The organism is Streptomyces sp. NPDC041122, assembly GCF_055592445.1.
In genome coordinates this window covers 564,708-619,014 of record NZ_JBVIYQ010000003.1, presented here as the reverse complement: position 1 = coordinate 619,014, position 54,307 = coordinate 564,708, and the positions used below count along the sequence as shown (strand labels likewise).

Annotated in this window: 60 protein-coding genes and 1 tRNA gene (2 of these 61 only partly in view); 33 read left to right on the top strand and 28 right to left on the bottom strand. The window is 71.5% G+C overall.

Going from position 1 to position 54,307, the window contains the following annotated elements; genetic code table 11:
* On the top strand, positions 1-334 hold the 3' portion of the coding sequence (gene bagB, locus ACZ6B8_RS15215; protein ID WP_471607484.1) for an ATPase BagB. It extends 1,052 nt beyond the left edge of the window; 334 of the gene's 1,386 nt are visible here — the last part of the coding sequence; its start codon lies beyond the left edge, outside the window; its stop codon occupies positions 332-334.
* 78 nt (positions 335-412) lie between these two features.
* Here bagB and ACZ6B8_RS15210 read toward each other — a convergent pair whose 3' ends face one another.
* Positions 413-757 (bottom strand): WhiB family transcriptional regulator, encoded by a 345-nt coding sequence (locus ACZ6B8_RS15210; RefSeq protein ID WP_016642765.1) that lies wholly within the window; start codon positions 755-757, stop codon positions 413-415.
* Between the two features lie 460 nt (positions 758-1,217).
* Here ACZ6B8_RS15210 and ACZ6B8_RS15205 point away from each other — a divergent pair, with 460 nt between their 5' ends.
* Entirely contained in the window at positions 1,218-3,521 is a 2,304-nt protein-coding gene (locus tag ACZ6B8_RS15205; RefSeq protein WP_471087286.1) for a transglycosylase domain-containing protein, read from the top strand.
* 100 nt (positions 3,522-3,621) lie between these two features.
* Here ACZ6B8_RS15205 and ACZ6B8_RS15200 read toward each other — a convergent pair whose 3' ends face one another.
* The gene (locus ACZ6B8_RS15200; protein ID WP_471087283.1) at positions 3,622-4,086 is read right to left on the bottom strand and encodes a GatB/YqeY domain-containing protein; all 465 of its coding nucleotides are present in this window, start codon (positions 4,084-4,086) and stop codon (positions 3,622-3,624) included.
* Between the two features lie 191 nt (positions 4,087-4,277).
* Here ACZ6B8_RS15200 and ACZ6B8_RS15195 point away from each other — a divergent pair, with 191 nt between their 5' ends.
* From ACZ6B8_RS15195 to ACZ6B8_RS15185, 3 genes are all read left to right on the top strand, one after another.
* Positions 4,278-5,204 carry a metallophosphoesterase gene (locus ACZ6B8_RS15195; RefSeq protein WP_471087280.1) on the top strand — a complete coding sequence of 309 codons (927 nt, stop codon included), beginning with the start codon at positions 4,278-4,280 and terminating at the stop codon, positions 5,202-5,204.
* Positions 5,205-5,327: 123 nt separating this feature from the next.
* Positions 5,328-6,101, top strand: coding sequence for a Pr6Pr family membrane protein (locus ACZ6B8_RS15190; protein WP_471607483.1), 774 nt, complete (start codon positions 5,328-5,330; stop codon positions 6,099-6,101).
* Positions 6,102-6,151: 50 nt separating this feature from the next.
* A tRNA-Pro gene (locus ACZ6B8_RS15185) sits at positions 6,152-6,225 on the top strand.
* 78 nt (positions 6,226-6,303) lie between these two features.
* Here the strand turns inward: ACZ6B8_RS15185 and ACZ6B8_RS15180 are convergent.
* The 10 genes from ACZ6B8_RS15180 to ACZ6B8_RS15135 all read right to left on the bottom strand — a co-directional run bounded on the left by ACZ6B8_RS15180 (position 6,304) and on the right by ACZ6B8_RS15135 (position 13,238).
* Positions 6,304-7,470, bottom strand: coding sequence for a site-specific integrase (locus tag ACZ6B8_RS15180; RefSeq protein ID WP_471607482.1), 1,167 nt, complete (start codon positions 7,468-7,470; stop codon positions 6,304-6,306).
* The gene (locus tag ACZ6B8_RS15175; RefSeq protein WP_471607481.1) at positions 7,470-7,652 is read right to left on the bottom strand and encodes a helix-turn-helix domain-containing protein; all 183 of its coding nucleotides are present in this window, start codon (positions 7,650-7,652) and stop codon (positions 7,470-7,472) included. Before ACZ6B8_RS15175 ends, ACZ6B8_RS15180 begins: the two co-directional genes overlap by 1 nt.
* Positions 7,645-8,964, bottom strand: coding sequence for a replication initiator (locus ACZ6B8_RS15170; protein ID WP_471607480.1), 1,320 nt, complete (start codon positions 8,962-8,964; stop codon positions 7,645-7,647). Before ACZ6B8_RS15170 ends, ACZ6B8_RS15175 begins: the two co-directional genes overlap by 8 nt.
* 161 nt (positions 8,965-9,125) lie before the next feature.
* The gene (locus tag ACZ6B8_RS15165; protein ID WP_471607564.1) at positions 9,126-9,368 is read right to left on the bottom strand and encodes a SpdD protein; all 243 of its coding nucleotides are present in this window, start codon (positions 9,366-9,368) and stop codon (positions 9,126-9,128) included.
* A gap of 25 nt (positions 9,369-9,393) precedes the next feature.
* Complete coding sequence (locus ACZ6B8_RS15160; RefSeq protein ID WP_471607479.1) at positions 9,394-9,588, bottom strand: hypothetical protein; 195 nt, start codon at positions 9,586-9,588, stop codon at positions 9,394-9,396.
* A gap of 14 nt (positions 9,589-9,602) precedes the next feature.
* A complete protein-coding gene (locus tag ACZ6B8_RS15155) occupies positions 9,603-9,794 on the bottom strand; it encodes a mobile element transfer protein (RefSeq protein WP_093836421.1) in 192 nt (63 codons plus the stop codon).
* Between the two features lie 30 nt (positions 9,795-9,824).
* Positions 9,825-10,469 carry a DUF2637 domain-containing protein gene (locus tag ACZ6B8_RS15150; protein ID WP_471607478.1) on the bottom strand — a complete coding sequence of 215 codons (645 nt, stop codon included), beginning with the start codon at positions 10,467-10,469 and terminating at the stop codon, positions 9,825-9,827.
* 87 nt (positions 10,470-10,556) lie between these two features.
* On the bottom strand, positions 10,557-11,933 hold the full coding sequence (locus ACZ6B8_RS15145; RefSeq protein ID WP_471607477.1) for an FtsK/SpoIIIE domain-containing protein: 1,377 nt from the start codon (positions 11,931-11,933) through the stop codon (positions 10,557-10,559).
* Positions 11,933-12,289: an SCO3933 family regulatory protein gene (locus ACZ6B8_RS15140; protein ID WP_471607476.1), complete on the bottom strand. Its 357-nt coding sequence runs from the start codon at positions 12,287-12,289 to the stop codon at positions 11,933-11,935. Before ACZ6B8_RS15140 ends, ACZ6B8_RS15145 begins: the two co-directional genes overlap by 1 nt.
* 163 nt (positions 12,290-12,452) lie before the next feature.
* Positions 12,453-13,238 (bottom strand): GntR family transcriptional regulator, encoded by a 786-nt coding sequence (locus tag ACZ6B8_RS15135; protein WP_471607475.1) that lies wholly within the window; start codon positions 13,236-13,238, stop codon positions 12,453-12,455.
* A gap of 107 nt (positions 13,239-13,345) precedes the next feature.
* Here ACZ6B8_RS15135 and ACZ6B8_RS15130 point away from each other — a divergent pair, with 107 nt between their 5' ends.
* Genes ACZ6B8_RS15130 through ACZ6B8_RS15120 form a run of 3 tightly spaced genes read left to right on the top strand, consistent with a single transcriptional unit; the run spans position 13,346 to position 14,614 of the window.
* Complete coding sequence (locus ACZ6B8_RS15130) at positions 13,346-13,753, top strand: NUDIX hydrolase (protein WP_471607474.1); 408 nt, start codon at positions 13,346-13,348, stop codon at positions 13,751-13,753.
* 46 nt (positions 13,754-13,799) lie between these two features.
* Positions 13,800-14,234 (top strand): ATP-binding protein, encoded by a 435-nt coding sequence (locus ACZ6B8_RS15125; RefSeq protein ID WP_471607563.1) that lies wholly within the window; start codon positions 13,800-13,802, stop codon positions 14,232-14,234.
* On the top strand, positions 14,225-14,614 hold the full coding sequence (locus tag ACZ6B8_RS15120; RefSeq protein WP_471607473.1) for a hypothetical protein: 390 nt from the start codon (positions 14,225-14,227) through the stop codon (positions 14,612-14,614). Before ACZ6B8_RS15125 ends, ACZ6B8_RS15120 begins: the two co-directional genes overlap by 10 nt.
* Positions 14,615-15,095: 481 nt before the next feature.
* On the opposite strand, the gene ACZ6B8_RS15115 is transcribed toward ACZ6B8_RS15120, so the two are convergent.
* From ACZ6B8_RS15115 to ACZ6B8_RS15105, 3 genes are read right to left on the bottom strand one after another with little or no spacing between them, the layout of a single operon-like run.
* On the bottom strand, positions 15,096-15,461 hold the full coding sequence (locus ACZ6B8_RS15115) for a hypothetical protein (RefSeq protein WP_471607472.1): 366 nt from the start codon (positions 15,459-15,461) through the stop codon (positions 15,096-15,098).
* On the bottom strand, positions 15,442-15,939 hold the full coding sequence (locus ACZ6B8_RS15110; RefSeq protein ID WP_471607471.1) for a hypothetical protein: 498 nt from the start codon (positions 15,937-15,939) through the stop codon (positions 15,442-15,444). Before ACZ6B8_RS15110 ends, ACZ6B8_RS15115 begins: the two co-directional genes overlap by 20 nt.
* Positions 15,936-16,202 (bottom strand): hypothetical protein, encoded by a 267-nt coding sequence (locus tag ACZ6B8_RS15105; protein ID WP_471607470.1) that lies wholly within the window; start codon positions 16,200-16,202, stop codon positions 15,936-15,938. Before ACZ6B8_RS15105 ends, ACZ6B8_RS15110 begins: the two co-directional genes overlap by 4 nt.
* Positions 16,203-17,689: 1,487 nt before the next feature.
* On the opposite strand from ACZ6B8_RS15105, the gene ACZ6B8_RS15100 reads away from it, so the two are divergent.
* Positions 17,690-17,995, top strand: coding sequence for a hypothetical protein (locus ACZ6B8_RS15100; protein ID WP_471607469.1), 306 nt, complete (start codon positions 17,690-17,692; stop codon positions 17,993-17,995).
* Between the two features lie 348 nt (positions 17,996-18,343).
* Here ACZ6B8_RS15100 and ACZ6B8_RS15095 read toward each other — a convergent pair whose 3' ends face one another.
* Complete coding sequence (locus ACZ6B8_RS15095) at positions 18,344-19,561, bottom strand: serine hydrolase domain-containing protein (protein ID WP_471607468.1); 1,218 nt, start codon at positions 19,559-19,561, stop codon at positions 18,344-18,346.
* A 506-nt stretch (positions 19,562-20,067) separates the two neighbouring features.
* Between ACZ6B8_RS15095 and ACZ6B8_RS15090 the strand changes: the two genes are divergently transcribed.
* The 7 genes from ACZ6B8_RS15090 to ACZ6B8_RS15060 all read left to right on the top strand — a co-directional run bounded on the left by ACZ6B8_RS15090 (position 20,068) and on the right by ACZ6B8_RS15060 (position 29,410).
* Complete coding sequence (locus tag ACZ6B8_RS15090) at positions 20,068-20,271, top strand: cold-shock protein (RefSeq protein ID WP_471087271.1); 204 nt, start codon at positions 20,068-20,070, stop codon at positions 20,269-20,271.
* A 302-nt stretch (positions 20,272-20,573) separates the two neighbouring features.
* Positions 20,574-22,136 (top strand): DEAD/DEAH box helicase, encoded by a 1,563-nt coding sequence (locus ACZ6B8_RS15085; RefSeq protein WP_471607467.1) that lies wholly within the window; start codon positions 20,574-20,576, stop codon positions 22,134-22,136.
* A gap of 46 nt (positions 22,137-22,182) precedes the next feature.
* Positions 22,183-22,503, top strand: coding sequence for a CBS domain-containing protein (locus ACZ6B8_RS15080; protein ID WP_471607466.1), 321 nt, complete (start codon positions 22,183-22,185; stop codon positions 22,501-22,503).
* A gap of 52 nt (positions 22,504-22,555) precedes the next feature.
* Positions 22,556-22,909 carry an SCO5918 family protein gene (locus ACZ6B8_RS15075; RefSeq protein ID WP_471607465.1) on the top strand — a complete coding sequence of 118 codons (354 nt, stop codon included), beginning with the start codon at positions 22,556-22,558 and terminating at the stop codon, positions 22,907-22,909.
* A 515-nt stretch (positions 22,910-23,424) separates the two neighbouring features.
* The gene (locus tag ACZ6B8_RS15070; protein WP_471607464.1) at positions 23,425-27,441 is read left to right on the top strand and encodes an nSTAND1 domain-containing NTPase; all 4,017 of its coding nucleotides are present in this window, start codon (positions 23,425-23,427) and stop codon (positions 27,439-27,441) included.
* Positions 27,442-27,854: 413 nt separating this feature from the next.
* Positions 27,855-28,643, top strand: a complete 789-nt coding sequence (locus tag ACZ6B8_RS15065) for a GntR family transcriptional regulator (RefSeq protein ID WP_471087684.1) — start codon at positions 27,855-27,857, stop codon at positions 28,641-28,643.
* A 5-nt stretch (positions 28,644-28,648) separates the two neighbouring features.
* Positions 28,649-29,410 (top strand): glycosyltransferase family 2 protein, encoded by a 762-nt coding sequence (locus tag ACZ6B8_RS15060; protein ID WP_471607463.1) that lies wholly within the window; start codon positions 28,649-28,651, stop codon positions 29,408-29,410.
* A 53-nt stretch (positions 29,411-29,463) separates the two neighbouring features.
* Here ACZ6B8_RS15060 and ACZ6B8_RS15055 read toward each other — a convergent pair whose 3' ends face one another.
* Both ACZ6B8_RS15055 and ACZ6B8_RS15050 read right to left on the bottom strand, forming a co-directional pair.
* On the bottom strand, positions 29,464-30,384 hold the full coding sequence (locus ACZ6B8_RS15055) for an FkbM family methyltransferase (RefSeq protein WP_471607462.1): 921 nt from the start codon (positions 30,382-30,384) through the stop codon (positions 29,464-29,466).
* Positions 30,385-30,453: 69 nt separating this feature from the next.
* On the bottom strand, positions 30,454-31,677 hold the full coding sequence (locus ACZ6B8_RS15050; RefSeq protein WP_471087253.1) for an amidohydrolase family protein: 1,224 nt from the start codon (positions 31,675-31,677) through the stop codon (positions 30,454-30,456).
* Between the two features lie 178 nt (positions 31,678-31,855).
* Between ACZ6B8_RS15050 and ACZ6B8_RS15045 the strand changes: the two genes are divergently transcribed.
* The 3 genes from ACZ6B8_RS15045 (at position 31,856) to ACZ6B8_RS15035 (ending at position 33,732) form a co-directional block, all read left to right on the top strand.
* Entirely contained in the window at positions 31,856-32,305 is a 450-nt protein-coding gene (locus ACZ6B8_RS15045; RefSeq protein WP_471607461.1) for a DoxX family protein, read from the top strand.
* A 94-nt stretch (positions 32,306-32,399) separates the two neighbouring features.
* Positions 32,400-33,008, top strand: a complete 609-nt coding sequence (locus ACZ6B8_RS15040; protein WP_471087247.1) for a hypothetical protein — start codon at positions 32,400-32,402, stop codon at positions 33,006-33,008.
* 133 nt (positions 33,009-33,141) lie between these two features.
* The gene (locus ACZ6B8_RS15035; protein WP_471607460.1) at positions 33,142-33,732 is read left to right on the top strand and encodes a hypothetical protein; all 591 of its coding nucleotides are present in this window, start codon (positions 33,142-33,144) and stop codon (positions 33,730-33,732) included.
* A gap of 52 nt (positions 33,733-33,784) precedes the next feature.
* Here ACZ6B8_RS15035 and ACZ6B8_RS15030 read toward each other — a convergent pair whose 3' ends face one another.
* On the bottom strand, positions 33,785-35,167 hold the full coding sequence (locus tag ACZ6B8_RS15030) for a glutamate decarboxylase (protein WP_471607459.1): 1,383 nt from the start codon (positions 35,165-35,167) through the stop codon (positions 33,785-33,787).
* Positions 35,168-35,329: 162 nt separating this feature from the next.
* Here ACZ6B8_RS15030 and ACZ6B8_RS15025 point away from each other — a divergent pair, with 162 nt between their 5' ends.
* Positions 35,330-35,587 (top strand): hypothetical protein, encoded by a 258-nt coding sequence (locus ACZ6B8_RS15025; RefSeq protein ID WP_471087238.1) that lies wholly within the window; start codon positions 35,330-35,332, stop codon positions 35,585-35,587.
* 90 nt (positions 35,588-35,677) lie between these two features.
* Positions 35,678-36,037 (top strand): hypothetical protein, encoded by a 360-nt coding sequence (locus ACZ6B8_RS15020; RefSeq protein ID WP_471607458.1) that lies wholly within the window; start codon positions 35,678-35,680, stop codon positions 36,035-36,037.
* Positions 36,038-36,040: 3 nt separating this feature from the next.
* Here ACZ6B8_RS15020 and ACZ6B8_RS15015 read toward each other — a convergent pair whose 3' ends face one another.
* Positions 36,041-37,276: an FAD-dependent monooxygenase gene (locus tag ACZ6B8_RS15015; protein WP_471607457.1), complete on the bottom strand. Its 1,236-nt coding sequence runs from the start codon at positions 37,274-37,276 to the stop codon at positions 36,041-36,043.
* Between the two features lie 239 nt (positions 37,277-37,515).
* Between ACZ6B8_RS15015 and ACZ6B8_RS15010 the strand changes: the two genes are divergently transcribed.
* The 3 genes from ACZ6B8_RS15010 to ACZ6B8_RS15000 all read left to right on the top strand — a co-directional run bounded on the left by ACZ6B8_RS15010 (position 37,516) and on the right by ACZ6B8_RS15000 (position 39,210).
* Positions 37,516-37,869, top strand: a complete 354-nt coding sequence (locus tag ACZ6B8_RS15010; protein WP_471607456.1) for a hypothetical protein — start codon at positions 37,516-37,518, stop codon at positions 37,867-37,869.
* A gap of 213 nt (positions 37,870-38,082) precedes the next feature.
* A complete protein-coding gene (locus ACZ6B8_RS15005; RefSeq protein WP_471607455.1) occupies positions 38,083-38,484 on the top strand; it encodes an STAS domain-containing protein in 402 nt (133 codons plus the stop codon).
* 81 nt (positions 38,485-38,565) lie between these two features.
* Positions 38,566-39,210: a M23 family metallopeptidase gene (locus ACZ6B8_RS15000; RefSeq protein ID WP_471087223.1), complete on the top strand. Its 645-nt coding sequence runs from the start codon at positions 38,566-38,568 to the stop codon at positions 39,208-39,210.
* A gap of 10 nt (positions 39,211-39,220) precedes the next feature.
* Here the strand turns inward: ACZ6B8_RS15000 and ACZ6B8_RS14995 are convergent, their stop codons facing one another.
* A complete protein-coding gene (locus tag ACZ6B8_RS14995; protein ID WP_471087220.1) occupies positions 39,221-39,502 on the bottom strand; it encodes a hypothetical protein in 282 nt (93 codons plus the stop codon).
* Positions 39,503-39,728: 226 nt separating this feature from the next.
* Between ACZ6B8_RS14995 and ACZ6B8_RS14990 the strand changes: the two genes are divergently transcribed.
* Positions 39,729-40,001 (top strand): chaplin, encoded by a 273-nt coding sequence (locus tag ACZ6B8_RS14990; RefSeq protein ID WP_471087217.1) that lies wholly within the window; start codon positions 39,729-39,731, stop codon positions 39,999-40,001.
* Positions 40,002-40,094: 93 nt separating this feature from the next.
* Here ACZ6B8_RS14990 and ACZ6B8_RS14985 read toward each other — a convergent pair whose 3' ends face one another.
* The 7 genes from ACZ6B8_RS14985 to ACZ6B8_RS14955 all read right to left on the bottom strand — a co-directional run bounded on the left by ACZ6B8_RS14985 (position 40,095) and on the right by ACZ6B8_RS14955 (position 44,581).
* The gene (locus ACZ6B8_RS14985; protein ID WP_471087214.1) at positions 40,095-40,967 is read right to left on the bottom strand and encodes a tyrosinase family protein; all 873 of its coding nucleotides are present in this window, start codon (positions 40,965-40,967) and stop codon (positions 40,095-40,097) included.
* 38 nt (positions 40,968-41,005) lie between these two features.
* Complete coding sequence (locus ACZ6B8_RS14980; protein ID WP_471607454.1) at positions 41,006-41,410, bottom strand: tyrosinase family oxidase copper chaperone; 405 nt, start codon at positions 41,408-41,410, stop codon at positions 41,006-41,008.
* A 32-nt stretch (positions 41,411-41,442) separates the two neighbouring features.
* On the bottom strand, positions 41,443-42,000 hold the full coding sequence (locus tag ACZ6B8_RS14975) for a vitamin K epoxide reductase family protein (RefSeq protein ID WP_471087682.1): 558 nt from the start codon (positions 41,998-42,000) through the stop codon (positions 41,443-41,445).
* A gap of 113 nt (positions 42,001-42,113) precedes the next feature.
* Positions 42,114-42,614 (bottom strand): DUF5949 family protein, encoded by a 501-nt coding sequence (locus ACZ6B8_RS14970; RefSeq protein ID WP_471607453.1) that lies wholly within the window; start codon positions 42,612-42,614, stop codon positions 42,114-42,116.
* A gap of 239 nt (positions 42,615-42,853) precedes the next feature.
* Entirely contained in the window at positions 42,854-43,132 is a 279-nt protein-coding gene (locus ACZ6B8_RS14965) for a hypothetical protein (RefSeq protein WP_471087679.1), read from the bottom strand.
* 272 nt (positions 43,133-43,404) lie between these two features.
* A complete protein-coding gene (locus ACZ6B8_RS14960; RefSeq protein ID WP_471087207.1) occupies positions 43,405-44,076 on the bottom strand; it encodes a hypothetical protein in 672 nt (223 codons plus the stop codon).
* A 265-nt stretch (positions 44,077-44,341) separates the two neighbouring features.
* Positions 44,342-44,581, bottom strand: coding sequence for a chaplin (locus ACZ6B8_RS14955; RefSeq protein ID WP_355810803.1), 240 nt, complete (start codon positions 44,579-44,581; stop codon positions 44,342-44,344).
* A 387-nt stretch (positions 44,582-44,968) separates the two neighbouring features.
* Here ACZ6B8_RS14955 and ACZ6B8_RS14950 point away from each other — a divergent pair, with 387 nt between their 5' ends.
* The 8 genes in view from ACZ6B8_RS14950 to ACZ6B8_RS14915 are tightly spaced (at most 60 nt apart) and all read left to right on the top strand, a layout consistent with a single transcriptional unit that may run on beyond the window.
* Positions 44,969-46,051, top strand: a complete 1,083-nt coding sequence (locus ACZ6B8_RS14950; protein ID WP_471607452.1) for a DUF3344 domain-containing protein — start codon at positions 44,969-44,971, stop codon at positions 46,049-46,051.
* A gap of 60 nt (positions 46,052-46,111) precedes the next feature.
* Complete coding sequence (locus tag ACZ6B8_RS14945; RefSeq protein WP_471607451.1) at positions 46,112-47,257, top strand: glycosyltransferase; 1,146 nt, start codon at positions 46,112-46,114, stop codon at positions 47,255-47,257.
* Positions 47,254-48,756, top strand: coding sequence for an exopolysaccharide biosynthesis polyprenyl glycosylphosphotransferase (locus ACZ6B8_RS14940; protein WP_471087200.1), 1,503 nt, complete (start codon positions 47,254-47,256; stop codon positions 48,754-48,756). Before ACZ6B8_RS14945 ends, ACZ6B8_RS14940 begins: the two co-directional genes overlap by 4 nt.
* Positions 48,757-48,801: 45 nt before the next feature.
* Positions 48,802-50,190 carry an O-antigen ligase family protein gene (locus ACZ6B8_RS14935; RefSeq protein ID WP_471607562.1) on the top strand — a complete coding sequence of 463 codons (1,389 nt, stop codon included), beginning with the start codon at positions 48,802-48,804 and terminating at the stop codon, positions 50,188-50,190.
* The gene (gene murJ, locus ACZ6B8_RS14930; RefSeq protein WP_471607450.1) at positions 50,187-52,073 is read left to right on the top strand and encodes a murein biosynthesis integral membrane protein MurJ; all 1,887 of its coding nucleotides are present in this window, start codon (positions 50,187-50,189) and stop codon (positions 52,071-52,073) included. The genes ACZ6B8_RS14935 and murJ overlap by 4 nt, the downstream gene beginning before the upstream one ends.
* Positions 52,063-52,881: a polysaccharide deacetylase family protein gene (locus ACZ6B8_RS14925; protein ID WP_471607449.1), complete on the top strand. Its 819-nt coding sequence runs from the start codon at positions 52,063-52,065 to the stop codon at positions 52,879-52,881. The genes murJ and ACZ6B8_RS14925 overlap by 11 nt, the downstream gene beginning before the upstream one ends.
* Positions 52,878-54,071 (top strand): glycosyltransferase, encoded by a 1,194-nt coding sequence (locus ACZ6B8_RS14920; RefSeq protein WP_471087188.1) that lies wholly within the window; start codon positions 52,878-52,880, stop codon positions 54,069-54,071. The genes ACZ6B8_RS14925 and ACZ6B8_RS14920 overlap by 4 nt, the downstream gene beginning before the upstream one ends.
* A protein-coding gene (locus ACZ6B8_RS14915) for a YveK family protein (protein ID WP_471607448.1) crosses the window boundary here: on the top strand, positions 54,068-54,307 show its 5' end (the start). It continues 411 nt past the right edge of the window; the window shows 240 of its 651 coding nt (coding positions 1-240); the start codon lies at positions 54,068-54,070; its stop codon lies off the right edge, out of view. Before ACZ6B8_RS14920 ends, ACZ6B8_RS14915 begins: the two co-directional genes overlap by 4 nt.

Sequence of the window (54,307 nt, the reverse complement as noted above, 5' to 3'; positions counted from 1 at the left end):
CGAAGCCCCCGCGACTCCCGAGGACCCCACTTCTTCCACCGAGGCCCCCGCCGCATCCGAGGGCCCCGAATCGACGTCCGGCACCGAGCCGGTGACCGGACCCGCGAGCGAGCCGACGACCGAGCCGGTGACCGACGCGTGTGTCGAACAGATGACCGCGGGTCTGCTGCGGCTGCACGCCGAGCGGATGCAGCTGCTCGTCCGCGAGCAGCGCACGCGAGACCGCTTCACCGCGCGCCACCCCGAGGTGGCGGTGGCCGAAGTGGCCGCGCTGCCCGGTGATGTCCATGACCTCGCGGGTCTCCGCGCCGTAGGGGACCGGCTCGCGGGCTGACCGGACGCGGGAACTCCCCCGTCGCCGGGTGCGTTCACCTCCCCAGAGCGGGAGGCATCGCCCCGGCGTCCCGTCGTCCTACCCCACGGCCGCGTAGCTCTCGTACGTCTCCTCGTCCTCCAGGTCGACGGGCAACAGGCCCGTGCCGCGCTCGTACTCGGAGCGCGCCGTCTCCAGGAGCCTGCGCCATGAGGTGACGGTGGGACGCCTGCGCAACAGTGCGCGACGCTCTCGCTCCGTCATGCCTCCCCACACGCCGAACTCGACGCGATTGTCCAGCGCGTCGGCCAGGCACTCGGTCCGCACCGGACATCCGGTGCACACCGCCTTGGCCCTGTTCTGCGCTGCTCCTTGAACGAACAGTTCATCCGGATCGGTAGTGCGGCAGGCCGCCTGCGCACTCCAGTCGGTTACCCAGCCCATACCGGCGCCGTCCTCTCCCGAATCGAGGCTCCCCCACGGCGGCAGCGGCATATTCACCGCCGCCAGTTGAGGACGTTACGGAAGGTGGGCACAGCGCAACACCCCCTTCGGGCCCAATCTTGAATGGCCCGAACGGACTATGCGTAAGCGGCAGATCACCCGACGGAGTGAGCTGACGACATCCGTGCGGAAACCGGCATTCCGGGACAGTTCAGTTGAGTCACAACGGACGTCGAGCGTCACAAGAGGCGAATTCGGACAGCGATCCGCTCGATCCGGGAGGGGGGAGGACCTGGTGCCGAACCGCACGGCAGTGACAGTTGAGAGCAGCTTAGGCCAAGGCATTGAGGCCTGTCCGGCGAATCGGAACGTCCGCGGTGCGTCTGTGGTGACAGCGGCGAACATCCCGAGGATCACTCGCTCCCTCGGAACGCACTCAAGTACGGATTAGGCTGCCCTCATGGGAAAGAAGCGCTCGGGCGGTGGTCTGTCACCAACTCAGCAGGCCGCGAAGTTCCTCGGAGTCAGTGTCCTGGCGGGGGCGGTGCTGGCCGGGATCGCCCTGCCGGCGGCCGGAGCGCTGGGCCTCGCGGCCAAGGGCTCGGTCGAAGGGTTCGACGAGATCCCCGCCAATCTGAAGCAGCCGCCGCTCAGTCAGCGCACGTCGATCCTCGACAACAAGGGCGGTCAGATCGCCACGGTCTACTCGCGTGACCGCACGGTCGTCCCGCTCAAGGACATCTCGCCGTACATGCAGAAGGCGATCGTCGCGATCGAGGACTCCCGCTTCTACGAGCACGGCGCAGTCGACCTCAAGGGCATCCTGCGCGCGCTCAACCAGAACGCGCAGAGCGGCGGCGTCTCGCAGGGCGCGTCCACGCTCACGCAGCAGTACGTGAAGAACGTCTTCGTCGAGGAGGCGGGCGACGACCCGACGAAGGTCGCCGAGGCCACCCAGCAGACGCTCGGCCGCAAGATCCGCGAGCTGAAGTACGCGATCCAGGTCGAGGAGAAGCTGGGCAAGAAGCGCATCCTCAAGAACTACCTGAACATCACCTACTTCGGGCAGCAGGCGTACGGCATCGAGGCCGCGGCCCAGCGGTACTTCTCCAAGCCCGCCAAGGACCTGAGGCTGGAGGAGGCCGCGCTCCTCGCCGGCATCGTGCAGTCGCCCAGCCGGTACGACCCGGTCAACGACTCGGCGGAAGCCACCAAGCGGCGCAACGTCGTGCTGCAGCGGATGGCCGAGACGCACGACATCTCGCAGGGGGAGGCGGACGCCGCCAAGAAGACCGAGATCACCCTGAAGGTGAGCCGGCCCGAGAACGGCTGCATCACCTCGGTCAAGGGCGCCGGCTTCTTCTGCGACTACGTGCGCGAGGTCTTCCTGCGCGACCCGGTCTTCGGCAAGACGAAGGAGGAGCGGGCCAAGGTCTGGAACCGCGGCGGCCTGAAGGTCCGCACCACGCTGGATCCGCAGGCGCAGGAATCCGTGCAGGCGTCGATAAAGAATCACGTCTACAAGACCGACGACGTGGCGACCGCCGCCACCATCGTCGAGCCGGGCACGGGCAAGATCCGGGGTATGGGGCAGTCGCGTCCGTACGGCTTCAAGAAGGACGAGACGGTCATGAACCTCTCGGTCGACGACAACATGGGCGGCGGCGCGGGCTACCAGCCCGGTTCGACGTTCAAGCCGATCGTCGCGGCGGCGGCCCTGGAGGGCGGCAAGTCGCCGGGGCAGAGCTACTCGGCGCCGTACGAGATGCCCTACCCGCAGCGGGTCTCCACCTGTGACGGCAAGGGGTGGGTCAACACCGGCGGCGCGAAGCTGACCAACGAGAACGAGTCCGAGGTCGGCCCGTACGGCATGCGGGAGGCGACCGCGAAGTCGGTCAACACCTATTACGTGCAGCTCATCGGGGACATCGGCATCTGCCCGGTGACGAAGATGGCCCAGAAGATGGGCGTGGAGCGGGCCGACGGCAAGGAGATGGTGCAGGCGCCGTCGATCGCGCTCGGCACCCAGGAGATGTCGCCGCTGACGATGGCGGGCGCGTACGCGACGTTCGCCTCGCGCGGCACGTACTGCACGCCGATCGCCATCGAGGCGATCACCACGCTCGGCGGCAAGTCGCTGCCGGTGCCGAAGTCGACGTGCTCGCGCGCCATGTCGCAGAAGACCGCCGACACCATCAACGCCCTCCTGAAGGGCGTGGTCGAGGACGGCACGGGCAAGCAGGCCGGTCTCGGTTCCCGCCCGAGCGCGGGCAAGACGGGTACGACCGACTACCGCTACGCGGCCTGGTTCGTCGGCTACACGCCGAACATGGCGGGCGCGGTCTGGGTCGGCGACCCGCTGCACAAGCGCCGGATGACCGGCATCACCATCGGCGGCGTCCCGTACGACAAGGTCTTCGGTGGCGAGGTGCCGGGTCCGATCTGGCGCGACGCGATGAGCGGCGCCCTCGCGGGCAAACCGGCGCCGGGCTTCGCCAACGTGCACCTGCCCGGCGGCGACAAGGACCGGGACGAGGACCACGGCGACGGCGGCCACGACGACAAGCCGGGCGGCGGGGGCGGTACCCCTGGCGGTGGCGGTAACGGCGGCGGTAATGGCGGTGGCGACGGAGGCGGCAACGGAGGCGGTGGCTGGCCGGAGTTCCCGCCCGGGGTCATCGGCGGCAACGGGAACGGTGGGAACGGAAACGGCGGGAACGGCGGGAACGGCGACTGGGGCGGAATCGGGGGCTGGCCCCGATAGCCCGTCCCTGGGCCGCTCCGGCGGCTTCTCCCGCACGTGAGTGAGGGCGCCCCCTGCTGCAGGGGGCGCCCTCACTCACGTCGGCCGGCCGGCCGAGGCCTCAGCCCGCGAGGAGCTTCTTGACCGTGGCGGCGACGCGGCCACCCTCGGCCAGGCCCGCGACCTTCGGGTTCACGATCTTCATGACCTGGCCCATGGCGCGCGGCCCCTCGGCGCCGGCGGCCTTGGCCTCCGCGACGGCCTGGGCGACGATGTCCCGCAGCTCGTCGTCGGAGAGCTGCTTGGGGAGGTACTCGGCGAGGATCTCGCCCTCCGCCTTCTCGCGCTCGGCCTGCTCGGTGCGCCCGGCCTGGCCGAAGGCCTCGGCCGCCTCCCGACGCTTCTTCGCCTCGCGGGCGATCACCTTCTGCACGTCGTCGTCGGAGAGTTCCCGGGCCTCGGTGCCCGCGACCTCCTCCTTCGTGACGGCGGTGAGGGTCAGCCGGAGCGTCGAGGAGCGCAGCTCGTCGCGCCCCCGGATCGCGGCGGTGAGGTCTTCCTGCAGCTTCGACTTGAGCGTGGTCATGGGTTGATTGTGGCAGGTGCGGCGGGCTTCCTGCCCGCGCATTTCCCGGGGGCACGGAGTCCCGTGGCGGGTACGGGTGTTGGGGCCCGGCGGGTACGGGTGTCGGGGCCGCGAGTACGAGAGGGGTTGGGTGCCGCCGCCCCCATGGGCCGCGTGGGCCGGGACGTCCCCAGGTCTGACACGATGGGGATATGCGCGCGCGATACGCAGTACCCCTGGGCATCTCGGCGACGGCCGCGGCCGGCCTCGCCTACTCCGTGGGCGTCGAGCCCCGTCTGTTCCGGTTGCGGCGGGTCACGGTGCCCGTGCTGCCGGCGGGGATGCGTCCCTTGCGGGTCCTTCAGGTCTCCGACATCCACATGGTGTCCGGGCAGCGCAGAAAGCAGCGGTGGCTGCAGTCGCTGGCGGGGCTGCGCCCCGACTTCGTGGTCAACACGGGCGACAACCTGTCCGACCCGGAGGGCGTTCCGGAGACGCTGGACGCGCTGGGCCCGCTGATGGAGTTCCCCGGGGCGTACGTCTTCGGTTCGAACGACTACTACGGCCCGAAGCCGCGCAACCCCGCCCGCTACCTCCTGGAGAAGGTCCAGGGCAAGCACGGTCTGAACGGGAACCCGCCCGCGGTCGGCGTCATCCACAACCCGTGGGAGGGCCTGCGCGACGGATTCGACGCGGCGGGCTGGGTGAACCTCACGAACACGCGGGGCTCGCTGAAGATCGACGGCTGTGAGATCGGGCTCACGGGTGTGGACGACCCGCACATCAAGCGCGACCGGTACGCGCGCGTGGCGGGCGGTCCGGTGTCCGGGGCGGACTTCTCGATGGGCATCGTGCACGCGCCGTACCTGCGCTCCCTGGACGCGTTCACCGCGGACGACTACCCGCTGATCCTCGCCGGGCACACCCACGGCGGCCAGCTCTGCATCCCCTTCTACGGCGCCCTGGTCACCAACTGCGACCTGGACACGGCCCGCGTGAAGGGCCTCTCCACGCACGAGGCGGAGGGCCGGACGTCGTACCTCCACGTGTCGGCCGGCTGCGGCGCGAACCGCTACACGCCGATGCGGTTCGCGTGCCCTCCGGAGGCGACGCTGCTGACGCTGACGGCGCGGGGCTGAGGGCAGGGGTAAGCGGGGTAAGGGTCCCCGGGGGGGGCAACGTAGGACGACGCACCCCTCCCGCACCCCTCCGGTACCCCCTGTGCCTCTCCATCTCTGCGGGTTCATGTTTACCGTGGAGGGATGGTTGCCCCGATACGCCCCGTACGTTCCGTGCGCCCGCCCCATCCGGCCCGACCGGGTGCCCCCGCGGAGGCGGTGGTGCCACGGGTGCGCCGGCCCCGCGTGGCCGCCTTCCGGGTGCTGATCGCGCTGGCCGCGATGACCGGGATCGTGATCGACCTGGCCGTCGCCGGCGACCCGCCGCGCGTTCTCAGCTACTTCACGGTCCAGAGCAACATGGTGGTGGCCGCGGTGCTCGGCCTCTCCGGGTGGCGCGCGTGGCGGGGGCGCCGACCGCTGCCGCCCTGGGTGTCCGGCGGCACGCTGCTCTTCATCGCGATCACGGGTCTCGTCTACCACCTGATCCTCGCCGGCGAGACGAGCGGCTTCTCGATGACGGACGCGGCGACGCTGACCGGCTGGCACTCCGCCGCGAACCAGCTCCTGCACACGGTGACACCGATCGCGGTGGCCCTCGACTGGCTGCTGCTGACGGCCCCCGGCGGGCTGCGCCTGCGCCACGCGGGCCTGTGGCTGCTCTACCCCCTCGCCTACCTGGCCTTCGCCCTGACCCGCGGCGCCCTGATGTCCCCCGGCCCGACGGCCCGCTACCCGTACCCGTTCCTGGACGTCGACCTCCACGGTTACGCGGGGGTCCTGGTCAACTCCGTCATCTTCGGCGTGGCCTTCTACGCCCTGGCCCTGGTCATCGTCGGCCTCGACCGGATCCGCCCGCGCCCTCGGGATCCGGGGCCCACGAAAACCGGATTTCGTCTCAGGGCGCCGGTCCGCTAAAGTAATCGATGTCGCCACGGCCTGCACAGCAGATCGCGGAGCAACGACATCGGGGTGTAGCGCAGCTTGGCAGCGCGCTTCGTTCGGGACGAAGAGGTCGTGGGTTCAAATCCCGCCACCCCGACAGCTGAAACACCAGGTGGCCAGCCTACTCATGAGAGTAGGCTGGCCACCTTTTTCGTGTGCGTGTCTATCTGCGTGACTACGGCTTCAGATCCCGCTTGAAGATGCCATCCATGACCACCGCGCCGGTCTGGATCACGGGCCGGATCTGCTTCCGGTAGACCTCCTCGGTCACGGCCGTCCCGGAGTGCCCGACGAGCCGGGAGATCTCTTCCAGGGGCACGCCACTGTCGGAGAGCAGCGAGACGAAGCTGTGCCGGAGCTCCCGAGGCGTCCACTCGGCGGCGTCGATCCCCTCAGCGTCCTTGAGGGCCACCCGGAAGGCGCGGCGGACGTTGGTCGCATCCAGTGGCTTGCCGACAGCCGAGGAGAAGACGAGCCCGTTCTCCTCCCAGTCGTCACCGGCAGCGAGGCGCTCCCATCCTTGATCCTCGAACTGGGCCCACAGGACCTCCACGCAGCGCGCGGGCAGGGCGAGCGTGCGCCGGGACTTCCGCGTCTTGGTGTCCCCGCCACGTCGGACGGACCGCCACACGGCGATGTGGGGAGGCTGCGGCGGATTGGCGTCCGGCCTGCCCTTTAGGAACACGTGATCCCAGGTGAGCGCGCGCAGCTCCTCGGTACGGGCCCCGGTCAGTAGGGCGACGACGATGTACGCGTACATCGAGGTCCCCTCGGCAGCCTTGAGCACGGCCTCCGCCTGGACCAAGGTGAGCGCCTTGGACGGGCGCCCCGGACGGCCGGCCGGAACCGCGCACAGCTCGACGACGTTGCGCTTCACCTTGTCCCGCGCCATGGCCCGCTTGACCGAGCGGTTGAGGCAGGAGTGCAAGCCCTGCAAGGTGCGCGTGCTGAGCGTCTGCGCCTTTACCGCCAGCCAGCGGTCAACGTCTTCCGCACTGAGATCACGAAGCTTCCGCGCCCCCAGGCTGGGGATCACGTGGGTCCGGCTCAGCCCGGTGACGGTCTCGATCGTGCCCTCGTCACGCCCCGCCAGGCCGTACGTGAGCCAGTCGTTCACCGCGTCCGCGACGGTGTAGTTGGTGGGCGCGATGGCAAGCCCGTCCTCATGATCGCGCAACACCTCCTTGAGCTTGCTCTTCGCCTCTGTCTTGGTCCTGCCACTCCCTCGCTTGACGATCCTCTTGCCGCTCGGATCGAAGCCGAGATTCGCGGTGGCGATCCAACGTTGTCGCTTCTCATCCCAGTGCAGACCGCCGTCACCACGGCTGCGACGCATAGACATCAGGCAGCACGCTCCATCTGCCCGGTGATGAAGTCGGCGAGGGCCGAGGCAGGGATACGTCGGCATCGTCCGATGGCGACAGAAGGCAGACGACGAGTGCGAATCAAGTCATAGACCTTGGAGCGCCCGACCTTCAGACGAGCCATGACATCGGCCACCGTCAACAGCTCGTCGTCACGCATGCGTCGGTTCTCCTTCTGTTCCGGGGGCGGGTTCGAGGGTTTCGGCGAGCCAGGCTTCGGTGTCGGTGAGGCCGGTTCCGGCGTAGACCCAGTGGGAGAGGACGAGGGTCGTGTCGGGCACCTCCGGATTTTCGGAGGTGCTAAGGCCGACGGTGGCCGCAGTCGCTTGTGCTGCGCGCCACTCGGCGCGAGCGGTGCGGAGTGCGCCGAGGGTGGTCGAGTAGCGGCGGGACTTGGTGGAGAAATGGCCGCGGAAGCCGAGCATGTGAGCCCAGGCCCGGAGCCGGAGTTCTTCCAGTTCCTTGCGTGCACCCAGGGCCCACGCGGTACGGATCATGCGGCGGGCGTGCTCGCTGATGTCGAGCTGGGCAAGTTCGGCGAGGAACTTGAGGGGGCGGTCCAGCGCACCCGTGGCAGTCTCGGCGCCCTTGGTCGCGTACTTGGCGATGTACGCGGCGACGGCCCGCTCAGTGAGCTCCTGGCCGCCGTCGAAGTCGGCGGACCGGATGGTGCGTACGTCGAGTTGGCGGCCGAAGGTGAAGGCGTGCGCGCGGTTGTCGATGACCGGGCCATCCACACGGGCGGCGGTCGCAGCGGCGCAGATGGCGTCGGTCAGCAGCTCGGGGGTTGCCCAGGCGGGCGGTGGGGTGTAGCCACCGTCGGGGCCGTCGAGGCGGATGACGGCGTGGAAGTGGACGGCGCCACGCTTTTGGTACTCGGCGACCTTGGCGAAGGACACGCGGGCGTAGTCGCGGAGGGCGCGTTGGGTGAGGCCGGCGCGCTTGGCGACCTCGCGGCGGAGGTAGATGGAGAAGCGGCGCCAGAGCAGGCCCGCGTGCGCGTTCCAGAGGACTGCTGCCTCGTAGTCGTAAGTGTCGGGGTCGAGGGGTGTGCCGAGGGCGAGGTCGTCCTGGTCGTGGAGGACTCCGCAGCGGCAAGGGCGGACCGTTCGGACCGGGCCAGTGGGGCGGTTGTGGACCGGGCCGAAGCCGGGGGCGGTGAAGGTGGCGAAGACGCGCGGGTGGGCGGCGACGCGTTCGGGGACGCCCTTTCCGCCGCGCAGGCCGGAGGTGATGAGGTGGAAGGTGTCGCGACGGTAGACCTCGGCGCAGGCCGGGCAGCGGGTCGTGCGGCGGTTGTTGCAGCGGACCAGGAGGTGACCGGCCGGGAGGGTGGCCGAGTCGAGGTGATGGAGGACGTTGCCGATCTCGCCGGTCCGGGTGTCGACGGTGTGCTCGGTTCGGTGGCCGTCGAGGCGGATCGGATGGGTGCAGCCGCCGAGGCCGGAGAGTTGGCGCAGGAGCGCGGGCATGGTGCCGGTTGCGGCCAGTTGACCGAGTTCGCTGAGCGGGGGCGGGGTGGTGCGGGTAATGATGGCTTCTCCTTCTGGCTTCAGTCAGGAGGGACAGGGCCCCCGGGGCGGCGGATGCTTGGCGGTATCGGGCCGCCCCGGGGGTCTGGCAGTGCTGGCGTCTAGCGCCGCCGCTGGTCGCGGAGCATCGAGCGGATGACGACGGCGCACACCGCGACGGAGATGGCCGTCACGGCGACGGCGGCCAGGAGCGCGGTCAGCACGACGCCTCCGACGAGGACGGTCACGACCGCCCCGCTCGTGATGGAGATCTGAGGCGCGGATCGTCGTACGGGATTCGGGTCGGCCACCGTGTGGTGGACGGGCGGCGGCGTCGGACTGTCGGGGTACTTGGGCAGGAACACGGCGAAGTTCTCCTTACCTACTCGTCTAGTCATGTGAACCGTTTACGACGTCCACGCCGGAGCGCGTACCGAATTCGATGGCCGGGGCCATGAAGGTGTGCGAAAGCCAGAAGCCGAACAGGGCGATCACCACGACGATCCACGTGCGGACGCCGAGGAACTTGACCGCTCCCCAGGCGAAGAGGCCGAGGACGAACACGAGCGGCAGGCTGACGGTCACGGAGGCAGGTCCTTTCAGCGGACGGGGCAGCGGTGGGTGCGGGCGGCCAGTTCGGCGGCGGCGCGACTGTCGTAGTCGGCGGAGAAGCCGCAACGCGGGGCCGTGCACGCGGCGGTGTGCTTTTCGCGGCCACGGTTGTCGTACGCCGTGCCGACCTGGACGGGACCGATACGGGTGACGGAGCGGAAGCGACGGTTGGCGCTCATGTGGATCTCCCTTCGGAAGGTTCCGAGCCTTCAGAGCTGGGCGGCGATGGCGTCGGCCATGGGCATCGGGACGCCGAGACGGGCGCGCAGGGTCGTGGTGTCGATGGCAGTGCCGGTGCGGGCGTGGTGTTCGGTGGCGACTTTGCGGGCGTGGTCGATGAGGGCGGCCGGGACGGCAACGGTGGGCGGAGGGGGTGAGGTGGGGGTGGGCTCGGTGGCCGGTGGCGGCGGAAGCACTGGAACGGGATCGGGCGCGTCCTCCTGGTCCTCGATGCCCTCGGGGTCTTGCTCCCGGACCTCGTCGGGCGGTGTCGGCGTCGAGTGCGCGAGGAGCGTCCCGCCGAGGAAGGCGACCGCAGGCCAGCCCGCGACGAGGATGCGGAGCCAGGCCGGCACGTGGTTCATGTCGAGCAGTCCGGCGGTGGCGACGTTCGCACCGAGGGAGGCCGCGAGCGCGATGACGAACCAGCACCAGCCCGCGGCTTTGGCTTCACCGGTCCGCAGCCGACGCCAGGCGGCGACGAGCAACAGATCCACCGAGACCGGATAGGCCCACGCTTTCCACCCGTCCTGTCCGGCCGCCGAGGCGACGTCGTGCAGGTGGGCGAAGGACAAGGCTGCCGCGATGACGGCCTGTACGAGCACCGCATCGATACGGGCGAGTTGGGCGCGCATGCTGCGGCTCCTTCCGGATTCAGGCATGGCAGGGGTAGGGACGTGGCGCGAGACGGTCACGCCGACCGGGGTGCAGGAGAGTGCGGCTCAGCCGGTGACCGGTCGCGGCCGTACGACCGAAGCCGGGGACTCGACCGGCTGCGCGGGTACGGGGGGCCGGAAGGTCTTCAGCGCGGGCAGGTCGGGGACCATGTGGGCCGACGCGCGGCAGGTCTCGGCAGCGTCGGACAGGGAGAGATACGGCGTACGGATGCGGGACCAGCCACCGGAGGTGTCACCGGCGACAGCGAGGCCGGGTCGTTCGGCAGGGATGGCACACGCGGCGCCGACTGCTTCGGGGGCGATGTCACCGAGCGCCATCTTCGCGGAGGCTTCGTCGTTCACGCGGTGGCAGACCCGTCCGGTGAGCTGGGCCCGAAGCATGGTCGCGCCCTTGCCGAGTTCGGCGCCGAAGCGCTGCCCACAGACCTCCAGGTAGATCCCGGCGGCGCGGCCGAGCTGGGCGAGCCGGATGAGCTGGGTGACCATCTCGTCCCGCCGCTCTTCCTCCTTCTTGGTGGCGACGAGGAAGAGTTCCGCGACTTCATCGACGAACAGCACCACGGGCACGGGTCGTTCGTGCTCCGGAAGTCCCCAGATATCGGAGGTGATCGTTTCGTCGGGCGTGCCCGGGGCGATCCCTTGCCGGGCCTTGATCAGGTCGTACCGGTCCTCCATCTCCTTGATGAGCACGGGCAGCAGCTCGGCGGCTTGCTCGGGGTCGGTAGCCAGCGCCGACAGTCGCGGGGCGAAGGGCGCCAACTCCACGCCGCGCTTGCAGTCGACGCCGACCAGGGCGACGGACTGCCGCGCTAGCCCGGTGACGAGGTGGCGCAGGTACATGGATTTGCCGGACAGCGTGGCACCCAGACAGAGGCCGTGCGGAACGGCCCGGTAGTCCCGTACGAAGGGCGTCGCGTCTTCCCGCAGCGCCACGGGCACCTTCAAGAATCCGTCCACGGCTTTGCGCGGCATGCGGACATTGCGCAACACGTCGTACCCGACGAGCCGTAAGTCGACGACACCAGGCTTCACCGTGGTGACGTACACACCGTGGACGCTCCAGGCATGCCGCAGCCGTTCGGCCGAGGCAGCGACGTCGGCGGGCTCCTGCCCCGGGGCGAGCCGCAGGCGGAGCCGGAGCCCGGTCGTGGTCGGGCGGATGAGTCCGCGACGAGGCGGCACAGGCCGGATCTCCCGGCGGCTGGTGACCTTTGCCGCCAGCACACGCAGACGAGACGGCGCCACGGTCAGGCCGCAGGCCTCCATGACCGAGCCGTACGAGCTGAGCAGCCGAACCATGAACATCGGCAGGCCGACAGCGGACCAATAGACCCCGGGATGGTTGGCCCGGGTGTAGGCGGCCCCGCCGCCGAGTGCGGCGACAGGACCACCCACTTCCAAAAGCGTCGTCAGGTCGGTCATCAGGCCGAGGCCTCCATGGCGGCCGGGAAGACTGCCGGAGTGACGGCGGCGCAGCGGTAGGCGATGCCGTGCCGCTGCTGTCCGTTGAAGACGCTTTCCCACGGCCGGGCGACGAGCCCCGGCAGCGAGACCGGCGCACCGAGCGTCAGCCCTTCGGAGACCCCGCTCTCCGGGATGGTCACCTTGATCAGCGACGACTCCCCCTCCTCGATGTAGACGACGCCGATCGTCATCAAGGCCTCACCGCTGGTGGCGTCCTTGGCGATCTCGCCGGTCTGACGGTCACGGACCTTGGGTTCAGGCGCCTCCGTAAGCAGGATCGTCGCGGCCGAGGTTTCCACACGGATGGTTCGCAAGATTCTTCCCGTCTACTCGTCTATACAAGATGCGGTCTTCGAACCCGACTTCCGGGAACGACGACCACGTTGCCATACGACTTGCCCACTCGTCTATACGAGTATGCCTGTTGGCGTATTCGAGTTCGGGGAGCGGACCACCGCCGCCACGGCCGCGAAGCCCCTAGGTGGCCGGGAGCTGGTACGACAGGACGTATGCGTCCGCCGCCATGACGGTGTCGCAGACTTCGACGGCTCGCCCCTCGGTGTCGTACGCGGTACGAATCAGGCTGATGACAGGCACACCGGAGGCCAGCCGGAGGGTCCGCACCTCAGAGGGCGAGGGCATCCGGGCCCGGATCTCCTCCTCGAAGTGGTCGAGGTGGTGCCCCAGCTCTTCGAGGCGGGCGTAGATTCCGCCGGGACCGGGGTTGGGTTCGGCGATCTGCGTGCCGCGTGCGATGTCGAGCGGCAGGAAGGAGCTGGCGAACTCGACCGGCCGACCATCGAGCAGGTATCGCCGCCGACGAGCCAGCACGCGCCGCACGGAACCGAGGCGAGTAGAGATGTCCTGGCTGGCCTTCTCTTCCTTGACCTCCAGGCTGTCGACCTGGGGATGGCTACCCGCAGCGTCGGCCTCAACGATGAAGGCGGACTTGCCCTGCTCACGGTGGCGCCGGGCGAAGCGGTCGGAGGCCAGACGCCGGACGGGCGGCCGGGGCCGTACGAAGACGCCCTTGCCATGCTCGGCATGGACCAGGCCCTCACCCGTAAGCACAGAGAAGGAGTTCCGAACGGTCATCCGGGAGACGCCGTAATGCTCGACAAGTTCGGCTTCGGAGGGCAGCTTCTCCCCCTCCTTGAATCGCCCACGGTCGATGGCCTCGCGCAGCTGGTCGGCGATCTGTCGAAAGACCGCACGATCACTCGTGGGGTCAATGTCGCCGAGCAGGCTCGGGAGTGACGTCACGTGTACTCCTTTAGGTATCTAGACGAGTGGGCGAGTGTTGTTGCTACGGTGGAGAGCCTAGCCATTCGGGAGGGTCGAGGACCTTGAGCACTGACCGTCCGCACTCCGTGAGCGTTGCCGGAGTCATCGTCGACGACCAGGGCCGAGCCCTCCTGATCAAGCGCCGCGACAACGGCCACTGGGAGCCCCCGGGCGGCATCCTCGAACGCGAGGAAACCATCCCCGAGGCACTGCAACGCGAAGTCCTTGAAGAAACCGGCATCAAGATCGCGCTTCCCGCGACCCTCACCGGCATCTACAAGAACATGACGGGCTTGATCGTCTCCATGGTCTTCCGCTGCGAGGCCGCCGACGGCACGCCCACCACCGGCGACGAGACCCGAGCTCTGCGCTGGGCCACCCGCGACGAAGTCACCGAACTCGCCGACGAGGCATACGCGATCCGCGTCCTGGACGCACTCGACGCGACATCCCCGCCGGCCATCCGCGCCCACGACGGCGTCAAACTCGTCTAGCTCGAACCCGCTGCACATGGCGGCCTACCAGCACGAAGGAACTTGTATGCACGAGTATATGAGCACTATCCGAGTCTGGGGCCTCACTTGCCCAGGTTTCCCTGAAGAGGTCAGCCGGGCTCGACGCTGGACGCGCGACATCCTTCGTGACTCGCCCCTGGCGGAGGACGCCGAACTGATCGTGAGCGAGCTGAGCGCGAACGCGATCCTGCACACGGCCAGCGGTCACCAGTCGGGCAGCTTCTCCCTGGCCGTCGAGGTATCCCCGCAGATGGTCGCCCTGTCGGTCACGGACGACGGGAGCACCGGAACCGAGCCGAAGGTCGAGCACCAGGACAAGGACGCCGAACACGGCAGAGGCCTGGGCATGGTCAGCGCGATCGCACACCGGGTCGTCGTCCGTGACAGCGACAAGGGCCACACGGTCACCGCGGAACTCTTCACCGATGCCGGCCGGGGAGGAGCCCAACCATGCGAATGACCGGGCCGCGACGCGGCTACTGGTGCGAGTGCTGGACAGAACCCACGACGACGGACGGCCGGTCCGAACCACAACTGCGTGCATCCTTCGACGCCTACTCAGCAGCCCAGGCGGACCGGTGGGTAGCGATCACCCTCCGCACCATCTCACCAGCGCTCAGCGCCACCGCTTCGAACGAAGCCTGGGAGTGGCTGTACGAGGGCCGCATCCGCACCCGCAGGGCACTCCTCCAGATGCAGTCCTGCACGGTCTCAGTGACTCACGCGGGCACACGCATCACCTGGACGATACGACCAGTCCTCTTCCTGCCCCTCGCACACCGCCAGACGGCAGAACTCCCAGTCTGTGCCCACGACTTCAAGCCCCAGCAGACCGACTGAGTTACAACTTTCTCTACTGGTTCAAGTGCCCGGCGCCGCTCCGCGCCGCCGGGCGGGCTCACGGCTCCGCCAGGGCTGCCGCTCCTGCCTTCGGCCCGCTCCGCCCCGCTGCGCCGACGCCCGCCCTTCGTGTGGGTGGCCTGGTGGCATGAGTCGAGAACCTGACGTACACGGCCTTCGGTCAAGGACATGCCTCCGGCGGGGGATCGGCCGGCACCGGGTGGGGGGGCGCCGTTCCCGGCTGCGAGCGCATCGTGGCGAGCGTGGTGGGCTCCCATCCCGTCCACCGTCGACCCAGGCAGAGCCGAGCAGACGCGGCCCAGGGGCGTCAAGGTCGTTCGTACAGTGGCGCGCTCCACCTTGACGCCCCTGAACCACGCCCGCTCCACGGTGTGTGGGTCGACGGCGGACGGGATGGGAGCTGGGGTGGCTGGTGGGTGAAGCTGAGTGGTCATCGGGACCGGTACTGCTTCTGGAGGGGTCACACCCAGAGGATCAGGGCAATGAGTACGACGAGAAGAATGAATGGGCTTGCAACCGCTTTACGGAGCTCTCGTTCACCTTTTCCGGGAAACATAGGGTCGTCGCCCGCATCTGTGAACTGGGTTGCCAAGTCCCCCTTACCGGTCAGAATGTCGCTTGCGTCCCGAACCAACGCGGCGGCCGACTTCACGTCACCCGATTTCTTCAGCATTTCATCGATCTTAGCCAGCATCTGCGGGGAGGAGACTGCCAGCTTCCGTACATTTTGCTTGGTCGCCTCATCAATCGACTCATTTTTTAAGATCGTTTGAAACACGCTGCCATTGTTGGTCTGGATGTACTGATCAATCGCCGTTCCGGCCACGCTTTCCTCCCTCGCAGGTCGTATTGCTCACCAACGATGGCGCACGGTCCAGGCTAAGTTGAAAGGATGAGGCGCAGCCACCTTCGCTCTTGGACTGACCAAGCGGACCAGCCAGGATGAGCGCAATCAGGACCGCCGCAACAGCCGAGACAGTGGCCACTCCGACTCGAGCAAAAGGGTTTAGCGCCTGACCAATCGTTTTGACCAAGGTGGGCCACTTATGTGTGACCCAAAGGACGAAAACCACGCCGATTGCAGCAAAGACAAGTAGTCGATCTCGCACAAAATCCCCGACGTACTCATCAGACGATACGCGCACCAGGTACGCGATAAGGCCCTCAAGAGTCGGCAAGACGTAAGGGAAGTAGTCATTGATCGCGGCGATGCCAGCCAACATGACGAGGATGGCCAAAACCGCCCCGCACGCGTAATAGGCGATCCCGAGCCACCCCGCATTGTTGGCAGAGGGAAGCCTCACTTCTTGTCGTCCCGGTAGTTGTTCTGCGACACGATGCCGTTGTTCGTTTCAATGAACTGACCGTTAACGGTGATGCCGCCCGAGCTTGCGGTGCGAGGGGGGCGGGGTGTGTCGGTGCTGTTGCCCGACTGCGCGTTGCTACCCGGAGGCAAGGGGGCGGGCTCCTGGTTGCCGCTCGCTCGTGAGCGTGTCCATCGAGCAGTGATCACAGCGCCGCCGAGTAGGCACACTCCGCCGATTAAGGCTGCGGCTATCTCGATCATGAAGCCCCCTGAGGTCGGTAAGGTCGCCAAAATCCTACCCAACATGGGTAGTTGGGGGCACCGAAACCACAGTCAGCGACAGCAGCCAGTTCATGGCAGCGAACTTTCGATCATGTGCCATGAGCGCGCCGAGCGCCCGAGGCGACCAATGCTGACAGAGGGCACACCCATGGTTGACCTCTCTGGCCTGGTTGCCCGGAGATGATCTGCGACACTGCGAACGTCAGGTTGGGCTCGGAGAACTGAGCTCCCGCGCTTCGAGACGGCCAAGCACCGCCCCATTCAACGTTCAGCTTGCAACGTGCCACATCCGTGCCCGGTCGGGCGGGGAGTCACGGGGAACGGCGGGCAACGAGCCGCCAGCGCCGAGGCGTGCCGACCCGCTCCCCCGCAGGTCAGAAGCGCAACTACTCGTAGGGCAACCGAGCTTCCCAAGCTGATGGCTCAGGCAGTCGCCCCGACCCGGCCGAGGCGGCTTGCTCTGGTCGACAGCATGGCAGCGTGGCTGAGGCCGGTGGGGATGTCGCTTCCCGTCCACGTCGCCTCGGTGCGGCTCCTGGAACAGTCAGAGTCCCGTGGATGCATCCGGAACTCGTACCCGCGTTGGACTCCCTTGCCGAAGAATCGGCCTGCCCAAGATCTTTCGTAAGACGAGGGGCGGACTCTGGCCGACTCCGGCAACATCGATCCATCGATACCCGGGGGGGGACGTCTTGAGCTTGGTGCACACGGCTACGGAACAGATAGGTTCCTACATCTCACAGGCATGGTCAGGACTTTCGGCCTGGCGCCGCCGGGTTAACCAGCGGGTCGTCAGGGGTCGCCTGTGCAAGTTTGCAGCGTCGCTTCAAACTCTTCGGGTAGAGGGCCAGCCCGTCCAGACCCGAAGGGTGTTACGGGAGACGCGGACAACTTTGGAGACAGTGCCTTACGGGTCGATCATCGCCGCCTACTTCGCCATGTGGATCGGCCTGAGGATCATCACGCTTTCGGCAATCATCCTTCGCGACCTGGCAACAGCCATTGGGGCCGAGGCCGCAGCAAGGGCAACACAGTATTTTTTATGGTCACTTCGCCCTGAAATGGGGAATCAGCCCATCCATGGATGGGACAGCCTCATCTTCGTGATCACTTACTCTGTGATTCTGGTACTACCTATATGGTGGTTGGCTACGCTCCGCTGGGCCCGAGGTGCTATATACCGCAATCGCGCAACTCTGCGGGCTGTAGACGCCGTCCACCTCTGCGCTGAGGCTTACCGGCGGCCGCCCGGAGAGCGCGCCTCGCACCTTCGAGACTTCGACTCCGCCCTCCGCAGGGCTGAAGACGCCGTCCTTCACGCTCATCGGCACCTCGGTACCATTCCGCGCCGCTCACCGAGGTCGGCAGCAGCACGGGCACACGCGGCCCTGGTTGTGGGGGCACTTCGAGCAGAGTCTCTGAAAATTGACGCCGACCCGAACGGCGCGCTGCCTCGCCTGGGGGCCATGCTGGCCGTGATCGGCGAGCGGTGCGCCGCAGGCCGCATCGGAGCGATGTTGCCACAGGAGTTCCTAACGCAGGCCACTCCCATCTCCCTCACCCGTACAGCCATCCGCGAGTCTGTTCACGTGGCAGCCATCATTACCGCCGCCATGGCGGCAGCCGTCGGCGCTGCCTCGGCACTCCGCGCACTCGGTGTGAACGACGATCTTCGCCCGTGGCTCATCGCCGGTTGCTCCGTGTTGGCCGCGATCTTCGTGGGCGGCTGGCACCGGGTAGGCAGGCTTCTGGAACTGTTGCCGGGCAGGTGATTTCACCTAGGCGCGCAGTGCCAACCGTTCTGCGACCCCGTACACGCAGCAACGTCCAGATGGTCCATGTCTCGAGTGAGTGTCTAACTGCGTGACAACGCCGATGAACAGCGGCGAACACGGGCGAACGCCTGCGGACCGTCAGCACAGGTGAGGAGCGCACCAACCCAAGGCATCACCTCCGCCCAAGTTGCTTCGGGACGAAGAGGTCGTGGGTTCAAATCCCGCCACCCCGACAGTGAAGTAACGCATCAGGGCCACCGACTCACGTGAGTCGGTGGCCCTGATGCGTTTTCCGGTGACGGGTCGGAGGAGTCCGGCCGTCGGTGGCTGCGCGGTTGGGGGCGGCTAGTTCGCGGGCTTGGGGGCCGTCGCCGAGCCGTCGTAGATGTTCTTCGGGGTGGCCACCGCCGTGATCGCACGGGCCAGCAGGGTCGAGGGTTCCTGGCCGCCGCTCAGGATGTCCGTGTTCATCATGACGACGAGGGTCGCCTTCTGCGCGGGCAGGTAGACCGTCACCGTCTCGTAGCCGGGGATCGAGCCGTTGTGGCCGATCCAGCCGTTGGTCTTGAGGATGCCCAGGCCGTATGTGGTGCCGGGGATGCCCGTCGGAAGGGTCTTCAGGCGCTGCTTCTGGGTTTTGGGGCTCAGGAGTTGTCCCGTGGCGACGGACGCGGCCCAGTGCCGCAGGTCGTGCAGGTTCGAGATCATCGCCCCCGCCGCCCAGCCCCAGCTGGGGTTCCAGTTCGTCGCGTCCGCGACCTCACCGCTCAGGGTCTGGTCGGTGTAGCCGCGCGGGTGCGGGTCGGGGAACTCGTTGCCCTGTGGGAACAGCGTGTGGCGCAGGTGCGCCGGGCGCAGTACGCGGTGGTGGATGACGTCGGCGAGCGGGCGGCCGGTCACCTTCTCGATCACCAGGCCCAGCAGGACGAGGTTGGAGTTGGAGTACTGGAACGTCTTGCCCGGGGCGGAGGTGTTGCGGTGCTTGTAGCCGTACGCGAGCGACTGGCGCGGCGTGAACGTGCGGTACGGGTCGCTCAGCAGGTCGTGGATGAAGTCCGCGTCCTCGGTGTACGGGAACAGACCGCTGCGCATCTCCGCGAGGTGGCGCAGCGTGATGCGGCGGCCGTTGGGCACGCCCTTGACGTACGTCGAGATCGGGTCGTCGAGCTTGATCCGGCCCTCGTCCACAAGCTGGAGCAGCGCGGTGACGGTGAACGTCTTGGTCTCGCTGCCGATCCGGACGAAGGCGTCCGCGGCCATCGGCTCGCCGGTCCGGGTGTCGGCGACGCCCATGGACCGCACGTAGCAGCCCTTGCCCGGCATCCACAGACCGACGACCGCGCCGGGGATGCCCGCCTTCCTTCCGACGTCGTCCATGCTCTTGTCGAGGCGGGACGTGAGCTTGTGGCCCAGGCTGTTCGGGCAGTCGCCCCGGTCGGGGTGGACGGCGGCCGGCCGCTGGTCGGCCGCGGCGGGGTGGACGGCGGCCGGCGCCCACAGGGACGCGGCGAGCAGGGCCGCGCAGAGGGTGCGGCGGGTGGTGGAACGTCTCGGATGTCTCATCGGGGCGCCTCTTCCGGACATGGGGGCGGACGATGCGAACACCACCACCTCGTCGGGCGAGGCGCGCCCGACCGACCGGCCCCGCGGCACGGAGTCCACTCGTTCGGCGCCATGGCCTCCGCCGGTGGCCTCTGCCGGTGGCCTCCGCGCCGTGGCGCCGGGGGTGATCGGTCCGGGGGGAGATCGTTCGGGTGTCTCACGCGGCGACCATTGCGCGAACGGCCGGGAATGAAATTCTGTGTCCGCGGAGGGAGGGTTTGAGTAAGGGCGCCTGGAGGGATTTCCGGATAATGGGCGGCGTGGAAATATTCCGCGCGCACCGGCCGCCGCGGCGTGCTACTGTCGTCTTAGTTGCAGTTGTGGTTCCCGAAACTTCAAGTGCTCCTGGTCGCATACTGGGCCGGAGCGCTTTTTTATTACCGGTCATTTCCGGGCGGGGTAATCATCGCGGCGACACGGCGTCCGCAGGAAGCGGATCCCGATGTACTGCCCCAGAGGAGATAGACATGGCCAGTGGCACCGTGAAGTGGTTCAATTCGGAAAAGGGCTTCGGCTTCATCGAGCAGGACGGTGGCGGCCCCGACGTGTTCGCCCACTACTCGAACATCGCCGCCCAGGGCTTCCGTGAGCTGCTCGAAGGCCAGAAGGTGAACTTCGACATCGCGCAGGGCCAGAAGGGCCCGACGGCCGAGAACATCGTTCCCGCCTGATCATCACGCGTACGTGCAGCTGGGGCCCGCATCCTTCGGGGTGCGGGCCCCAGCTGCATGCGTTTTCCGCGTCGGGGGACATCTGGTGTTCCCCTGAGGGGTACGACCCCTCGGTTTAGTACTTCTTTTTTCTTCGGCGGCCGAGATCCGTTGAGATCCGTTCTTTTCGTTTTCGGGTCCTCTGATTCGGCCACCGTTTCTCACCATCGGTTCATACTTGTGGTTCTCTGCGCGTTCAGCGTTCATCGGCGAACGGCACGCGGGAATTCCTTGATATGTGCCGCATCAAGGAAGGTTCCCGTATGAACCGCATGCGTACCAATGACCGTTCCCCCCGATCCGGCAAGGGCGGGGGCGGCAACGGCGGCAGCCGTTTCGGCTCGTCGGCTCCGCGCCGCTCCGGCGGCGGGTCCACCCGTTCCGGTGGGGGCTCCCCCCGCTCCGGCGGTTACGGTCGTCGGCCCTCCGGGCCGCAGGGCGAGTTCGCGCTCCCCACCACCATCACCCCCGCGCTCCCCGCCGTGGAGAGCTTCGCCGCGCTCGACATGTCCGCGCCGCTGCTGGCCGAGCTCGGCAGGCAGGGCGTCACCGTGCCGTTCCCGATCCAGGGCGCGACGCTGCCCAACTCGCTCGCCGGGCGGGACGTCCTCGGACGTGGCCGCACCGGGTCCGGCAAGACGCTCGCCTTCGGCCTCGCCCTGCTCTCCCGCCTCGCCGGGCAGCGCGCCGAAGCGCGCAGGCCGCTGGGGCTCGTCCTCGTCCCGACCCGCGAGCTCGCCCAGCAGGTGACGGACGCCCTCACCCCGTACGCCCGGTCCGTCCGGCTGCGGCTGGTCACGGTCGTGGGCGGGATGTCGATCGGACGCCAGGCCGGCGCGCTGCGCAGCGGCGCCGAGATCGTCGTGGCCACCCCGGGACGTCTCAAGGACCTCATCGACCGCGGCGACTGCGGGCTCGACCAGGTCGGCATCACCGTCCTCGACGAGGCCGACCAGATGGCCGACATGGGCTTCATGCCGCAGGTCACCGCCCTCCTCGACCAGGTCAGGCCCGAGGGGCAGCGCATGCTGTTCTCCGCCACGCTGGACCGGAACGTCGACCTCCTGGTGCGCCGTTACCTGTCCGACCCCGTCGTCCACTCCGTCGACCCGTCGGCCGGCGCCGTCACGACGATGGAGCACCACGTGCTGCACGTCCACGGCGCCGACAAGTACGCGACCACCACCGAGATCGCCGCCCGCGACGGCCGCGTGATCATGTTCCTGGACACCAAGCACGCCGTCGACCGGCTGACCCAGGACCTGCTCAACAGCGGAGTCCGCGCGGCGGCGCTGCACGGCGGCAAGTCCCAGCCCCAGCGCACCCGCACGCTGACGCAGTTCAAGACCGGGCACGTCACCGTGCTCGTCGCCACGAACGTCGCCGCCCGCGGCATCCACGTCGACAACCTCGACCTCGTCGTGAACGTCGACCCGCCCACCGACCACAAGGACTACCTGCACCGCGGCGGCCGCACCGCCCGCGCCGGCGAGTCCGGCAGCGTCGTCACCCTGGTCACGCCCCAGCAGCGCCGCGGCATGGTGCGGCTCATGGCGGACGCCGGGATCCAGCCGCAGGTCACCCAGGTCCGCTCCGGCGAATCCGAGCTGCACCGCATCACCGGCGCCCAGGCTCCCTCCGGCGTTCCGGTGGTCATCACCGCGCCGGTGACCGAGCGGCCCAAGCGCGCCGGCACCTCCCGCGGCCGTCGCCGTCCCGCCTCGGCCGGACGCCGCTCCCCCTCCGCCTCGGCGTCCGCCGGGCAGGGCTCCGCCGCGCAGGGGTCCGCCGCGCGGGCGCGTACCGCACCTGCTCGCGCCGCCTAGTCGACCGGTCAGCCGCTCAGCCGATCCATCTCTGCAGGAGGTTCCTTTGACGCTGGTTCAGACGGTCGCCGTGGAGGACTCCGCCGAGGAGACCGCGCCGCAGGTATGGGACGACATGACGGTCGAGGTGGCGCTGACCGTCATGGCCGGCGCCCGCGTCGGGCATCTGCTCGTCTGCGACGCGGACAGCCGGCGCACCGGCTTCGTCACCCGTGCCCGGCTCACCGCCGTCCGCGACGGATCCGGGTACACGGACCGGATCCGGCTGCGGGACATAGGCGCCCGCAGCGGGGTGTACGACGACGCCCCGGCCGCCCCGGCCCCGGCGACAGCACCCGCCCCGGCCACGTACACCGCTCGCCCGTGACACCCGTCGGCCCCACCCCCCGGCTCCACCGCCCCTTCCTCTGCGAGGTCCCATGCGTTGTGTCATCGCCCGCTTCCCGTTCGACCTGACCAAGAGCGGCGTGCTGGAGAGCATGAAGGGCGTCAGGCCCGAGCCGGTCACCGGTGAGTCCGTCATCATCGGGCGCCGCCACTACCCCGTGAAGCAGGTCGGCCAGGTCATCACCCGACAGGACCGTCGCGACTTCAGCGCCGGTGAGGTCGTCCGCGCCATGACCCAGCTCGGCTTCACCTGCCGTACCGTCCCCGCGGACTCGACCACGGGGACGGGCACGGCTACGGGTACGGGTACGGCCCGCCTCAGCCCCCTGCAGCACGCCTCCGCCCTGCTGGGCGAGCCGCCCATGGTCGCGCCCGTCCCCGCCTGACCGACCCGAGGCCGGCGCACGCAGGCCGACGCAACGCAGGCCGACGAACCAACAGCGAGGGCCCGACCGGTACGCGCCGGTCGGGCCCTCGCCGCTGTTCGGATGTTCCGGGAGTCCGGATCCGGGAATCCGGACGTCCCGGGAAGGTGCGTCGTATCGGTGCCGGTCCCTCCCCTCGTGGGGACCGGCACCGATCGACGCGTACAACGCCGACCGCCGTCCGACGGCGTATCGGCGCGGATCAGGGAAAATCGGGATCCGCGTGCTCCGCGACGCGTCCGTCGTGCCTCAGAGGCAAGCCGGGCTCAGAACGATCGGTGGCGCGCGCCGCCGCTGTGAGTCCTGAGCCGATGACCTGCCCGGACGCTGCGTGGTTGGTTCGCTACTGCGACGAAATCCTGCCAGTTACGGCTCTCCGAGAGGAGGTTCCGGTCCCGTCCGGACCCCTTAGCCGCAGGTCAGCCGTATAAAGTGAGTTTTCCGGTCCGGATGTCCAGGCGCGGCGGAAGTAAGGGGTGGAGGCCTTGAGTTCCGACTCAGGGGCACGCACGAGCTTCGCGGAGCGTCTCGCGCTGCTGTACAAGGAGGCCGGCAACCCGCCCCTCAAGCGCGTGGCCGAAGCGGTCGTACGGCTTCAGCGCGTCGACGAACGCGGGCGTCCCGTACGGGTGTCCGCCCAGCGGATCAGCGACTGGCGGCGGGCCAAGAACGTGCCGGCCCAGTTCCCCGCCCTCGCCGCGGTGCTGCACGTCCTGATCCCCGAGGCCCGGCGCGAGCGGCCCACGCCCGTCTCGACCGGTCTGTACGACATGACCCAGTGGCACCGGCTGTGGGAGAGCGCGGTGGCCGACCCGGTCGGCGACCGCGCGCCGGGCAGCGAGGAGGACGAGCCGGGCGCCACGGCCGACGCGGCGGCCGTCCCCAGCGTGTGCCCGTACCGGGGGCTCGCCTCGTACCGGGAGCAGGACGCCCAGTGGTTCTTCGGCCGGGAGCGGAGCACGGAGGCCCTGGTGGCCCAGCTCCGCGCCGCGGAGGAGTCGGGCGGCCTGGTCATGCTCGTGGGCGCGTCGGGCGCGGGGAAGTCCTCCCTCCTCAACGCCGGGCTCGTCCCCACCCTGCAGAACGGCGTGCTGGACGAGGAGGGTGTACGGGGCACCGGGCCGGTGCTGCAGCTCGTGCCGGGCAGCGACCCGCTCGGCGAGCTGATCCGTCAGATACCCGAGCTCGCGCCCGCGGTGGCCGCGGCGTCGGCGGACGGCGGCTCCGGCTCCCCCCGTCTCGCGGAAGCCGTACGCGACGCCCTCGCCGCCTGGGCCGCCCGGTCGGGGGACGGCCGCACCCGCCCCGTGGTCATCGTCGACCAGTTCGAGGAGACGTTCACCCTTTGTCCGGATGAGGTGGACCGGCACGTCTTCGTCCAACTCCTCCACGCCGCCTGCTCCCCCGCACCCCTCACCGCCACCGCCCCCGCCATCCCCCAGCCCGCCCTCGTCGTCCTCGGCATCCGCGCCGACTTCTACGAGGAGTGCCTCGGCTACCCCGAGCTCGCCGACGCCCTGCAGCACCGGCACATGGTGCTCGGACCGCTGACCAGCGCCGAGCTGCGCAAGGCGGTGACCGGTCCCGCCAAGGCCGTCGGGCTCGAACTGGAACCGGGCCTCGCCGAGCTGATCGTCCGTGAGGTGAGTACGGACGGGCCCCGCGGCGCCCACGACGCGGGCGTCCTGCCGCTCCTCTCGCACGCCCTGCTCGCCACCTGGCAGCGGCGCAAGACGGGCCGGCTCACGCTGGCCGGCTACCGCGCGGCCGGCGGCATCCAGGGCGCCGTCGCGGCCACCGCCGAGCGGGCCTGGTCCGGCCTCGACCCGGCCGCCCGTACCGCCGCGCGGCTGCTGCTCCTGCGCCTGGTGCGGCTCGGCGAGGACACCCAGGCCACCCGCAGGCGCGGCACGCGGCGCCAGTTGGCGGAGGAGTCGACCGACCCGCACAAGACCGAGGAGTCCCTGGAGGCGCTGGTGCGCGCCCGGCTCGTGACCCTCGACGCGGAGACCGTGGAGATCACCCACGAGGCGCTGCTGCACGCCTGGCCGCGCCTGCGCGACTGGATCGACGAGGACCGCAACGACCACCTCCTGCGCCAGCGCCTGGAGGAGGACGGCAAGTCCTGGGAGGAGTCCGACCGCGACTCGTCGCTGCTCTACCGGGGCTCCCGCCTCGAACAGGCCCGCGCCTGGGCGCGGAGCGCCGGGGACACCTTCCTGACCCGGAGCGCGATGGAGTTCCTCGCCGCGTCCGCACGGCTGCGCCGGCGCACGGTCTGGATCGCCCGCGGCGCGGTCGCGGCCCTGGTCGTCCTCGCGATGGTCGCCGTCGTCTCGGCGGTGGTGGCCCGCCAGCAGCGCGACGACGCGGTGTTCCAGCAGGTGGTCGCGGAGGCCGACCGCGCGCAGCACACCGACTCCTCGCTGTCGGCCCAGCTCGACCTGGTGGCGCACCGGTTGCGGCCGGGCGACGAGGCGACGCGCAACCGGCTGATCTCCATCGTCAACGCGCCCCTCGCCACCCCGCTCCTCGGCCACAAGGGCGCCGTCTACCTGACGTCGTTCAGCAAGAACGGCAAGGTCCTGGCCACCGCGAGCTACGACAGGACCGTCCGGCTCTGGGACGTGTCGGACCGTACCCGCCCCCGACAGCTCGGCAAGCCCCTGACCGGCCACACGAGCTGGGTGAGCACGGCGGTGTTCAGCCCGGACGGCACGATGCTGGCCAGTGCGAGCGACGACGGCACGGTCCGGCTCTGGGACGTGCGCGACCCGCGCCGTCCGCGGCTGATCGGCGACCCGGTGCCCGGCCACGGCGGCACGATCTACCTGCTCGCCTTCAGCCCGGACGGCCGCTACCTCGCCTCCGCCAACGAGGACCACGCCGTACGCCTGTGGGACGTGGGCCGCCCCGCCGCGCCGAAGTCCGTCGCCACGCTGCCCGGGCACACCGCCGCCGTGCGGTCCGTGGCGTTCGCGCCGGACGGGCGCACGCTCGCGGCCGGCGGGGACGACGGCACGATCCGGCTGTGGGACACGGCCGATCCGCGCCGCCCGAAGCCGGTCCACAAGGTGCTGCGGGGCCACGCGGGCACGGTGCACTCGGTGGCCTTCAGCCCCGACGGCGCCACCCTCGCCAGCGGCGGCGTCGACAACACGATCCGGCTCTGGGGCGTCGCGGAACCGCGCCGGGCGCACGCGCTCGGCACCCCGCTCACCGGCCACACGGGACCGATGTGGTCGGTCGCCTTCAACGCGGACGGGAGCATGCTCGCGGCCGCCAGCGCGGACAGCACGGCCAGCCTGTGGAACGTCCGCGACCCGGCGCATCCGTCGCAGGTGGGCGAGCCGCTCGCGGGCAGCAGCGGCGAGATGTACTCCCTCGGCTTCAGCCCCGACGGCCGGACGCTCGCGACCGGGAGCGGCGACAACAAGGTGCGGCTGTGGTCGATCCCGCCGTCGGACATGCTCGGCCGGGTCGGGGCGTTCCGTCCCGACGGCAAGGTGCTCGCCACGGCGGCGAGCGACGAGAAGATCCGGCTGTGGGACGTCGCGCGGCCCGACCGGGTCGAGCCGCTGGGCAAGCCGTTCCGGCCCGGCAAGGGCGAGCTGCGCTCCCCCGTGTTCTCCCCCGACGGCCGCGTCCTCGCGGTGCTCGCCGGGAACCGCGCGGTGCAGCTGTGGAACGTCGCCGATCCGCGGCATCCGGTGCCGTTCGGGCCGCCCGTCGCCCTGCGCACGAGGTTCGCGGCCGCGCTGGCCTTCAGTCCGGACGGGCGCACCCTCGCGTCCGCCGACACCGACCGCACCATCCAGCTGTGGGACGTCACCTCTCCGGAGCGCCTGCGCCGGCTCGGCCGGCCGCTCACCGGTCATCAGGGGTACGTCAACTCGCTCGCCTTCGGCAAGGACGGGCAGACGCTCGCCAGCGGCAGCGCGGACGGCACCGTACGGCTGTGGAACGTGACCGACCCGCGCCGCGTGACCCGCCGCGGCGCGCCCCTCACCGGACACCAGGGCCCGGTCAACCGGGTCGCGTACAGCCCCGACGGCCGCGCGCTGGCCAGCGCGAGCGACGACGGCACGGTCCGGCTCTGGGACGTGTCCGATCCGGGGGCGCCGCGGCGGGCCGCCTCCCTGACGGGGCACACCGACGCGGTCGTGTCGCTGACGTTCAGCCAGGACGGCCGCACCCTGGCGACCGGCGGCAACGACAACACCGTCCGGCTCTGGGACGTCGCCGACCCCTTCGACGCCTCCGCGATCGGCCAGTCGATGAGCCCCAACGCCAAGACGGGCAGCTTCCTCACGTTCAACCCGGTGAGCCACATGCTGGGGGTGTCGAGCGGCACGGACACCGTCCGGCTCTGGGACCTGGACACCGACGACGCGGTCGACCGCATTTGTTCGACCACGCGCGGTGTTCTGACGCGGGATAAGTGGGACGAGTATCTTCCGCGTCTCTCCTACGATCCGCCGTGCGACACCTGACGTGCCTCGGCCGATGCGCTGTACGGCGCGTAACCCGCCCGCGACCGGCCCCGCTTTTCGCGTGATCCCGATCACAACTCCATAACTCGGTCCCGGAGTTGACTCCCACTCCGCATTGAGCCTTGTTACTCTTGCTTATAGAGCCCGATCGCTGGTGCATCCCCCGTCGCCAGCGATCGGGCCCTTTCATGTGCGCACACTGCTTTTCGGCGATTTTTCGGTGATCGGGCCCGGCCGGTTTCGGCGCACGAGATGGGTGTGTAGGGAAACTTTCGGCCATTGCGTATGCGCCATGGTCGCTCTCCCGAAGAGCCGGCACACCCGCTCGTCAACTCCTCTTGAGGAGTCGTAGGGTGAGTTCCGCCGGCCCCGCCGCACGGGCGGAAAGGCACCGACGACGGATGGTGAGCGCGATCCCCAAGGCCTACGAGCAGATCGCGGACGACATCCGCCGGTCCATCCGCGCCGGCCGCCTCCGCCCCGGCGAGCGGCTGCCCGCCGAGACGGCGCTCGCCGAACGGTACGGACGCAGCGTGCCGACGCTCCGCGACGCCCTCCGGCTGCTGCGCGAGGAGGGGCTGATCGAGAAGGAGCACGGCCGCGGCAACTTCGTCCGCAGGCCCCGCACCAAGGTGGTCCGCGACAACTCCCGGCACCAGTGGGAGAAGAACCGGGTGCACCAGCCGGTACGGAACAGGGCGCGCACGGGCGCCACCGAGCGCGACACCGGGCTCGGACTCCAGGACCTCGTCTTCCACGCCGCGTACCGCGAGGTCCCCGCGGACGAGAACCTCGCGGCGGCCTTCGGTCTCCCGCGGGGCACGCCCCTGATCGCCCGCTCCTACCGGACCCGCCACACCACGGAGAGCGCCCCCTTCAACCTGGCCACCTCCTATCTGGTCCGCGAGCTGGTGGCGGGCAACCCCGACCTCCTCGACGAGACCAGGGAGCCGTGGCCGGGCGGCACCCAGAACCAGCTCAGCACCGTCGGCATCGAGCTGGACCGCGTCGAGGAGCGCCTCACCGCCCGCCCGCCGACCCCGGAGGAGGCCGCGGAGCTCGAACTGCCGCCGGGCACCTCCGTCCTGCTGCTCCGCAAGACGTCGTACGACACCGCGGGGCGCGTCGTCGAGATCTCCGACGTCACCCTGCCCGGCGACCGCACGGAAGCCGTCTTCGTCACTCCACTGGAAAGGTGGTGAGTGCCGTGCGCCGGCGCATCATCATCGTCACCGCCGTCCACGCCCCCTCGGCCGCCTTCCTGCCGGACGCGTACACGTCGCTGTGCGAGCAGGAGCTCCCCGGGGGCTGGGAGTGGCACTGGCTGATCCAGGAGGACGGCCGGACCGACCGGGTCGCGCCGTATGTGCCGGACGACCCGCGGGTGACCTTCCGGCAGGGCAGGCCCGGCGGCCCCGGCGTCGCCCGCACCATCGCCCTCGCGCACGCCGACGGCGCGTACGTGAAGATCCTGGACGCCGACGACCAGCTCGCCCCGGGCGCGCTCGCCCGCGACCTCGCGGCGCTGGAGGAGAACCCGGACGTCGGCTGGGCCACCTCGCGCGTGCTCGACCTGCTGCCCGACGGCTCCACGGCCGGTTTCCCCGGCGACCCGGAGCACGGTCCGCTGGAGCGGGGCACGGTGCTCGCCTGGTGGGCGGCGCACGACTACCGCGCGCCGGTCCACCCGGCCACGCTCTTCGTCCGCCGCGACCTGCTCGTCGCCCTGGGCGGCTGGATGGCGCTGCCGGCCTCGGAGGACACCGGGCTCCTGCTGGCGCTGGACGCCGTGTCCCGCGGCTGGTTCTCGTCCGAGGTGGGGCTGCTCTACCGCAAGTGGGAGGGCCAGGCGACCGGCCAGAGCGCCCACGTCGACGCGGGCGAGCGGGAGGCGCGCATGGCGGTCGTGGAGGCGCGGGCCAGGGCGCTGGCGGGGTTCGCGTGGCGCTTTCCGGCGGGGAGCGACTGAGGCGGGGGTGGGCCCGCCTCAGTCACTCCCGCCGCACACCCTCCGTCGGCCGGTCAGTCCAAGGTCTCCGCGTCGATCCGCGAGAACACCAACTCCGTCTCCCCGACCACCGGTTCACGCCAGCGCACCGGAGGCAGGGGCCGCCGGATCGCCCCCGGGTAGCTGTCGGCGGCGTACTCGTTGACCAGCCGGTACGGATGGAACCCCGCCTCCCGCATGGTCTTCATCAACTCGTCCGCCAAGTCGCCGAGTTGGGCCATCCGGTCGGGCGTCACCTCGACCGCGATCTCGACGTCCGGCCGGAGGCGGTCGAGGGCCGGCGCGAGTCCCCTGATGACGCCGCCCTCCGCACCCTCCACGTCGATCTTGATCACCCGGGCCCCGGCGAGCTCGTCGGGCCGCAGCAGTTCGGGCAGCGGGGCGGCCTCGGCGTCGAAGGTGGACTCGGCGGGCCCGTCGTACGGGACGATGCTGTTGGCGCCCATGTTGTTCGAGCTGGCGAGGATGAACGTGAGCGTCCTGTGCGCGTCCGACACGGCGGCGTTGACCGCGCGGATGTTGTCGCACCCGTTCAACTCCGCGTGCTGGAGGACCCGTCGGTGGAAGACGGGCGAGGCCTCGATCGCCACGACCCGCCCCCCGGCACCGACGAGCCGGGAGCCGAGCACGGCGAAGTACCCGACGTTCGAGCCGACGTCGACGAACACGTCCCCGGCGCCGAGCCGCCCGCGCAGCCACCGCGTCATGTGCGGCTCCCAGGCGCCGAAGAGGTAGACGTAGCGCTGGATGAGGTCCTGGGTGTCGACGGCGAACCGCAGGCCGTGCCGGTCGGTGACGACGCGGCGGCGCGGGTTCTCCCGCAGCCGCGGGTTCAGGAACCGGGCGGCCAGCGCGGCCTTGCCGGGACCGCCGGGCGCGTCACGCACGTACCGGCGGCCGAGCGTGACCAGCGTCTCCGAAAGGGGGCTGCTCATCCGATCTCCTCTTTCGTGGGGGTCGGATGAACCGTATCGGCCGGACGGCGGGCGCCCGCCGCCGGGCGGTCACCTGCCGTCGCGGTCGAAGGGCAGGTCCAGCATGCGGATCGCGTTGCCGCGCAGCAGCTTGTACGCGATCTCCGCGGGGAGGTGCCCGACGTGTTCCTCGGCCACCTTCTTGGTGTGCGGCCAGGTCGAGTCGACGTGCGGGTAGTCGGTCTCGAACGTGGCGTTGTCGACGCCGACGGTCTCGATGGCCTCGATGCCGTGCTTGTCGCGGAAGAAGCAGCAGAAGATCTGCCGGTAGTAGTACGTGGAGGGGGGCTCGGGGATCAGGTCCTTCACGCCGCCCCAGGCGCGGTGCTCCTCCCACACGTCGTCGGCGCGCTCCAGGGCGTACGGGATCCAGCCCATCTGCCCCTCGCTGTAGGCGAGTTTGAGCCGGGGGAACTTCACCAGGACGCCGCTGAAGAGGAAGTCCATCATCGAGGCCATCGCGTTGTTGAAGGAGAGCGAGGCCTGCACGGCGGGCGGCGCGTCCGGGGACGCGGCCGGCATCTGCGAGGAGGAGCCGATGTGCATGTTCACCACGGTCCCGGTCTCCTCGCACGCCGCGAAGAACGGGTCCCAGTAGCCGGAGTGGATGGACGGCAGCCCCAGATAGGTGGGGATCTCGCTGAAGGTGACGGCGCGCACCCCGCGGGCGGCGTTCCGCTTGATCTCGGCGACGGCGAGGTCCACGTCCCAGAGCGGGATCAGGCAGAGCGGGATCAGCCGGCCGCCGCTGTCGCCGCACCACTCCTCGACCATCCAATCGTTGTACGCCCGGACGCAGGCGAGGCCGACCTCCTTGTCGTCGGCCTCGGAGAAGGTCTGCCCGCAGAACCGGGGAAAGGTCGGGAAGCACAGCGACGCCTCGACGTGGTTGACGTCCATATCGGCGAGCCGCGCCTTCGGGTCCCAGCAGCCGCGCCGCATCTGCTCGCGGGTGATGCCGTCCAGCGTCATCTCGTCCCGCGAGAAGCCGACGGCGGCGATGATGCGCTTGTACGGGAAGATGCTGCCCTCGTACTCCCACCAGTCGGTGATCTGGCCGGCCGGGTCCGTCGTGAACCGGTACTTGCCGCCGATGTACTCCAGCTCGCCGATGCCCGCGGTGAAGGGCTTAGGTCCCCGGTCGCGGTACTTGGCGGGGAGCCACGTCTCGAAGAGGTGCGCGGGCTCGATCACGTGGTCGTCCACGCTGATGACCCGGGGGAGTTCCTTGCTGCCGACCTCGCTGCTGACCACTGCTGTGCCCCCTACTGCCTGCCGGTTTCCTCGACCCAAATCTGACGATCCATCAGATGGAGGTTATGACGTCCCTACGGCGACGGCAAGCGCACGCCCGCAACTGGGCCCCTTGCGCGTTGCCGCCCGATCCGCTGAACTGACGCTCCGTCAGTTGACCGCACCGGGAGGGCGCTCGATGCAGACGATCTGGCTCAGCGGAGCCGAGTGGCTGGCCGTGCTCCGGATCGGGCTCGGCCTGTGGTGGCTGGAGAGCTGGCGCCACAAGGACAAGAAGGAGTGGTTCAAGGGCGGCGGCATCGGCTGGGCGGCGGGCATCGCCGAGAAGCACCGGTGGTCCTTCGTGCGCTCGGGGTTCGACACCGTGGTGAAGCCCAGGCCGCGCCTGATGGCGTACGTCGTCGCCTACGCCGAACTGGCCCTGGGACTCGGCCTGATCGCCGGCTTCCTCACCCCGGCCGCCCTGATCGCCGGGCTCCTCCTCAACCTGATCTACCTGGTCCTGATGATCCACGACTGGGCCGAGCAGGGACAGAACTTCACGATGGCGCTGGTCTCCCTGGTCGGCTTCTTCGCCATGAGCTGGCAGACGTGGTCGGTGGACGAGGCGTTGGGGCTCTTCCTCTGACCTCACCGAGCCACGGACTCACGGACTCACGGACTCACGACCTCGTAGGATCGTCCGGTCATCGTGGGCGCTACGGCGGGGGGCGGGCGGCAGGTTGGGCATCGGGGAGCAACTGGTCACGGTCAGCGCGGTGTTGCTCGGCGCGCTGACCACGCACGCCACCAACCACCTGATGGAACGCAGCCGGAACCGGCACCAGTTGCTGACCCGTTGGGACGGCAAGAAGGTCGACGCGTACGGCGACTACGTGGACGCGACGAAGACCCGGATCGCCCTGGCCGTCCGCGTCTACGAGGTCCGGGAGGGCCTGCGCGAGAGCGAGTGCGCGGAGCACGAACTCCGCGAGGACCTGTCCGGCGCCGGACGGGCCTGGGGCAGCGCCTTCGAGCGGGTCATGCTGCTCGGCGGCGACGACGCGATCGAGGCGGGCCACGACCTGAACGCCCTGGTCGCCGAGATCGACTGGCAGGCGACCGGCCGGATCACCGGCACCCTCGGCGAGTGGCGGGAGCGCAACCGCGCCGCGTTCCGGGCCATCAACGCCTTCCACGAGGCGGCCCGGCAGGACCTCGGGATCCAGGGCAGCGTGCGGGGCGAGAAGCACCCCGAGCGGGACCTGCTGCTGCCGCCCCGGGAACGGACGCCGGCGGCCGGGGACACCCGGAGCGCGGACGAGGACGAGGGCGCGGGCCCCCGTCCCTGACGCGGGGCCGCCTCCTGCCGGGCCCGAAGTCCCTTCGTACGTGAAGTCCCCTCGTACATCTGGTCTGTTGGCGCCGCACATGGCACCCTGCCCGACGTCCGAGACCCGGCGTCCCGCAGACGAGGAGACGGCCATGAGCGAGCACACGCCCGGCACGGCGGAACCCGAACCCCACGCCGGGGAAGTCCTGCGGGCCGGCCACGCCGCGCGCGCCACCAGCGCCGCCGCCCGCGCGGCGGCCGTCTTCCACCACATCGAGCGGCACCCGCACCCGCAGCCGCCCGAGGCCGGCACCGACCGGCCCCAGGGCGAGCCGGCCCGCGACAACATCCGGTGGAAGGCCGAACACGCGGCCCGCGTCTGTGTCCAGGCCCTCGCCGTGCTGGCCGAGTCCGCCCCCGACCCGGCGGCGGACTCCCGCTGCGCGCGCAACGCGGCGGCCTCCGCCGCGCAGGCCGCCCAGATGGGACAGGCGCACGACGCGGACGGCGAGGGCGCCGTCGCCGCCTGCCGGTCCGCGCTCAGGGCCTCGCAGGCCGCGGCGGCCGCGGCGGGCCGCGGCGCCCTCGGCACGGACACCGCACTGAACGCCGCCGCGGACGAGGCCGAGGCGGCCGCCGTCACCGCGGCCGAGCGGGCCGGCTGGATGCGCCCCGGACAGCGGCTGCCGGAGGTGCGGGCCGGGATGCGCAGCCCCGAACTGCTGTCGATGATGCACTTCTGACCGCCGCCGGCCGCACCGGCCCCGGCCGCGCACGCACGCCCGCCCGCTCGCCTCAGTGATGGAACCCCGACGTCTCCGGCGCCCCCGTCGACCCGCCGGACAGCCGCTCCACCGCCGCCCGCAGGTCCGCGGCGAGGAGCATGATCTTGTCGTGGCCGATGCCGTGCCGGACCAGGACCCGCTGGATCACGGTCTCGTGGCGCTCCGGCGGCAGCGGGTAGGCCGGGACCTGCCAGCCCCGCGTGCGCAGCTGCTCGGTGAGGTCGTAGAGCGTGAACCCGGAGGGCGAGGCGCCGCCGGTGAGCGTCCAGGAGACGGCGGGCAGCGCCCCGCGGCCGTCGTAGAGCAGCGTGAACGGGCCCATGTCCGCGACCTCGTCGGCCAGCGCCCGCGCGCTGGCCGCGCACGCCTCGTACACCTTGCGGTAGCCCTCGCGGCCGAGGCGCAGCAGCGTGTAGTACTGCGCGACGATCTCGCCGCCGGGCCGGGAGAAGTTGAGGGCGAAGGTCGGCATGTCGCCGCCCAGGTAGTCGACGCGGAAGACCAGGTCCTCGGGGAGGTGGCCGGCCGTGCGCCAGACGATCCAGCCGACCCCGAGCGGCGCCATCCCGTACTTGTGGCCCGAGGAGTTGATGGAGACGACCCGCGCCACCCGGAAGTCCCAGACCAGCTCCGGCTGGAGGAAGGGCGCGACGAAGCCGCCGCTGGCCGCGTCCACGTGGATCGGCACGTCGAGGCCGGTCTCCGCCTGGATCGCGTCGAGCTCGGCGGCGATCTCCGCGACGGGTTCGTAGTCGCAGGTGAACGTCACGCCGAGGATCGCCACCACGCCGATGGTGTTCTCGTCGACGTACTCCCGCAGCTGGTGCGGGCGCAGTCCGGTGGCGTCGGGCTCCAGCGGGATCTGGCGCAGCTCCACGTCGAAGTAGCGGGCGAACTTCTCCCAGCAGACCTGCACCGGGCCGCAGACGAGGTTGGGCCGGTCGGCCGGCTTGCCCGCCGCCCTGCGCGCCTCGCGCCAGCGCCACTTGAGGGCGAGCCCGCCGAGCATGCCCGCCTCGCTGGATCCCGTGGTGGAGCAGCCCATGGTGGTCCCGCCGTCCGGGACGTTCCACAGGTCGGCGAGCATGTGCACGCACCGGGACTCGATCTCGGCGGTCTGCGGGTACTCGTCCTTGTCGACCATGTTCTTGTCCAGGCACAGGTCCATGAGGTGGTGCACCTCGGGCTCCGCCCAGGTCGTGCAGAACGTGGCGAGGTTCTGCGACGAGTTGCCGTCGAGGGCCAGCTCGTCGCCGACCATCGCGGCGACCGCGCGCGGGTCGGAGCTGTGCTCGGGGATCCGGTGGGCGGGCAGCCGCCGCGCGCTGATCGGCGTGCTGTAGACGTCGTCGTACGCCTGACGGGTCCCCGAGGACACCTGGTGCAGCCCCACGATGGTGTTCCTTTCACCTCAAAACGGACGTGCTCGGATCCCCACCCTCACAGACCGCGGCGGAGAACGGGGGAACGGCACAGATCGCTCGGACGGTGGAATTGCCCGGATTCCTGACGGCGGCGGCGCACCCTCACGGACCGTTCCACCGTTTGAGAGACCATGAACAACTCCACGCGCATGCTCGCCTCCCTGTCCTTCGTCGCCGCCGCTGCCGCCGCCGTCGCCACCGCCGCCCCCGCCCAGGCCGCCGTGGCCGACGAGGGCAACCGCCACATGGGCCGGGTCGTCGGCGAGGCCCTGACCGACCCGACCGGGACGGGCAAGGAGGTCCTGGACGCGGGCAAGACCGGGCTCACGGTCGCCGAGATGGGCCTGAAGTCCGTGAAGACCAGCTCGCAGTCCTTCCAGTCGCGCTGACCCCGCGCCCGGCGCCCCGGCCCGCCCGCGGCACCCCTCGGTGGCCCCGTCGCTCAGGACACGGCCGGGGCCCCGGGGCAGGATGGGGACGTGCTTACCGTGCTGGTCCTGGTCGGGCGACAACAGGCGCAGGACCTGATCGCCCGGATCGAGAGCGTCCCGGACGTCTGCGTCCTGTCCCACACCCATGACAGCGGCCTGGCCCTGGCCCGCGCCCGGGTGCTGCTGCCGGACGTGCTGATCCTCGACCTCAGCGCCTGCTTCTCCGGCGACGCCGCCTCGGTCGTCCACCGGGCGCGCCTGCTCGGCCTGCCGAGCGAACTGATCGTCCACGCGGGAGACGCCGTCATCGGATCCGTCTCCCCCGGCGGCGGCGCCGACCCCGCCGCGGAGAGCGCGCCGGGCGGCCTGATCCGTACGCTCACCCGGCTGGCCCGCGCCCAGCGGTGACCGTCACTCCCCCGGACGTGCCCGGTCCGTGCCGTGCCGGCTCTGCAGGGTGCGGGCGAGGCGCGGCCCCAGGCGCTGCTTGAGCCAGCGCAGGGCCTGCAGCCGTCCGACGGCCTGGTCCAGGTGGAAGTAGAGCTGCGGCGGCACATAGGGCAGCAGCGGCGAGTGGCGCTGGCCGAGCAGGGCGAACATCTGGTGCGGCTCCAGGCCCATGTAGCGGGGCAGGTTCTCGTACCACTGGGCGCTGTGCCGGGCGGCGCTCTGCATCGAGAGCAGGGCCTGCTTGCGCTCCCTCTCGTACGCGGCGAGGGCGGCGGGGAGTTCCGCGGGCCCGGCGATCCTCCCCAGCGCGCCGGCCAGGCTCATCGCGTCGCGCAGCGCGAGGGAGGTGCCGGCCCCGATGGAGTAGTGGGTGGTGTGCGCGGCGTCGCCGATCAGGACGAGGTTGCCGTGCGACCAGGCCGCGTTGGTGACCGTCGGGAAGATCTGCCACCGGGCGTGGCTCTCGCCGTCCCTGCCGCCGAGCAGCGGGTGGCCGTCGAGCGGGGCCGCGAAGAGCTTCTCCAGGAGCCGCAGGGACTCGGCGTGGTCGAGCCGGTCGAACCCCAGCCCTCGCCAGGTGGCGTCCGAGCACTCCACGACACAGGTGCTGTGCTCGTCGCTGTAGCCGTACGCGTACGCCCAGATCCAGCCCTCGTCGGTCTCGACGAAGGCGAAGGTGAACTCGGTGAACACCCGGGTGGTGCCGAGCCAGACGAAACGGTTGGCGCCCCTGGTGACCCGGGTGCCGAACGCGTCGGCGTGGGCGGTGCGCAGCCTGCTGTGCGCGCCGTCCCCGGCGACGACGAGGTCCGCGCCGGCCAGCTCGCCGACGTCCGTGATCTCCCGGCCGAACTCCAGCCGCACCCCCAGGGCCCGCGCCCGGTCGGCGAGGACGGACCGCATCCGGTGGCGGCCGACGGCGTGGCCGGGGTCGGAGTCGTGGGCGGTGGTCCGGTCGCCGACGTGGGCGAAGCCGCCCCGCCAGCGCACGGACCGCTCCTCGATCAGGCGGGCCGACTCGGGGTCGTGGGCGTACAGGTCCGCCAGGAGGTCGGGCCAGTAGGTCACGCCCCAGCCGTACCCGTCGCCGGCCGCGTGCCGCTCATGGACGGTGATCTCGTGGGCCGGGTCCCGGAGTTTGGCGAGCACGGCCAGGTAGAGGGAGGCGGGGCCGCCGCCCACGCAATCGATCTTCACGCACGCTCCTGCGTTCGTTCGGGAGGAGGGGCAACGCGGAGGACCAACGTATGCGGGGGGCGGCCGGTCACGGCCGAAGGCGGACACGGTGTCGCCGTTCTGCCGGACGGACGGGTGAATTGCCGCCCCGATTCGCCGACAGGGGCCCGTACGTCACGGGCGGCGCATTGATCGTCAGATACGACTGGCCTTTCGCACGCGACCGGCCCTTCGAGCCGCCTCCGTAAGGAACACCCCACATGCACCGCACCCACCGGCGCCACGTCTCCTTGTCCCTGCTGGCGAGCGCCGTCTCCGCGCTCGGCGCCCTGGCCGCCCCGCCCGCGTCGGCCCAGGCCGTCCCCCCGCCCGCCGCCACGGCGGTCGCACCCCCGGCCGACCGGGTCGTCCACACCGACGGCCACGGCCAGGAGTCCCCCGCCACCCACCCCTCTCCGGCCCCCGATCCGGCCCTCGGCTCCACCCCGCGGGCGCCCCACCTCGCGGAGACCGGGAGCACCTCGCGCCTCGTCGCCCTGGGCGGCGCCGCGATCGTCCTCGTGGTGCTCGGCGCGTGGCTCAGGCACCGGGCCCGCCATATGCGCCGCGACTGAACGGGCGCCGTGCCCGGCCCGGCGGAGCCCCGCGATGATGGCCGGAGTGGCAGGGGTGTCAGCTGTGACTTGTCCGTAGTGGCTGACGTCTCCCTGCCGATCCTGTATACCCGCAGAGAGCAGATCGTCCGCGCCGCTTTGGACCCGACGCCGCGACGGCACCCTTCGAGGGCCCCTGGAGGTGTGATGGGTACGCCGCCCCACCGCTTGGCCATGTCGCGCATCGCGCACTCCGACGTCTGCGCCGTCCTGCGGCTCAGCGGCGAACTCGACCAGGCCTCCGAGAAGTTCTTCATGGACACGGTGGCGGGCACGGTCGACGCGGGCCACCGCCACATCGTCCTCGACGTGACCGCGCTGACGTTCTGCGACTCCCGCGGCCTGAACTGCCTGCTCGCCCTGCACTGGCTGCTGCGCCGCCGGGCCGGCGACCTGATGCTCGCCGGGGTGGGGCGCCGGCTGGCCACGCTGCTCGAACACAGCGGGAGCACCTCCCTGTTCTCCTCCCACACCTCGGTCGGCCAGGCCCTGCGCTCCCTGCCGGAGGCCGCCCGCCCGCACTGGCCGCCGCCCGCCGAACGCAGCACGGACGAGGGCGTCGCCCCGCCCGCGTGACCTTCGGCGCACCCGGGCGGCCGTACGCCAGGCGGCTCACCCGGGATGCGGGCCGGGCCGCGCGCCAGTGTGCTGGCGGACATGAAACATGACATAGCGAGCGTGCCGGAGACGGTCCTCACCCGGCGCCGGGCGCTGGGTGCCGCTGCGGGGCTGCTGGCCGGCGGGGCGATGTGGCCGGCCCCCGCGCGCGCCGCCGCCCGGCCGGACCACGACTGCACCGACGAGTACGACGCCGGGTTCGAGGACGCCCTGGCCGCCGCCGACGAGGAGTTCGGCGAGGAGGGCGTCCGCGGGCCGGCGCAGGGCCCGCCGCAGAAGTACGCGATGCCGCTGCGCCGCAGCTTCCGGGTCAGCGCCGCCTACGGGGTCCGCGGCGACTGGCTCGCCGGGCACCACACCGGCATCGACCTGGCCGTCCCGCAGGGCACGCCGGTGTACGCGGTGGGCGCCGGCGTCGTCCTCGTCGCCGGCTGGTCGGGCGCGTACGGCAACGCCGTGACGGTCCGGATGCCCGACGACCACTACTCCCTCGTCGCCCACCTCTCGCGCGTCTCGGTCCGCGTGGGCGCGGAGGTACGGGCCGGGACGCTGCTGGGCAGGAGCGGGGCGACCGGACGCGCGACGGGCCCGCACCTCCATCTGGAGATACGGGCCCGTCGCGGATACGGGTCGGACATCGATCCGGTGAAGTACCTCGCCGGACGCGGGGTTCAGCTGCTGTGACCGGCGTCGGTCACTGAACGGCGGGCAGCGCGTTCGTGACGGGCGCCACCAGGTCGGTGAGCTGGTGCAGCTGGTTGAGCTGCTGGATACCGCCGAGCTGGCTCTCCACGGTCGGCACCTTGGCGCGCTGCTCCTCGGGCATGCCGGACGTGCCCAGCGCGTCGAGGGCGCCCACCACCGAGGGCGAGGCCGTGTCCTGGGCGGGCGTGGCCGCGTGGGCCGCCGGGGTGGCAAGGGCCGCTGCTCCCGCGGCCAGCGAGACGGCGGCGATGAGTCGTCGTGCTGATGTCATGTTTTCAGAACCGGCGGAACCCGCCGAAGGACACGGCTTTCACCGAGCCCTCACTCAGGAAGCGCATTCGCCGCGCGCCCGGCGAAATCTTGTCGCATTCCGGGAATCGAAACCGCACGCCTTCATTCGAACCGCCGGACGCCGTGACCTCGGCTCGACGGGCGCCGTTAGAAAATATGCGGCTGCGTGTCGGCAGCCGCTCTTTCCCGAACTTAAGGAGAACGTGATGTCTCGCATCGCGAAGGCTGCCGTCGCCACGCTCGGCACCGGTGTCGTCGTCCTCGCCGGCGCGGGTGTGGCCGCCGCGGACGCCGATGCGTCCGGTGCCGCCGCCAACTCCCCCGGTGTGCTCTCGGGCAACCTGCTCCAGGTCCCGGTCAACGTCCCGGTGAACGTGTGCGGCAACACCGTCGACGTCATCGGCCTGCTGAACCCGACGTTCGGCAACACGTGCGCCAACCCGGGCGGCGACCACCACGGCCCCGGCTACGGCGGCTGAGCCGTCCCCGACCGGCCCCCGGCACGCTTGTCCGCCGGGGGCTTCGTCATGTTCCGGCCCACGGGGCAGGACTGGCGGCGGGACCAACTGCGACTAACTGCCGTAGGTGTACTGCCCCTTGTGCGAGAGCAGCGCGTCCGGGGCGACGTCCCACGGCGGCATCGGTTCGTGGCGGGCGACGATGCGCTGGTACTGGGCCGAGCCGAGCTCCGGCGGGCGGGCCGGCAGATAGGGCGCGGAGCGGGGGTGGCGGCGCTGCCAGCGGTCCCAGAGCAGGTCCACGAAGGCGTGGTTGAGCCAGAACACCGGGTCGTTCACCGAGGCACCGCCCAGCATGTGCCCGCCGACCCAGCGGTGGACGCGGTTGTGGTTGCGCCAGCGCTCCTTGCCCCGCGCCGACGTCCAGCCCTCCAGCTTGTTGCGGAACCCCTCGGGAGAGGTGGAGTCCCAGGGCTCGACGTCGTAGCGGCCGTCGGACATGGCCCACTCCACGTCCTGGGCGGTGGGCAGGTCGACGGGGTCCTGGGAGCGGCCGAGGTCGCGGGTGAGGAACGCGCCGTCGGTGACGTCCTCCTTGATGGTCCAGTGCCCGTTCCTGTGGGCGAACGGCCCGGTCATGACCTGGCGGTCGGAGCTCCGCCCGTTGCCGCCCATCAGGTCGGCGCCCCACAGCGAGCCGCCGGTGGTCCGGTTCCTGGTCCAGTCCCAGTACGGGACGGTGACACCGGGGTCGATCTTCTGCAGGGCCCGCTCGAACTCGAGCAGGAAGCGCCGGTGCCAGGGGAAGAACGAGGGCGTCATGTGGGCCACGCGGAGTTCCCGGTCGCCGTCCGACACGTAGAAGTCGATGTGCATGCGGACGAACTCGTCGTACTGACCGCGCCGTTTGAGCCCCAGGACCGCGTCCACGAAGCGGCGCCGCTCCGCGCGGCTGAGGCTGCTCTGGTTCCTGCGCGTGGCGGCCATGGCCGTCCCTTCTGCGGTCGGGGCAGGGGTCCTGCGGCTCAGTGGCCGCGGCCGGTCAGGGCCCGCAGGGGCCCGAGGGCGTCGACGGCTCCGCGCGCGGCGGCGAGCGGGGTGGCGTGCGACTCGTAGTGGTCGACCATGCTGAGGTAGCTGCCGTCCGCGCGGCGCATCAGTCCGAGCGGGCGCCCGTCGACGGTGACCTGCCAGCCGCCCGCTGCGGCCGCCTCCTGAGCGGCCGCCGGCCCGCCCTGGATGCGCCGGCCCCGGTACAGCTCGTCGAACGGCGTGCCGTCCGCCGGGCCCGGCGCGCCCGCCGGTGCCGGGTCCGGCACGGGCGGTTCCGGTTCGGGCGGGTCGGGCAGCGAGCGGACGACGCCGGCGGCGCCGAGGAGCGCCGCGGCCGCGGTCCCGATGAGGTGGCGGCGGGTGATCGTCTGCTTCATGGGGGAGGGAATCGTCCTTTCGCCGCGCGAATTCAGCTGGTCCAGAAATCCCACCAGCGCGTCAGAATGAGCATGCCGATGACGCCCATGTGCAGCACGGGAAGGGGCCAGGTGAATTCGGCCAGGAATACGCGCAGGCCCTCGGGGGCGGGCAGGAATCCGCACCGCACGTTGTGGGACGTCACGTACCAGAACATGAGGAGGGTGGCGGCCCAGGCCAGACAGCACCACAGGCACAGCGAGTGGATGCGGTAGAGGGACTGGAACTGCAGCCAGGAGCAGAACGCGACGCCGAACAGCGTGCCGGCGTTGAAGGTCAGCCAGTACCAGCGGGGAAAGCGCGCGCCGCCGATCAGCCCGGCACCGACGCCCATCACCACGGCGTACGCGGCGAGGCCCAGCATCGGGTTGGGGAAGCCGAAGGCGGAGGCCTGCGCGCTCTTCATGATGTTCCCGCAGGCGACCACGGGGTTGAGGCTGCACCCCGGGACGAAGTCCGGGTCCTCCAGCAGCTTGTTCTTGTCGAGGGTGATGACCCAGGCCGCCAGCAGCCCCGCCGCACCGGTGACCACCAGGAGCAGGCCGAACATCCGGCCCGCCGACTGCTCCGGGCTGGCGTCCGCGGCGGGCGGGGCGGCGGACGCGCCGGGTCCGCCGACCGCCTGGAGCGGTACCCGGTGCGAGGGCGCGGTGGTGTGCCGCATCAGCGCAGGCTGCGCGCGGGGAGCAGGCAGTGCGCGGCGTTGAGCATGGTCTCCTCGTCACCGGCGAAGGCGGCGAGGACCTCTTCCGGCACCGGCTCGCCCGGGACGGCCTCGGGCCACGCGCGCGTGGTGGCCATGAAGTAGGCGTGGCCGCGCTGCTTGACGGCGGCGAGCCACTCCGGCGGCACCCCGCACTGGGCGTTCAGGTGGGGCATGTTGACGACGGCGTGGTCGCCCTGGACGAGCAGGCTCACCGGCAGGGACGGGGTGCGCGCGCCGTCGATGACGGGGCCGCCGACGGGCAGTCCCGCCTCGTCGAGCAGGGCCCGCATCGCCTCGGCCGTGGCCTCCGGGCCGCCTTCGGCGTCACCGAGGCAGTAGGCCAGGAGGAAGGGCATGTCCTTCTCGTCCTCGGGGTGTTCGCCGCTCCAGGCGAGAACAGCCAGGGTTCCCAGATCAGTTGCTTGGAAGGCGCGCTGTTCGCTGGAAGTAGAGGTCATGGACGGAACCGTATAGACGGGGACGGGACGGTCCGGTGCCGTTGTCACCCGGGTGGCCCAACCGGGGGCCACCATCACACGATGGGGTCAACGGAACGGCGGCCACGTGTGCGCGCGGCCGAACTGCCTTTCCCCCGACGCGGTGCGCGGGCCCGGCACGCCGAAGGGCCGGTCCGTGGAAGAGGTGACCGGCCCTTGCGTGTCTCGGACGGCGCCCGGCGGGCCGGGTACTGCGGGGGCTACTTGGCGAGGGGGAGGCCGCCCAGGAGCTCGGTGGGGCCACCGGCGGAGTTCAGGCCGTCCACGACGTCCGCGACCGTGTTGACCACGGAGTCCTTGTTCTCGGTGTCGAGCATGTTCGTGCTGACCGGCTTGGCGTCGAGCAGGGCCTTGCCGGCGATGGTGTCGAGACCGCCGTTCAGGCTGGTGGGCGTCAGGTCGTCGGCGAACGCGGGCGCGGCGGAGCCGGCGAGGGCGAGTGAACCGGCAAGGACAGCGACAGCCTTCAGGGCCTTCATCATGTTCCTTTCTTTGGCAACGCGTGTCGCCTTGGGGAGCACCGTCCAGGCATCGTCTGCCTGTTGTCTCTCTTCTCCGGTGCTAACGAGCGCAGACCGGTACGGAAACTCTCCGGTTCAGAACTTCCCGCGCCCCACTCGCATGACGATCGGCTCTCCTCTTCATCACAACCCGCCTGTTCGGAGCGGTAATCGAAGAGCCCGCCGGGCCGAGGAAATCGGCACGGCGGGCTGCGGCGTGCGGCCACCGGCGAGGGCCGTCCACCGTGGCGTCAGACGCCGGGCGCCTGCGGCAGGGCGGCGGCCGGCGGCTCCGCCTTGGGGAGCGCGGGCAGCTTGGGCAGGCCCGGCAGGTTCGGCGCGGGCAGCCCGCCGCCGAGGACGGTGGCGACGACGGTGTTGACCAGACCGGTGAGGACCGGCGGGACCGCGGCGAGCAGCGCCTTCGGGTCACCGGCCGTGGCGGCCTTGAGCAGGGCGTCGACCGCCTTCTGCAGCCCGGTGACGGCGTCGGCCTTGGGGTCCATCGGGGCGCGGGCGTCGCGCTGGGCGCCCATGGCCGGCAACTGCGGCGCGGCGGGCGGCTGCGGCAGCGCCGCCGCGGGGTCACCGGCCGCCTTGGCCGGCGGTTTGGCGACCGCCTCGAGCGCCTTCTTCACCGCGTCCGCGTGCTTCTTGACGTCCTGCGGGGGGAGCTTGCCGTCCTTCGCCTTGAGCACCGCGGTGAGCAGGTCCGAGACGGGGGTCAGCACACCACCGAGAGCGCCCAGCTGCTGGGCCTGCCCGAGCAGGGCCTTCGGGTCGGGGGCCGGGGCGCTCTGTGCGGCCCGGATCTCGTCGCGGGAGCCGTCACCGTGCGTGGCGAAGGCCGGGCCGGCCGCGCCGATGAGCAGCGTCGTGCACAGGGCGGTGGCTGCGATACGCCGTACGGGCAGAGCGCGCATAGGTGGTTCCCTTTCGGTGATGCGTCGGATCTTGTGATCACCGTGGGATCGGGCCGGGCCCCCCGCAACCGAGCGACCGCGCATCGTCGCTGCCGTTCTTCTGACGCGTCGGCATCCGCGCAGGTGGGAAGTGGATGTGACGGATGGTCGGCTGCAGGCGGCGCGGCCCCCATTCGGGGCACGGCCGGTTGCCCCCGGTGGGCGGGCAGAAAGCGGAACGGCCGCCCCCGCGGTGCGGGGACGGCCGTTCCGTTCGGACGGTGCGTCAGTCGTTGGCGCACTGGTTGCCGAACGCCGGGTTCAGCAGACCGATGACGTTGACGCTGTTGCCGCAGACGTTCACGGGAACGTGGACCGGAACCTGGGCCGCGTTGCCCGAGATCACACCGGGGGAGTTGGTGGCGGCACCCTGCGCGCCGCTGTCGGCGGCGGCGACGCCCGCGGATCCGGCCACGGCGGCGGCGGCGACGGCGGACAGGGCAAGAGCCTTGGTGGTACGCGACATGGAGTGCTGCTCCTTGGTGATGTATCGAAGGACGGGAGGGATCCCCGTCCGGAGGGATCAACTGCCAACCGGTGCGGCGAGTTGTGCGCCCAGACGGGTGATGCTGCACGGCGTTCGGGCTGACGCGGCCGGATCGGATCCCAGTGCAGGTGGGGGCGCACGCGCGGTTCGCGAGGGCGCGTTTCATGCCTGCTGTCGCCCGTCTGCCACGCCCTTCACCGTTCCGACACACGGCATGAGGTTGACGGAGGGGCCCGTGGGAGGAGCTACAGTTGCGCTTCCCTTGAGGGCATTCCACTCATAAGCGTTCAGATTCGTTCAATTCATACGAATCACTCCACTCCGCTGTGGTTCAGACACTCCACACCTCGGAAGGCCAACGCCGTCATGCGTCACTCCCTGGGCCTGCGTCGCGTGTTCGTCGTCTCCCTCGCACTCGCCGCCTGCCTCGCGACGACCGGGACCGGCTCGGCCGCCCCGCCCGGCGGCGAGAGGGCGCGCATCGATTTCGCGCAGCGGTACCGAGCGCTCCAGCACGGCGGGGTGGTCCGGGCCGCCAACGCGTCGATCACCTGCGGCGCCGCGGTGACCCGCACGGCGGCCTCCTGCGACGGGGTGCGGGCCGGCCTCGCGGGCGTGAACGGCGACTTCGACATGGCCTACGTCGACGTCGACGACGACCCGAACACCTACAACTCCAGTACGGCGGAGGTCCGTCTGCCCCCGCGCTCGCGCGTGTCGTACGCGCGGCTGTACTGGGGCGGCAACCTCAGGGTCGGCGAGCAGAAACCGCCCAAGGACAACGGCCGGGTGCTGATCGCCGAGCCGGGCGGCCGTTACAAGGCCGTCGTCGCCGACACCCCGGTCGGCCACCGCGTCACCGACGGCAGCGACGCCTTCCAGGCCTCGGCCGACGTCACCCGCCTGGTGCGCGCCTCGGGCGCGGGGGCGTACACCGTGGCCCAGGTCAACGTCGCCAAGGGGCACTCCAAGGCCGGTGCCTGGGGCGGCTGGACGCTGGTGGTGGCCTACGAGAACGCCGCGCAGCCGCTGCGCCACCTGGCCCTGTGGGACGGCTTCGAGCGGACCGGCGCGGGCGGGCACCGGCAGGCGGTGCGGCTGCGCGGGGTGCCCGCCCGGGCGGCGGGCGGGGTCGTCGGCGTGGTGGCCTACGACGGCGACCGGGGGCGGCGCGGTGACACCGTCGGCGTGTCGGCCGGCCGGGGTCCGGTCGTCCCGCTGACGGACGACGCCAACCCCGTCGGCGACGCGCTCAACTCGACCATCAGCGAGCCCGGAAGGCCGATCAGCAGAACCCCCGCGTATCCCACCACCCTGGGCTACGACTCCGACGTCTATCCGCTGGCCACGGGGCCGGGCGCGCGGCGTGGCGATCTGACGGTCCACCTCGCGTCGCAGGATCCGGCGTGGGCCGGCGTGGTCTTCGCCGCCGTCGACGCGCGGCGATAGCGCGTGTTACTCCGCCCCCGCACCCGGCTCCGCGTTGCCACTGACTCAAGGGAGTCGCGCATGCCTCTGCCTTCAGCACCCACTCCCCCGCGGATCCTGCACGTCAGCCAGCCCGTCGAGGGCGGCGTGGCGCGGGTCGTCGTCGACCTGGTCGCCGCCCAGGCCGCGGCCGGCACCGAGGTGCACGTCGCCTGCCCCGCGACGGGGTTCCTGCCCCGGGCGCTGGCCGACCTGGACGCCGGCGTACACGTCCACCCCTGGACGGCGTCCCGCTCCCCCGGCCCCGGCCTGCGGGCCGAGACGCGGGCGCTGCGGCGCGTCGTCGACGCGGTCGGTCCGGCGCTCGTCCACGCGCACAGCGCCAAGGCCGGGCTCGCCGCGCGGCTCGCGCTGCGCGGCGACGTCCCCACCGTCTTCCAGCCGCACGCCTGGTCGTTCGAGGCGGTGGGCGGCGTCACCGCGCTCCTCGCCCGGCTCTGGGAGCGGCTCGCGGCGCGGTGGACGACGCGGATCGTCTGCGTCAGCGAGGCCGAGTGGGTCACCGGGCGGCGGGCCGGCGTCGACGGCTCGTACACGGTGATCCCCAACGGCGTGGACACCGCGCGGTTCACCCCGGCGGGCCCGGGCGAGACGCCCGGCGCGCGGGTGCCGCTGGTGGTGTGCGTCGGACGACTCTGCCGCCAGAAGGGGCAGGACGTGCTGCTGAACGCGTGGCCGACGGTGGCCGCGCAGGTGCCCGAGGCGCGTCTGGTGCTGGTCGGCGACGGCCCCGAGGCGGACCGGCTGCGGGAGCGGGCCGGGCCACGGGTGGCGTTCGCCGGAGAGGCGGCCGACGCCGCCCCCTGGTACCGGGCGGCCGACGTCGTCGTCCTGCCGTCCCGCTGGGAGGGCATGGCGCTCGCCCCGCTGGAGGCCATGGCCTGCGCCCGCCCGGTCGTGATCACCGACGTCGACGGGGCGCGGGAGAGTCTGCCCGCCGCCCACCGCGCGCACGCCCTCGTGCCGCCGGAGGACCCCGCGGCACTCTCCCGCGCCCTGATCGCTCTGTTGCGGGACGAAAAGCTCCGTGACTCGTTGGGGCAGCGAGGCCGTCAGCACGTACTGGACCACCACGACGCGCGGCGCACCGCCGCCGCCACCGACGCGGTGTACGGCGAGCTACTGGGCACGGCGCCCACCGGACAGAGGGAGTGCACCACCTCGTGAGTGCGGAACGGACCGTCGCCTCCTCATCGGGTCAGCCACGGCAGGACATCCAGGCTCCGCCCGGCACCTTCGTCGTCGCGCCACGCGAGGCCATGGGCCCGCGGGCCGGCACCTCCGCGCGCCGCCCCGCGCGGCGCCGGCGTTCGGCCGCCGCCCTGGTGGCCGTCGACTGCGCCGCCGCGCTGGCCGGCCTGCCACTGCTCGACGAGCCGCGCCACCAGGCCGTCCTCGCACCGCTGCTGGTGGCCTGTGTGCTGTTCCTGAACGGGCAGGGCCGGCTGTACGCGTACGCGGCGCTGCCCGCCGACACCCTCGCCCAGGTGCCCGCGCTCGCCGGGCGGATCGCGCTCGGCTGGTGCGTCACGCTGGTCCTCGCCTCCGCCCTGCCCCTGCCCGCGCCGCCCGCGCCGGGCACCCTGGCCGCCGCGGCCGCCGTGCAGTGCCTGCTCGCCTACTGCGGGCGCGCGCTGGTCCACCGCCACCGGCGGACCGCCACCGTGCGCAGACCCCGGCCCGCCCTGGTGGTCGGGCCCGCCGGCCCGGCGCGCGCGGTCGCCGCGGCGCTGCTGCGCCGGCCCGGCTGCGGCGTGCGGCCCGTCGGCATCGTGAGCGAGACCCCCGAACTCCCGCGCGAGGACGGCCCCGACGCCGACGCGGGGCCCGGGTCCGGCCCCGAACTGCCGGTGCTCGGCACCGAGGACGAGCTGCACCGCGCCGTGATCCAGAACGACGTGCGCGCCGTCTTCCTCCTCACCGACCGCGGCCCCGGATCCGGCGGGCTGCTGCCCGCGCTGAGCGGCCTCGGCTGCGACCTGTGGGAACTCGAACCGCGCTGCCCCGACCTCGCGCCCGCGCCGGGCGGGCCCCTGCGGTACGTGGCCGGGTTCGCCTGCCGCCCCCTGACGCCCACCCGGACCCGCCCGACCGGCCTCGGCAAGCGGCTCCTCGACATCGCGGTGTCGGGCGTGCTGCTGCTGGCCGCCGCACCGGTCCTCGCGGTCTGCGCGCTGGTGCTGCGGACCGTGGAGGGGCCCGGAGTGATCTTCCGGCAGGAACGCGTGGGCAAGGACGGGAAGTTGTTCACCCTGCTGAAGTTCCGCACCCACCGGCCCGCCGACCCGCAGGAGGCCGCGACCCGGTGGAGCGTCGCCGACGAGCACCGCATCAGCCCCTTCTGCCGGTTCCTGCGGGGCACCTCGCTCGACGAGCTGCCGCAGCTGTGGAACGTGCTGCGCGGTGACATGAGCCTCGTCGGTCCGCGGCCCGAACGGCCCTTCTTCGTCGCCCAGTTCAGCCAGACCTATCCGCACTACGCCCAGCGGCACCGGATGCCGACCGGTATCACCGGGCTCGCCCAGATCCACGGACTGCGCGGCGACACCTCCATCGAGGACCGGTGCCGTTTCGACAACGCCTACATCGACAGCTGGTCGTTCTGGCAGGACCTGTGCATCCTGCTGCGCACCCTCGGCTGCCTCGTACGCCGCACGGGGAGCTGAGCAGTGGCCCACGTCCCGTCCCCCGCCCTGCCCGAGCCCCGGCCGCTGCCCGCGGCCGGTCCCGGCGCCCGCCCGTACGAGGCGGCGCTGCCCTGGCTGCGGCGGTACGCCCCGGTCCTTCCCGTGGTCCTCGTCGTCGCGCTGCTCGCGCTGCCGGTGCCGGCCGAGGGCGGCTCCGCCGACGGCGGCGGCACCGGGACCGTGGCCGACGCGGTGTCCGCCCTCGTCGTCGGGTTCTGCGTCGTACGCGCCGTGCGGGCCCGGCAGCGGCCGCTGACCCGGACCGCCGCGATCCTGCTCGGGATGCCGGTCGTCGGCATCACCGTGGCCGCGTTCGGCGCCTCGTCGGGGTCGACCGGAGTCGCCGGGGCCGCCCGCTATCTGCAGATCTTCGTGCTGGTGCCCGCGGCGGTCCTGATGCTGATCCGCGACGCCGACCACTTCCGGCTGCTGGCCTGGTCGTTCGTCGGACTGGGGCTGTATCAGGGCGTCATCGGGGTGCACCAGAACCTCACCGGCACCGGCGCCTCGTACATGGGCGAGGACATCCGCGCCGTCGGCACCTTCGGCTCCACCGACGTCATGGGCATGGCCACGGTCGTCTCGTACGGTCTCGTCTGCGCGCTGGCGCTGGCCTTCCGCCCCCGCTCGCCGCGCCAGCGGTCGGCGGCCGTGGGGTGCGCGGCGCTGCTGTTCGTGCCGCTCGCCCTGTCGTTCAGCCGCGGGGCGTGGATCGCCACCGCGGCCGCCGGCACGGCGGTGCTGCTGCTCGCCGGGGTGCGCCGGGCGGGGCAGGTGCTGCTGGCCGCGGGCGCGGCGGCGGTGGTCCTGGTGGCGGGGCTCGGGTTCGGCTCGGCGATGCTGCAGGAGCGCCTGAGCAGCATCACCCAGGTCACCGACGCCCCCGACCAGTCGGTCATCGACCGCTACACGATGTGGGCGGCCTCGGCCGACATGTGGCGCGAGCACCCGGTGACCGGGGTGGGGCTGAAGGGCTTTCCCGAATACCGCGACAGCCACGCCTCGTTGGCCCTGTCCTCCGGCAGCGACACGGCGGGCGCCGGCAGCGGCTTCGTGCGCCAGCCGCTGCTCTCCCCGCACAACATGTACCTGCTCGTCCTCGGCGAACAGGGCCTGCTCGGGCTGACCGCGCTGGTCGGCGGCTGGGCGGGCCTCGTGGTGTGCGCGGTGCGGCGGTGGAGCCGGCAGCGGGTCCGGCGGGGCGGTCCGGGGAGGCCGGGCGGTCCGGGCGGGCCCGAGCTGGACTGCGCGCTGGTGGCCTGCGGCCTGCTGGTCTGGCAGCTGATCGACTTCATGTACGCGGACATCGGCGGCCCCTCCACGGTACTGACCGCGGTGGCCCTCGGCGCGGTGGCGTGGTGGGCGGTGGGCGCACGCACGCGCACCCGGCCGGGAGGGGCGGGCACGCGATGACGACAACACGTCCGGAGCCCGGGCCGACGGGGGCGGCGGGGCCGGAGCCGCAGGCCGCGGGATCGCCGGTCGTGGTGGTCGCGGAGGGGGCGGAGGTCGCGGGATCTCCGGTTGAGGTGGTCGCGGAGGTTGCGCGGGGAACGGCTCCGCGTACGCCGGTCCTCGGGAAGCCCGCCGGCACGACCACCGACCCGTCCGGCGACGGCACCGACGCGACCACCCGACCGCCCGGCGCCGAAGCCTCCCACGAGGCCACCGCCGAGCCCTCCGCCGGGCGCATCGCCAAGCCCTCCGCCAAGCCCGGCGGCTCGTTCCTCGCCAAGGCCGCGCTCGTCACCGCCGTGCTGTCCGTCGCCGGGTCGCTGCTCGGGCTCGTGCGCGACCAGGCGCTCGCGCACTTCTTCGGCGCCGGGACCGACACCGACGCCTTCCTCGTGGCGTGGACCCTTCCCGAGCTCGCGGCGACGCTGCTCATCGAGGACGGCCTGGCCTTCTTCCTCGTACCCGCGTTCAGCCTGGCGCTCGCGCGGCGCGCCGACGCGGTGCCCGGGGCCGCCGACCCGGTCCACGCGCTCGTACGCGCCTCGCTGCCGCGCATGACGCTGTGGTTCACCGGCGCGGGCGCCCTGCTCGTCGTCGCGGCCCCCGCCCTCGTCGCGGTGCTGGCCCCCGGCCTGCCCGACCCGCAACTGGCCGTCGACTGCACCCGGTTGACGGCCACCTGCGCCCTGTCCTTCGGCCTCGCCGGCTACTGCAGCGCGGCCCTGCGGGCCCACCAGCGGTTCGCCGCGCCCGCGGCCGTCTACGTCGCCTACAACACGGCCATCATCGCCGCCCTGTTCGCGCTCGCCGCGCCCCTGGGCGTACGGGCCGCGGCGGCGGGTGTCGCCGTGGGCGGCGGGCTCATGGTGGCGGTCCAGGCCCCGTCGCTGTGGCGGCAGCTGCGGACGGCGCGGGGCGACGTGACGCGGCCCGCACCGGATACCGCCCCCGCACCGGCCCCCGCCCCCACCGCACCGGCCCCCACCCTCCAGACCGCCATCATCTGGACCGTCCTGACCTTCGCGCTGTGCCGCCAGTCCCAGGTCCTCATCGAGCGGTTCCTCGCCTCCTCGCTGCCCGCCGGGGCCATCTCGCACCTGAACTACGCGCAGAAGGTCGCGCAGATGCCGATGACCCTCTCGCTCATGCTCTGCACCGTCACCTTCCCCGTGGTCGCCCGCGCCCTGGCCGACGGCGAGACCGAGCGCGCCCGCGAGCGGGTGCAGCGCGACGTCGTCCTGGCCGGCGGCATCGTGCTCCTCGGCGCCGCCGCGGTCATCGCCGCCGCCCATCCGCTCATCGAACTCCTCTTCCAGCGCGGCGCGTTCACCGCCAGGGACACCGCCGCGACCGCCTCCGTCATGCGCGTCTACGCGCTGGGCCTGCTCGGACACACCCTGGTCGGCGCGCTCGCCCGCGCGCACTTCTCCGTCGCGAGAACCACCTGGATCCCGCTCTACGCGATGTTCATCGGCATCGTCGCCACCGCGGGCATCGGCTTCCTCACCGTCGGCACCTGGGGCGTGCGCGGGATCGCCGCCGCGAACGCCACCGGCATCTGCGTCACCGCGCTGCTCCTGCTGCGCGGCATGGGCCCGCGCACCGTCCCGATCCGGATCCGCGCCGTCGTCGGGCAGCTGGCCCGGCTCGTGCTCGCCGCCGCGGGCGCGGCGGCCCTCGGCGCCGCGTGCGCCGCGCGGGTGGCCGAGCCCGCCCCCGCCGTCCTCGCGAGCTGCACGGCCGTGACCGTCTCCTTCGTGCTCCTGGGTCTGCTCCTGGGGGCGCAGCCCTGGGCTTCCGCCCTCCGCTCCGTGACCGGAAAGCTGCGTCATGTCCGTTGACCTCACCCCGCCCACCCCGCCGACCCCGCCGACGCCGTCCACCTCCTCCGGTACCGAGCCGTTCCTGCGGTTCCGGCCGCCCCGCACCCCGGCATGGGTGGCGATGTACCACTCCGTCGCGGACCCCGCCGAGGACCCGTACAAGATCACCGTCGGGCCCGAGCGCCTCGCCGAGCAGCTGCGGTGGATGCGGCGCCAGGGGCTGCGGGGCGTGTCGATGAAGTACCTGTTCGAGGCGTGCGCGCAGGGCCAGGAGCACAACCTCGTCGGGCTCACCTTCGACGACGGCTACCGCGACTTCGTCGACCAGGCCCTCCCCCTGCTCCGGCAACACGACTGCACCGCCACCCTGTTCGTGCTCCCCGGCCGGCTCGGCGGCGACAACGCCTGGGACCCCGAGGGCCCGCGCAAGCCGCTGCTCGACGCCGACGGCATCCGGCAGGTGGCCGAGAGCGGCATGGAGGTCGCCTCGCACGGGCTGACCCACGTCGACCTGACACAGGCCGACGACCGGCAGCTGCGCCGCGAGGTCGGCGGCAGCCGTGCGGCGCTGTACGAGCTGACCGGCCGCGAGGTGCAGGGGTTCTGCTACCCGTACGGGCACGTCGACGAGCGGGTGATCGGCGCCGTCCGCGAGGCCGGTTACCGCTACGGATGCGCCATCGCGCCCGGCCCGCTCGCCGGCCCCCTCGCCCTGCCCCGCGTCCACATCGGCCACGACGACACGGCCTGGCGGCTGCGCCTCAAACTCCGCACCAACCGGCTCAGGCGCCGCGTCCTCGACCGCCGCTCGGCGGTGTCGGGGTGAAGGTCCTGCACATCATCACCGGGCTCGGCGTGGGCGGGGCCGAGCAGCAACTACGGCTGCTGCTGCGCCACTTGCCCACCCCCTGCGACGTCGTCACGCTGACCAACCCCGGCGCCGTGGCCGAGGGGATCACCGCCGACGGCGTCCGCGTGACCGACCTCGCCATGGCCGGCAACCGCGACGTGACGGCGCTGCCGCGGCTGGTCCGGCTGATCAGGGACGGCCGGTACGACGTGGTCCACACCCACCTCTACCGGGCCTGTCTATACGGGCGGATCGCGGCGCGGCTGGCCGGGGTGCGGGCGGTGGTGGCCACCGAACACTCCCTGGGCGACTCGCAGATGGAGGGCCGGCCGCTGGGTCCGGGGGTACGCGCCCTCTATCTGGCCGGGGAGCGGCTCGGCCGGATGACGGTCGCGGTCTCCCCGGCGGTCGGGGCGCGGCTGCACCGGTGGGGCGTGCCCCGGCAGCGCATCCGGGTGGTGCCGAACGGCATCGAGGTGGAGCGCTTCCGCTTCGACCAGGCCGCCCGGGACCGGACGCGCAAGCAACTTGACCTGCCCGACGGGGCGTTCGTGGTCGGCGGGGTGGGACGGCTGGCCGCGGGCAAGCGGTTCGACGTACTGCTGCGCGCGGCCGCGGCGCTGCCCGAGGACGTGGTCGTCCTGCTGGTCGGCAGCGGCCCCGAGGAGACGGCCCTGCGGCGGCTCGCGGTCCGGCTCGGCCTCGCGAACCGGGTGCGGTTCGCCGGCGAGTCCACCCATGAGGCGGCGACGCGGGAGGCCGGGCCCGGATCCGCGCCCGGTCCGGCCGACGGGGGCGGGACCACCGACGCCGTACCCGACCTGCCCTCGCTGCTGTCCGCCATGGACGCGCTCGCGTCGCCCTCCCCCGAGGAGGCCTTCGGCCTGGCGCTGGTGGAGGGCCTGGCCAGTGGCCTTCCCGTGCTGTACGCGTCCTGCCCCGCCCTGGAGAGCCTCACCCCCGGCGAGCGGCCCGGCGCCGCGTACTGCCCGAGCGACCCCGCCTCCTTCGCGCGGGCCCTGCACGGCCTGCGCGGCGACGTCCCGCCGCACCGCTCGGCCCCGGCCGCGGTACGGCACTACAGCATCACCCGAAGCGCCGAGCAGCTGATGGGCGTCTACGCGTCCCTCGTGCCCGGCCCGACCCCGGAGGTGAACCCCCGATGAGCGACTCCGTGAACGAGCGCCCACGCACTGCCCTTCTGCGCGCCCGTCTCGCGCGGCTGCCCCGCTGGTGGGTGCTGCCGGCGTGCGCGGCGCTCGGGACGGTGGCCGGTGCGGGGTACGGCCTGTCGCAGACGCCGCAGTACACGGCGACGAGTTACGTCATCGCCGTGCCGCAGGAGAGGGCGGACCCGGCGACCGCGCTGGCGTTCGCCCAGGCGTACGGCCGGGTGGCCACC

Coding starts and splice junctions, on each gene's coding strand:
- ACZ6B8_RS14975 (WP_471087682.1), bottom strand. CDS start 42,000: ATGTTCGGCCTGCTCCTGGTGGTCACCGGTGCGGCGGGGCTGCTGGCG.
- ACZ6B8_RS15090 (WP_471087271.1), top strand. CDS start 20,068: ATGGCCAGTGGCACCGTGAAGTGGTTCAATTCGGAAAAGGGCTTCGGC.
- ACZ6B8_RS15210 (WP_016642765.1), bottom strand. CDS start 757: ATGGGCTGGGTAACCGACTGGAGTGCGCAGGCGGCCTGCCGCACTACC.
- ACZ6B8_RS15005 (WP_471607455.1), top strand. CDS start 38,083: ATGTCGCGCATCGCGCACTCCGACGTCTGCGCCGTCCTGCGGCTCAGC.
- ACZ6B8_RS14985 (WP_471087214.1), bottom strand. CDS start 40,967: ATGGCCGCCACGCGCAGGAACCAGAGCAGCCTCAGCCGCGCGGAGCGG.
- ACZ6B8_RS15190 (WP_471607483.1), top strand. CDS start 5,328: ATGGTTGCCCCGATACGCCCCGTACGTTCCGTGCGCCCGCCCCATCCG.
- ACZ6B8_RS15105 (WP_471607470.1), bottom strand. CDS start 16,202: ATGATCGAGATAGCCGCAGCCTTAATCGGCGGAGTGTGCCTACTCGGC.
- ACZ6B8_RS15000 (WP_471087223.1), top strand. CDS start 38,566: ATGAAACATGACATAGCGAGCGTGCCGGAGACGGTCCTCACCCGGCGC.
- ACZ6B8_RS15075 (WP_471607465.1), top strand. CDS start 22,556: ATGCGTTGTGTCATCGCCCGCTTCCCGTTCGACCTGACCAAGAGCGGC.
- ACZ6B8_RS15200 (WP_471087283.1), bottom strand. CDS start 4,086: ATGACCACGCTCAAGTCGAAGCTGCAGGAAGACCTCACCGCCGCGATC.
- ACZ6B8_RS14960 (WP_471087207.1), bottom strand. CDS start 44,076: ATGCGCGCTCTGCCCGTACGGCGTATCGCAGCCACCGCCCTGTGCACG.
- ACZ6B8_RS14950 (WP_471607452.1), top strand. CDS start 44,969: ATGCGTCACTCCCTGGGCCTGCGTCGCGTGTTCGTCGTCTCCCTCGCA.
- ACZ6B8_RS14990 (WP_471087217.1), top strand. CDS start 39,729: ATGTCTCGCATCGCGAAGGCTGCCGTCGCCACGCTCGGCACCGGTGTC.
- murJ (WP_471607450.1), top strand. CDS start 50,187: ATGACGACAACACGTCCGGAGCCCGGGCCGACGGGGGCGGCGGGGCCG.
- ACZ6B8_RS14925 (WP_471607449.1), top strand. CDS start 52,063: ATGTCCGTTGACCTCACCCCGCCCACCCCGCCGACCCCGCCGACGCCG.
- ACZ6B8_RS15170 (WP_471607480.1), bottom strand. CDS start 8,964: ATGCCCGCGCTCCTGCGCCAACTCTCCGGCCTCGGCGGCTGCACCCAT.
- ACZ6B8_RS15085 (WP_471607467.1), top strand. CDS start 20,574: ATGAACCGCATGCGTACCAATGACCGTTCCCCCCGATCCGGCAAGGGC.
- ACZ6B8_RS15095 (WP_471607468.1), bottom strand. CDS start 19,561: ATGAGACATCCGAGACGTTCCACCACCCGCCGCACCCTCTGCGCGGCC.
- ACZ6B8_RS15055 (WP_471607462.1), bottom strand. CDS start 30,384: ATGAGCAGCCCCCTTTCGGAGACGCTGGTCACGCTCGGCCGCCGGTAC.
- ACZ6B8_RS15045 (WP_471607461.1), top strand. CDS start 31,856: ATGCAGACGATCTGGCTCAGCGGAGCCGAGTGGCTGGCCGTGCTCCGG.
- ACZ6B8_RS15150 (WP_471607478.1), bottom strand. CDS start 10,469: ATGCGCGCCCAACTCGCCCGTATCGATGCGGTGCTCGTACAGGCCGTC.
- ACZ6B8_RS14970 (WP_471607453.1), bottom strand. CDS start 42,614: ATGACCTCTACTTCCAGCGAACAGCGCGCCTTCCAAGCAACTGATCTG.
- ACZ6B8_RS14965 (WP_471087679.1), bottom strand. CDS start 43,132: ATGAAGGCCCTGAAGGCTGTCGCTGTCCTTGCCGGTTCACTCGCCCTC.
- ACZ6B8_RS15195 (WP_471087280.1), top strand. CDS start 4,278: ATGCGCGCGCGATACGCAGTACCCCTGGGCATCTCGGCGACGGCCGCG.
- ACZ6B8_RS15125 (WP_471607563.1), top strand. CDS start 13,800: ATGCACGAGTATATGAGCACTATCCGAGTCTGGGGCCTCACTTGCCCA.
- ACZ6B8_RS14945 (WP_471607451.1), top strand. CDS start 46,112: ATGCCTCTGCCTTCAGCACCCACTCCCCCGCGGATCCTGCACGTCAGC.
- ACZ6B8_RS14980 (WP_471607454.1), bottom strand. CDS start 41,410: ATGAAGCAGACGATCACCCGCCGCCACCTCATCGGGACCGCGGCCGCG.
- ACZ6B8_RS14955 (WP_355810803.1), bottom strand. CDS start 44,581: ATGTCGCGTACCACCAAGGCTCTTGCCCTGTCCGCCGTCGCCGCCGCC.
- ACZ6B8_RS15120 (WP_471607473.1), top strand. CDS start 14,225: ATGCGAATGACCGGGCCGCGACGCGGCTACTGGTGCGAGTGCTGGACA.
- ACZ6B8_RS15100 (WP_471607469.1), top strand. CDS start 17,690: ATGCTGGCCGTGATCGGCGAGCGGTGCGCCGCAGGCCGCATCGGAGCG.
- ACZ6B8_RS15010 (WP_471607456.1), top strand. CDS start 37,516: ATGCACCGCACCCACCGGCGCCACGTCTCCTTGTCCCTGCTGGCGAGC.
- ACZ6B8_RS15175 (WP_471607481.1), bottom strand. CDS start 7,652: ATGCGTGACGACGAGCTGTTGACGGTGGCCGATGTCATGGCTCGTCTG.
- ACZ6B8_RS15025 (WP_471087238.1), top strand. CDS start 35,330: ATGAACAACTCCACGCGCATGCTCGCCTCCCTGTCCTTCGTCGCCGCC.
- ACZ6B8_RS15035 (WP_471607460.1), top strand. CDS start 33,142: ATGAGCGAGCACACGCCCGGCACGGCGGAACCCGAACCCCACGCCGGG.
- ACZ6B8_RS15205 (WP_471087286.1), top strand. CDS start 1,218: ATGGGAAAGAAGCGCTCGGGCGGTGGTCTGTCACCAACTCAGCAGGCC.
- ACZ6B8_RS15145 (WP_471607477.1), bottom strand. CDS start 11,933: ATGACCGACCTGACGACGCTTTTGGAAGTGGGTGGTCCTGTCGCCGCA.
- ACZ6B8_RS14995 (WP_471087220.1), bottom strand. CDS start 39,502: ATGACATCAGCACGACGACTCATCGCCGCCGTCTCGCTGGCCGCGGGA.
- ACZ6B8_RS15180 (WP_471607482.1), bottom strand. CDS start 7,470: ATGTCTATGCGTCGCAGCCGTGGTGACGGCGGTCTGCACTGGGATGAG.
- ACZ6B8_RS15155 (WP_093836421.1), bottom strand. CDS start 9,794: ATGAGCGCCAACCGTCGCTTCCGCTCCGTCACCCGTATCGGTCCCGTC.